Below are 57,671 nucleotides of genomic sequence, written 5' to 3'. Positions count from 1 at the left end.
AGAATAAGACTAAGGACTATCCCTCCACATTTATTAAATGCTTCGTCGGTACTATGTCCCCACCTTCACAAGAATGAAGCAATTTTGGTTCATTAGAACCTTATATGCATCTGTCCGCTAGTAGGCGTTGGTGACAGTTTCTTGCTTACCACGTTCCGATTGACTTAGCTATACATATATCCTTAGGCGCTTGCTTTAAGCCTGTTATCTTTACACCCTCATCGTTGGATGTTCCGAATTTCATACTATTTACTCTTACTTTTCGGTAGATAACGTCGTCGTTGACGACATACACATTTCTGATGTATTAAACGTTTAGACCCGTACATTCACAAGTTCGCCAGTCCTTTGTCGGACATTCTCACCATAGATATTTTGTAGCATCCCGACTTATCCATCACCATATGATTTCTCACTTAGGTTTTGTTCAGCCGACTTCACCTAGCTTCATACAATTTGTGACTACTATCATGCCTTGCATGTAGGAGTATCAGATAAGTAGTTTCAGCTCAACCTGACGGCTTTCATTCCTACTTTCAGTCAATCAGTTGTTGTTATCGAATTGATAACCCTCCTATTTCGTGTTTGCACACTTATAAGGAAACGTGTCGCGCAAATAGCTTTTTTGTTTAAAATAATAGCTCTAAAATAATTGGATACATTTGCCAGTTTATTCACCGCAACATTCATGTTAAAATCCCATGTGAGTACGACATAACTCAACCCTATGAAGCTCTGCAATATTTGCGGGGCTTCTTTTTTCAACAAACCTTTAGTTAATTGTGATGACTACCTTGGTGTACAAAATAAGGATTTTATTTAAATTTCATAAAACCTATCTTTGCCTAAATAGGTTCAAAATTATCTATTTAGCATATATAATACTTTTAAGCAATTTAAATTCTATACATAAGTAATGGAGGCATTAAAATGGGGAGTGTCCCAAATTTACCACCACAACAATCAATCTCCAAAAAACAAATTAATCCTAACAAGAACCTACAAACGAATAAAAAGCTAAGACGTCGTCTTTTATTAGCGCTTGCTTTTATGCTACCTATGGTTATTTCTATTCAAATTTCCATTTATAAGCAAGAACAAATGATTCAAGAAAAACAAATTACACTTAATAAAGAAAAGAAAAGATTATCTGAATTAGAAATTACAGGACGTTATTTTGAAAACGATATTAAAACTTTAACAGAGAGTGAAGAAGGTATTTTAAAGTTCGCAAGGAAATTGTATGGATTCTCCAGACCTGATGAAACTATATTTCAAATAACTGAATAGCTTTTCAATACATAAGCGATTATCATTAATCATGGAACGATTTAATGATAATCGCTTTTTAACAAAATTCTATTAAATAACGCTTTTGTTCTATTTCATGCCTTTCCCAAAGCATTTTGCACAAGTCAACTTAACTCCATCTTCATATAATCCTCAGCCATATTTACCAACATCTTTTATTTTTGTTACTATGCTGAGTGTAAAACCCTTTCCATTACACGTTTTACATTTTCTCTTTTTCATATTCGCCCCTCACTTTTCTACAAAATTCAAAATTGGTCTTACTTTACTCCTGTCGATCCAAACCCGTTATTGCCTCTTTCACTATCCGATAACCACGCGTAACTTTGTATCACACGTCATAGCACTATGCCTCCTAATCCAAATGCATTATCTCTTCTAAGGTTCTATCCGAAATATAAGTGGTAATAATTTGTATCTTTCCGTATTTCTTTTTAGCCATTTCTATAGCTTCGCTCTCGGACTTCGCCTCAAACCAACGAAGCTTCCACTTTTCGTCTTTATCGTAAAACTCTACTGAGTACGTCATAACGCTATTACGCTTCAAGAACTTTTCCGCTGTACTTGTTGCGGTATAATCAAAACTTCCTACTACATCCTCAAGTGTTAGTTGTTTCATGCCCCTAACCCCATCGGACGAGATTTTATCTTGCTCTTATCCGCCTGGTCCATTATTAAAGCTGCAATTTCTAACTGATGTCTTCCCAACTCTACTGCAATTTCAATGAAGCTTTTATCTTCTTCCCACATTTCTTGGAATTGAATCACTTCACTCTCATCGAATAACAAGTCCAAATCTTCTAAAGCCACATACATGTTACGACGCGATTTCTTCATGTACTTCCTTTGCTGTGCTGCGATTGTGTAATCTTTGTGTAGAATCATAGGAAAGGATGGCGTTTCTTTCACTTTATAGATAGTACAAAAACTTAGATTGATATGGATACCAACTATCCCAATTGCCACTGTGATAGTTGGATTTGAAACACCTTTCAACGACTTTCCCAACTGTCAATATGTTAACAAGTAAAATAATTGAAATTATGGTAAATGATAACCTTTCTTTTTTATCAGATGTAATTTGGTATAATTATAATTAAAGAAATTATTGATGTTAGATAAAGGAAGGAATATAGAGAGTGAAAAAATTATTTCAGGCCAAAAAATTCTTAATATTAATTCTAACATTAGCTATAGTAGTCAGTATTTATTTTGTTCTTCAATCCACTACATCACTTGCAAGAGGTGTAACAAACCAAGACAATCCAATTCAACTTATAAGTGAACAACCCAAAGTGGAGTTAAGTAAACCAGTTCCTAATCAATTTAATGGCCAAGTAAGAAAAGTGGCATATCTTACATTTGATGATGGACCAGGAAAGTATACAGCTGAGCTTTTAGACATATTAAAACAACATAATGTTAAAGCAACGTTTTTCTTAACTGGTAAGTCTGTAAAAGCATATCCTGATTTAGTAAAACGAGAAAAAATTGAAGGGCATTATGTTGGTATGCACAGCATGACACATGATTTCAAAAAATTATATGCAAATGGTGACTATGTAAATGAAATGAAAGCAAACCAAAGTTTAATAGCAGACCTTATTGGTGAGAAACCTCAATTAACAAGACCTCCATATGGTTCCATGCCTGGATTAAACGAAGCACTTCGTAATAAAGTCGTAGAAAATGGCTTTAAAGTATGGGATTGGACAATTGACTCTTTAGATTGGAAATATAATAACTTGCCAGTAGAGGTAGCTTCCCTGAACATTACTCAAAATGTACTTACTGGTGCGACTCGATCTAAAGAAGTCATATTAATGCATGATATTCATCCTCAAACTGTTACAACCCTACCAACCATTATAAAAGGATTAAAGGAAAAAGGGTATGAATTTGAAGTTTACCAAGAAAATGATCACTTCTCTTTAAATTTCTGGCAGGATCCACGTATTTAACTTTTAAAGAAAATTATGTTGTATTTAAAAATGGAAGACAGTGATTTCATGGACGGAATTATAGAAGAAGTAAATGAGAAGTAACGATGCTAGTACCAGAGGAAGTGTAAGAGCAGGGCGCAGCACTCCCACAGAAACGGCAATACGTTTTTGTGGGAGGGGATGGTTTTCGTCCGAGATATCGTCGTTATAGATGACGACGTTTCCCACTCCGAACTTTTCTAAGATTATTTTTATTTCCTTATTAACTATCCTTACTATTATCTTTAACCCGCCCTAACAGGCAGTAGACCCTCACCTAAATGTTCAGAGGAATCAAAGAAGATAGGTGGGGGCATCACTGCTCCTATTTGTGCTGAACGCCCACAGGGCGAATCCCCACTATTGGAAGTTTCACTTTATTTTCGAGACATCTACTTTTTTACTGGTAAAGAAAAAGTTTCTTCCCTATTCATCTCGGTATGGATAAAAATAAACTGTTTAATCATTTCATTTAACCTCTTCGATGCTTTTGTAGGAATTTGATGCTTTACGTTATCAATGAATTTTAATTCATTATATGGCAATTCCCCATGCAGTAGTTTCGCGTGATCATAAAATGATTTATCTTTCTTACCATAAACCAACAAAACCGGAAGCTCAATGTTTCTAAGCTGCTTGGTACAATTATACTGCAAACTATAACAATAATACTGCTCGATATTTTTGGCATTTCCTTTTCTAGCTTCTTTAAACATCTTTCTGAACAATTTATGTGTATTTGAATTGCCCCATGAAATAGACAATGCTAAAAATGAAACTGCCCCTGTTTTCGCAAGTTTCACGCCTAGTGAAATCTTATTCTTTAGATATCCATCCCTCACTTCTGACATTCCCCCCATTAGAATACCCCCTAAGGCTCTTTCGGAAAAAGTCAACAAAAATTCTAATGCAACAGAGCTTCCGGTCGAATATCCGCATATGAATGCTTTTTTGACTTCCAAATGATCCAATAAACGTCTAGTATCTTCAACAATCAGTGGATAGGTTATCGGTTGTCTTGAATCCTGACTCCTTCCGTGTCCCCTAATATCAAAAGCAATCACTTTAAATTCTTTGGATAATTCCTCTATTTGGTACTCAAAATTTACACAAGTGAGTACAGGCGGATGAATAAAAACAATAGGAATTCCTTTTCCCTTAACGGTATAATACAGACTACTACCGTCCACATTCAACATTGGCATGTATTTAATCACCTCAATACTATGACATCATTCCTAACTCTTCTCTAAAGAAAAAAAGCAACTTTCAAAAATGATGTGTAATAAAAAATTGAATTATTATTAGATAATAAATATATTGGTATAAATGCTAAACATTTCAACCATTTGTAAAAAGATTAGAAATAGAAACAAATTCAAAATGGATTTAAATTTGTTTTCATTTTTCCTTTTGAATTTCTGTTACTATTATTTTGCATATTTTCAATGAAAAATACTTAGGAAATCTTAGGCTTTTTAGGAAAGAAAAATGAAGAGGTATTAGCATAAGTTGGCATCATAAATTTCTATAAAACAATGCAATATAAAGCATGTGAAATTGAACTTAGTACTTCTTTTTCCTAACTTTTTTACAGGGGGCAAAAAATGAACACTCTTAACTTCTTTATGTCATTATTCAATTCTGGAAGAAGAATTCAAAAAATGTTTAAATTGTTTAGAAATAGACGGAATAATAATAGAGGGTGGATTTGGGTTTCTTTACTAGGATTAGGAACGGTTGTTAGTGTAGTAGCAACGCGTAATTCAAATATGATGCGACCTATCCAACGTTTGTTCCAAGGTGTTCAAAATACAACAAGAACATTTATTCCATCCAAAGTAAACCTGACAAACATGGAATTTTCCAGAGAAATAGTTCCTATTAATCAAAAGAAACAAAGTAATCAAAACCAATAATTGTCACCTATAATAAAAAAGTTCGTCTCCTAGTGACGAACTTTTTTATTATCCTTGTTACTCTATAGTCGTAGCAAATCATTTTGTTCTTTCATTTATTATACTTATAAACCGATATCTTATTGTCCACAACCAAATAACATAGCTTGTTTTGTGCAACTAACGATTATAGTAACCACAGCTACTGAATCACTAACCATACCCTACTATAAACAAATTAGTAAATGATACACTTTCAATATTAACATTTAAATATTTTGATAAACAGAAAAAGTATTTTTATGATCATTTTATACAAATTATTCAAAACCTCTACAATTGGACTGTATACTTTGATACAAAGATAGATATCCTAAATTTTGAAGTTATATTTTCAAGGAGGAACCAATTTATGACAGTAATCACTAAACTCAAACAAACTATTTCTGGTTTGAAAAGTGCGCAAGCAAGTTTAGAAGGATTTGTTCTTGATACTGACAATCAGCAAGCAAAACAACTGTATCAAAATGCAGCCCAGCAAACACAGACAATTATTGATTCTTTAGACCCACGCATTCAGGAGGTTCAGCAAGAAGAACCCCAGTATAATCAATAAAATGCGGTGATTACTAGACTTTTGGCATAAGCAGCATCATGGTTGGATTTATATATCTAGAAAGTATTTATACTTTTTAGGTTAACTGAAAAGAGATGATACAATGTCATCCTTTTTCTTCAGGTAATAAATCAAGAAATAACAAATTTTTCGTATTTTATATAACAGTAAGCGAACTCCAATTTCTTTTTGTTAGCTATTATTAACATTAAAAAAACAACTTTTTTCACATTTAGAGGTAGTACCAGCGTTCCTACAACTGGGGGCAAAGTAGCATTTCCAATAGGCAAGATGCTACTTTGCTTCTTCATATTCCTTCATTATTTTATAAAACGTGTTTTTCTTTAGCTCTAACATTTTCATAAACATAACAGCTGTTATTTCGCCACTCTTCCATTTGGGATGAGTTTCTTCTATTCACTTAGATGGTTGGAATGGAAAAGCAAATAAGATACAAATGAATGAGGAAGTAAATCCAATTCTTATTAAAGGTAATAAAAAAGAATCATTTACAGTAATGTACATAGCTTTCACTGATAACGAACCTAAACCTTCTTCTGAGTCAAAAGGTCTCTTATTAGTATCACCAAAAGATGTTGAGTTGATTTGTAGTAGACAAATAACGTTAAATGAATTTATAAAACAAAATGGATTAGCTAAAATCAAAGAGAATTTTAATAAAGATTTGGTTTTAGAGCCATTCCCACAACTATTATTTTTATCATGGTTATTAAAACAAGAACTGGACAACATGAAGAATTTTATTAAATGCTTAAAATAAAGATAATACTCCATTAAGAGCGCGTTTATTTAGGAAACACGTCTTTTTTTGTATTGGCATTTTAAATGAGGTCAACGTCAAGAAGCATTAGAAAAAGCAGGACAATAATTTAAATTGGCTGCCATTCGCAGGAATTTAAGCCTTGCACTTATGACTATTTGGTTGAGCGATCGATATGTTGTGCTGAAACGTCAATATATCTTAAAAAGGAGCTCTCTTTATCAAGAGAGCTCCTTTTCTTATTTCTTCTTCTTTTCTGTCGGTTGGCTTTGTTTAGCGAAATTAGATGAATCATCGAAATTCGGTTGCTTTTTACCAGCATTATTACTTCTACCTTTTCCCATATGTAATGCACCTCCCCTCACCCTTACTATTCCCAATAAAAAAATCCTCTTGCATCCAAGAGAAGTTTTTATTTGGCTCTTATTAATAATGCCCAACTGTTCTCGTAGTACTTCCAACACTTCCATACCATATTGGATGCTTTTGACCATGGTGTTGATGGTGGCCATCATGCTGCGCTTGATAAAGAACAGCTTGCGGATGAATTTGATGTTTGCCATGAATTAGTCATGTATTATCCCTTATTTTTTATGACTTTTTACGATTTAGGTCTTGATAATTTATAAATGGTACATCTTTTTTATGAACGGTACGACTTTATTTCAAATCAACAAAATCAATCATTATATTTTCGACAAACCAAAAAGCACCTAAAATAAATTAGATGCAAAATGTATCAAGGATATTATCTTTTTCTTCCTTATTAATCCCGATGTATCTTAATGTGATTTGTGGCGTACTATGATTCAGTATTTCTTGTAACATAGCAATATCTTTTGTTTGCTTGTAAAACCAATATCCAAATGTTTTACGCATAGTATGAGTACCTAATGATTCTACTCCGGCAAAATCTCCGGCTTTTTGTAACTGTCGATAGGCTTGAACTTTACTAATGGGTTTATCACCTTTTCGAGAAGGAAATAACCAGGTACTTTTTAGATTTTCAGCGTATGGAAATACTTCCTCAAAAATAGAGGTAATATTTATGATACGTTCCTTTTTTGTTTTTCCTTCTTTAACTTTAAATTCTTTCCGCTTTTTTCTCTTTATTTTTAAAATCTCATGCGTTTCCATTTTAAGTAAGTCACTTACACGTAATCCAGTATTAATCCCAAGTAGGAATAAAATATAATCACGATCTGAACAATGACGTTTAAGAGACCATTTCATATCTTCGAGCTGTTCTTTGCTCCGAATTGGTTGTACATCAATTAAATGTTTCTTTTTCTCCACTCGTTTTTCAATCCTTTTGTTTTCAACGTTTTGAATGTAAACTTTTTTATCTTTTTTTATAATATCAATAAAAACAGATAAAAGTCAATGGTTAACGGGGGATGAAAGTAAACTTTCAGCTAAAAGTTTACTTTCATTTTTAAAAACATTTTTTGATGTACTGATAATATAGTTGCTTAATTTTATCGTCTGAAAAGCAATATCCTAAGCAGCCACTCATCTAATATGGGTATTTTTCACATAAAAAAAGACACCCTAAGGTGCCTCTCTCCGACTTAAACCACTCTAATTTTTATAATATACATTTGGACTTCCATCCAAATACCATTTTACCATATTTAGTGATTGAGTATGCACCTTCAATTTTTTGTTTATCTTTTTTATGAATATTCTTTTGTACATATGCGTTTTATATAGTGATTTCTAATAATAAGGAAGTAAATAATTTGCATACAAATAAAGCTTACTAATACAACAATTGAGCTTTGAATAACGGACATTTCCCTACTTGCTGTTTGTCCTAATTGATGCAGAGTAAGAAATGCAAAACTGCTGTGAACCATAGCCACTACAATCGGTAAGAAAAATAGGATCATCATTTGTCTTGTCACAATTTGCTTTAACTCTATTTGGCTTAAGCCTAATTTTGAAATCATCTGATATTGCTCTTGATCACGTTCTAAATCAGTAAATAGACGGAAATATAAAAAGCTTAGCGTAAATACGAAAAATAAAATTCCCACCAATACACTTGTAATAGAAAGTAATCCGTTTTGTTGTTTCAGTTCAAGCCATCTTAAATTCAAAGATGAAAAGATATAATAATCATCTTGACTCGTACCAATGAACTTCATAAGTTTTGTAGAAACTGCAGTTGTTTCAGGCCAATTTTTTATGATAAAACCGTATATGGTGTAATCTCGGAGTACGCTTTCTTGTTGAACATTTAGCACCTTACTGTAAACAGCATCAGAGACAATAACAGGTGTTTCAATTGCGGCGAATTCTGGGATATAAATTGTTTTTTGAACAGAAAGTGGTACTTCTAGTTCACCATGCATTAATTCAAATGTTTTTCGATCCTCTGCACTATTGCCGTTCTTCTTTAGTCGTATAGCGATACTTTCATTTTCATTTGTTAATTTCTCTATTTCATACCCTAATTTTTTAGCATATTCATTATACGTAGAAAGATTAATTAACACCAATCCGTTTTGTGCCATTTTAAATTTTGTTGCTACAAGTTTATAAGAAAATCCAGATTCTTTTAATTGTTTTTTTATCTCTTCAATATGGGATTTTTCTTGTGTATTCCCCTTATCCGATCGATAGGTAAATGCATATGGGGTCTCATGTTTTGCCAATTCAGGATTTGCAATAGCCGTACAAACTCCAATTGCTGTAAAAGATACAGCTGATATAATTGTAACTAAAAAGAACGTTCTCGCATTATCTTTCATTCGATACATTAAATCTGAGATAACAAGAAGATTGGTTCTTTTAAAGAATGTAGTTTCTTTATTTTTTAAAGTGTATATCACATATACACACAATTGAGTGAAGAAAAAATAGGTTCCAAATACGATAAATATGACACCTACTCCTACGAGTAGTAATAATTGATTCAAACTCATGTAATACATCGCGACGATACTGTGGTGGACGGAGGAGTAACCTGCTCCAATTAAAATAATTGCCAACAAGGATATCCAAACGGACGCTTTCGGCTCAGGTTTTGGTTTTTCCTCTGATTTTATGAGTTCTACAAGCTCATTCATTTTCACCATTTTTGATGTAAACAATGAAATGAGTAGAAATAAAACAAAAAAGGAAATAGCTGTTACTCCCATAGACTTTAATGGAAAGTAAAATGCTAACGTATGCTCTATTGCCAATAAAGACCCACTAATTAGTAAAACTAATTTAGAAAAAATCATCCCAATCCCAATGCCTGCTAGTATAGAAGGGATTCCAATCAACATGTTTTCGAGAAAAATTAATCGATGAAGCTGTTGATTAGACATTCCATGTAACATTAATAATCCAAACTCTTTTTTTCTATTTTTTAAAAATGCACTAACAGAATAGAAAATCAGAAAGAAAGAGAAAAAAAAGATTAAGTAATACGATAGTAGAAATCCTATTTTCCCAAATGTACTCATTATGGTGCTTGCGTTAGTCAGTTCGCCTTGTAGGTTCGGATGAAAGACAAGTAGCCCATAAGTAAAAAAAATCATTACCGCAAATGTGCTACTAAAAAAATGGCCGAGATATATTCGTTTATTCCGTATAACATTATTAAATGCGAGCTGCCGAAAAATCATTTTTGTTCCCTCCTAACAGAGAAAGACTGTCCATAATATTTTGATAAAATAACGAACGATTGTCATTGTAGAAAATTTCATTATATAACTGTCCATCTTTAATAAAAATAACGCGGTCACAGTAACTTGCAGCAATTGGATCGTGCGTTACTAACATCATTGTTGCCTTTTCCTCTTTATTTAATTGTGTTAATATCTCCATTACATCTTGGGAAGCTTTAGAATCTAAGTTTCCTGTTGGCTCATCGGCAAGAACCAATTTAGGATAATGAATGAGTGCACGGGCAATCGCTGTTCGCTGTGCTTGTCCTCCTGATATTTCATATGTTCGTTTATTTAAAATTTCACTGATTCCTAATTTTTTTGAAATAGATTCTACACGTTTATTTATTCTTTTCACATTCATGCCATCTAATACGAGCGGAAGAACCATATTCTCTTTTACTGTTAACGTATGCAACAGGTTAAAGGATTGAAAGACGAATCCTAATTCCTGTCTGCGAAATACGGCCAAATCATTGGTTGATAGTTGATAAGGATTTTTACTATTAATGAATACACTGCCTGATGTTGGCGAGTCAATAGTAGAAATCATATTCAATAACGTTGTTTTCCCACTACCAGATGGACCCATAATCCCAACAAATTCTCCTTCTGTAATTGTTAAATTAATATTTGAAAGTGCTGTATGTGAAACCTTTCCTGTGTATTCTTTACTAAGATCTTTTACTTTTACTATTTTCATATGAGAAATTCCCTCCAAATTTACACACTAAGAATGAGCGTTGATAGATGAAGCCTGCCAATATTTTTACTTTTTTAAAAATACGAGTAATTTACCATTAATTGGTGGTCTAGTTTCGTATTTCCTTATTTAAACTGTAATACTTGGTCGAATGTTTTAAGCACTAAAATAACTTGATATCGCATCACAGGTATTTCATGAATGTTTCTGTTATTCATTGTAGTAGTAAGATTGTTTTTCTCATATTGAATTGCCTTACATTTTACTTACATGCTTGTCATGTTTCTGAAAATACAGTTTATAAGGTCCGCAGCAATGATTCTTTTTTTGGGAGATAGCAAAGAGGGCTTTTTTATATGCACTTTACTATACTGAACTAGATTTCGGTATAGTTTTTTTTGCAATTCATTGTGTCTTCTTCACCAAACACGCATAAAAATCAATATTATGAAAGTAAACTACTGGGTAAAAGTTTACTTTCGATAAAATAGTGTATAGCTGGGCTGAATCTGAAAAGGATATAAATTAAGAAATTCATTTAATTTTAATAATATTTGCAATCAAAAAGCATCCGTATAATAAACGGTTGCTTTTTGTGTATCAATATTGACAATGATTATATGTTCAACATGAATAAATCCATCTACCACTTTATTACTTTCAAATGGTTAAACTACATGTAAATAAAAACAAGTAATGTGAATGAATAATAAAATTGTTTAATTTTGTTCTAAAAAATAAGAGCATTACTACATTTTATTGTAGTAATGCTCTTTAAAGTTGTTTAATTTTTATCCATTTAAATATGTTTGCACTCAAAATTTAATAATAAAATTGTTTAATTCTTGTTAAACTAACTGCAAAGTTGTTTTTTTAGCTCATTTATTTATTGAATTCATTAACTGGAAGAAGTATTCAGGTTTGTAAGTCTTATTTAGGTTATACCACGAATGTAATGTATCTGGTAAAAATACATCTATTTTTTTCAATACTTCCATCGCAAATTCTAGAGGAGCTACTCCTGATGCAGTAACCAAATTCTCACTAGCTACCACAGGTCCCATCTCATAAAATTTTTCTCCTTTATAATTAGGACAGACCATTTTAATATACTCTAAGTTATTGCTTGTATGCTTTCTAGAATCTAAGTATCCATTATTCGCTAGCCCCACAGTTGCACCACAAATTGCAGCAACTATAGTACCAAGATTTAAAGCTTCATCAATTTTTTTAAAGATAGGTTGATGAATATCTTCTCCCCAAGTATTCCCTCCAGGTAACACTACAAGATCTTTACTCTCAAAGGTACATTCATCAAGAGAAATATCTGGTTTTATACTCAGTCCACCCATCGTAGTAATAATTTCTTTATTCGCTCCTACTGTAATCACTTTTAAAGGTGCTAAATCCTTTTTGAAATATCTTCCTGAGTTTAGTTCTGCAATTAAATATCCATATTCCCAGTCTGACATTGTATTAAATACATAAAGATAAACTCTTTTTATTTTCATCCACTAACACTCCAATCACAATTTTCATAGTTTATTCTTTTTCGTATCAAAAGCTACCACATTAAAATAAAGAACATACGTTCCTTTAAATAAAATTATATACCACAATTAACCAATAGTCTATTTCTTATTGAGCTATCTGGGGTAGCACCACATCGCTATCAACCTAATAAAACAAAATCCCCCCTAAAATGAAAAAATACGTTATTCTTTCTGTAGAATCATAGGAAAGGATGGCGTTTTTGTATGTCTATTTCTGTATCTGACGAACTACAACTATTCGCATAGGAGATTCAGAGTCTTTTATCCCCAAATACCTTACAGAATCTAGCTAGAGATGTTGGGTTTGTACAGCGAGCAAGTAAGTATCGAGCACAAGATTTAATAGCTTTATGTGTATGGATAAGCCAAAGTGAAGCAAAAACGTCCTTAACCCAATTATGTAGTTGTTTAGAAGCATCAACAGAAGTGCTCATCAGTCCCGAAGGACTAAATCAACGATTTAACGCTGCAGCCGTGCAGTTTCTACAACAAGTATTAGCCAAACTTCTCAACCAAAAGTTATCTTCAGCTAAGCTGCTCTCTTCTCCGTACACTTCTATTTTCAAGCGTATTCGTATTTTAGATTCAACTGCATTTCAACTTCCAGATCCCTTTTCATTCGTTTATCCAGGTGCAGGAGGATGCAGCCATACAGCGGGAGTAAAGATTCAGCTTGAGTATGATTTATTAAGTGGACAGTTCCTTCATATTCATACAGGTCCAGGTAAACAACATGATCGAACCTACGGTTCCCTGTGTGCCCCAACCGTAACAGAGAATGATTTATGTATCCGAGATTTAGGTTATTTTCATTTGAAAGATCTTCAACATATACAAGATAAAAAGGCTTATTATATCTCACGTATCAAATCGAATACACGTATTTATCAAAAAAATCCTAACCCTGATTATTTTCAAGATGGCAGAATCAAGAAAGGTACAGAGTATATCCAGATAGATATGGAGGTTTTAATGAACTCTCTTCAACCAGGACAAACAGGTGAAATATCCAACGCTTATGTAGGAATGACTAATAAAGTCCCAACTCGTGTGAGTGTTCATCGACTATCAAAAGAACAGCAACAAAAACGATTACAAAATCAAACTGTAAGAGAAAAAAAGAAAGGAATGAAGTATTCTGCTCGTAGTAAACGACTTAGCGGTATCAATGTATATATGACAAATACTCCTACAGATATTGTCCCGATGGGACAAGTACATGATTGGTATTCTTTACGTTGGCAAATCGAGATTTTATTTAAAACGTGGAAATCATTCTTTCATATTCATCATTGTAAAAAGATAAAAAGAGAACGATTGGAATGCCATTTGTATGGGCAACTGATTGCCATTCTACTCTGTTCTTCTACCATGTTTCAAATGCGGCAATTACTTCTTATGAAAAAGAAACGAGAACTGAGTGAATATAAGGCCATATAAATGATAAAAGATTACTTTCTTCTTCTTTTCCAAGCTATACAGAAAGACACCCAGGAATTATCAAAGATTCTAATTCGCCTGTTCAACCTCTTACAACAAAACGGGCGAAAATCTCATAGGTATGAGAAGAAAACAGTCTTTGATATATTAGGTGTCGTTTACAATTGTACCATGTCTGAAAATCAAGCAGCTTAAATCAAAAAAATGAAACTTGTTAGGGTTGATTTCGTATGCAAATCTTTAAACTCCCTACATGTAGCCTTTAGAAAAAAGAAATAATCTCGCCTAGAATTGACTTTGCATAAGCTTAGCTTGATAGTGATGTGGTGCTACCCCATGCCCATCAAGCTAAGGTCTTGAAGTATCCCCTAAACGAAATATTTACTTTTCTACAATAAACTAACAAACCAAAGTTTATATACGTAAAAAGAATCGCTGTTGTTAAATAAGCGACCTGATTAATTATCATAATCATTCTTATGAGAAGTACAAAAAAGTTAATATTTTACTAGTTTTTTTGTGTATACATTGTTCGTGAATAATAAAGTTGTTCAAAAATATTGATTATGTAATGGAATTTCATTCCACATCTTTTGTATTATTGTTATTCGATTAGATATACTTATAAATTTTGATAATTAATAACTAATTTATTTATAGCAAAAAGAAGTCTATGCTTTATTTATAAATTCGTTTGAATGGAGTGAACCTATGAAAGTATTTGACACACATTTACATATTATCGATCCAGAATTTCCATTGTACGAAAATCAAGGGTATATGCCAGAGCCATTTACGTCTGAAGATTATTTACGCACTGTCAGCAATTTAAATGTAATTGGTGGTGCAATTGTCTCTGGTTCCTTTCAAAAGTTTGATCAAACTTACTTAGTAAATGCATTACAAACATTAGGGAAGAACTTTGTTGGTGTCACGCAGTTACCCTATGATACATCAGATGATGAAATTATTAAATTGAATGCGAAAGGTATTAAGGCACTTCGTTTTAACGTAAATCGAGGTGGTTCAGAGGATATATCACGTTTAGACAATTTTGCTAGAAGAGTATATGAATTAGTAAATTGGCATACGGAGCTTTATATTAATTCAAATGCCTTACCAGAGATAACTAATATATTAGAAAAACTGCCAAAAGTATCAATTGATCATTTAGGTTTATCAAAAGAAGGTCTCCCTAATTTATTAGCTTTAGTCGAAAAAGGAGTTCGAATAAAAGCTACTGGATTTGGAAGAATTGACTTTGATGCTGCTGAAGCAATGAAAGCAATTTATTCGATTAACCCTGATGCGTTAATGTTTGGAACTGATCTGCCTTCAACAAGGGCAAAGATACCATTCCGATATTCAGATATAGAGTTAATTAAAAACGAATTTGAAGAAGAAGCCATAAAAAAATTCTTTATAAAAACGCCTTTGACTGGTATTTAAAATAAGGGTTCGACCGCATCGTCATTGAGCTAACAAAACAAAATATCCCCTAAAATGAAAAAATACGCTATTCTTTCTGTAGAATCATAGGAAAGGATGGTGTTTTTTATGTCTGTTTCTGTGTCTGACGAATTACAACTATTTGCTCAAGAGATTCAAAGTTTTTTATCTCCAAATACCTTACGGGATCTTGCTAGAGATGTTGGCTTTGTACAACGAACCAGTAAGTACCAAGCAAAAGATTTAGTAGCTCTATGTGTATGGGTGAGCCAAAATGTAGCTACGACTTCTTTAACTCAGTTATCTAGCTGTTTAGAAGCATCAACAGAAGTACTCATCAGTCCTGAGGGACTGAATCAGCGGTTTAATAAGGCGGCCGTCCAACTTTTACAACACCTACTAGCCGAACTACTAAGCAAAAAATTGGCCGCATCTATGCCGATTTCTTCTCCATACACTTCTGTTTTCAAGCGTATTCGTATTTTAGATTCAACTGCATTTCAACTCCCGGATGTATTTTCATCGGTTTATCCAGGTGCAGGAGGATGCAGCCATACGGCTGGGATAAAAATTCAACTTGAGTATGATTTGTTAAGTGGACAGTTCCTACATATTCATACAGGTCCAGGTAAACAACATGATCGCACTTACGGCTCTCTGTGTGCCCCAACTGTGACAGCGAATGATTTATGTATCCGAGATTTAGGTTATTTTCATTTAAAAGACCTTCAATATATACAAGATAAAGAGGCCTACTATATCTCTCGTATCAAGTCGAACACACGTATGTATCAAAAAAATCCTAACCCTGATTATTTTCAAGATGGAAGAATTAAGAAAGGCACAGAGTATATACAGATAGATATGGAGACGTTAATGAACTCCCTTCAACCAGGACAAACATGTGAAATAGCTGATGCTTATGTAGGAATGAATGATAAAGTGCCAGCTCGTGTAATTGTTCATCGATTAACAAAACAACAGCAACAAAAACGATTACAAGATCAAGCTGTAAGAGAAAAAAAGAAAGGAATGAAGTATTCTCCTCGTAGTAAACGACTCAGTGGTATCAATGTATATATGACAAACACCCCTACAGATATTGTCCCGATGGGACAGGTACATGACTGGTATTCTTTGCGTTGGCAAATCGAAATTTTATTTAAAACGTGGAAGTCATTCTTTCAAATCCATCATTGTAAAAAGATAAAACCAGAACGATTGGAGTGCCATTTATATGGTCAATTGATTGCCATTCTACTCTGTTCTTCTATCATGTTTCAAATGCGCCAATTGCTCCTCATGAAGAAAAAACGAGAGCTTAGTGAGTATAAAGCCATATATATGATTAAAGACTATTTTCTTCTTCTATTCCAAACTATTCAAAAAAACACCCAAGAGCTATCAAAGGTGTTACTTCGCCTGTTCAATCTCCTACAGCAAAACGGGCGAAAATCCCATAGGTATGAGAAGAAAACAGTCTTTGATATCTTAGGTGTCGTTTATAATTGTACCATGTCTGATAACCAAGCAGCTTAATTCAAAAAAGGAAACCCGTTAGGGTTTATTTCGTATGCAAATCTTTAAAGCATCTACGTATAGACTTTCGAAAAAAAGAAACAATCTTGCTTATCATTGACGTTACACGGGCTTAGCTTGATAGCGATGTGGTGCTACCCCTAAAGGGAAAAATTAATACCTTTTTACAAATAACAGGAAATGATATTACACCTTGTTGGAGTAAATCCCCCTTCACTTCCTCTATTTAATTCTTTGGTAAGGATATATTTTCCTGATGATAATCATAACCTATATCAGAATTTCATTTATTATAGGAAAATTCCAAAAGGGGTGAATGTGATGGGTTTCCCGCCTCAACAACAAAGTAAACCTGGCATTGAATCATTAATGATACCTAGACCTATATTTGATAACCCCAATTACAAACCAGCCGGTAAACTTATAAATAAGGTAGCGCTTATAACTGGTGGGGATAGTGGAATTGGGAGGGCTGTCGCTGTAGCCTTCGCGAAAGAGGGTGCAGACATAGCAATCTCATACCTAAATGAGCATAGTGATGCAAAAGAAACGGAGTTCTATGTTAAAAAGTATGGCCGTAGTTGCATTACCATTCCAGGTGATATTGGGTATGAGCAGCATTGCCAACAAGCAGTAATGCAGACAATTCACCAATTTGGTCGTATTGACATTTTGGTGAATAATGCCGGTGTACTATACATAAGGAACAGTCTACTTGATGTAGATTCTAACCAACGAACAAGTACCTTTCACACAAATGTTTTTTCTCAGTTTATTTTGACGAAAGCTGCTTTGCCATATATGAATTCAGGGAGCTCCATAATAAATACAACATCCCTTAGTGCCTATCATGGAGATCAAGATGCAATTGACTACGCGGCATCTAAAGGAGCCATTGTTTCCTTTACACGTTCGCTGTCATCGTCACTGGCACCGCAAGGAATCCGAGTTAATGGTGTGGCCCCAGGACCAATTTGGACTCCATTAATTCCATCTTCCTTGCCTCCAGAATGGCTTTCCACATTTGGAGACCATGTTCCTATGAAGCGAGCCGGTCAACCGTTTGAAGTGGCACCTGCTTATGTATTCTTGGCATCCGAAGATGCATCTTACATATCAGGACAAATTCTGCACGTGAATGGTGGGGAAATTATAAACGGTTAACTATTTAACAAAAAATTACTTATAAATGAATTTGTATTATATTGGCTTAAGTATTATGGAATTAAAATTACAAAAAAACAAAACACCGTTTAACCACCCTGTAACCACCCATATAATATTTAATTCGCATCGATACCTATGTCATTGATGCGAATTTTCAAAGTGCTTACAAAGAAATCTAAGAGGTCATTTTTTTAGATTCACAATCATTATTTTGAAGTTTATGTAAAGAAAAGAAAAAGAATCCATTTTTAAAAAATGGATTCTTTAACTTAGTGTAATCTATATTCTCCTGTTAATTGTTCCTTGGCCATTCGAACTAAGCGTTTTGTAATTTCTCCACCGACAGAACCATTTGCACGCGATGATGTATCAGGTCCAAGTGTGACTCCTAATTCGCGAGCAATTTCATACTTCATTTGCTCAATAGCACTTGCAGCAACTGAAATATGAACTTCATTTGCATTATTTTCGTGTCTTTGAATATTCATCGTTGCACCTCCATTATATTTGTATATAACATGTGCTTAATTATGATATTTATACATGAGTTAACTATTTTCTTCTATTTTATCATTTTAGCCAAGAAGACTCCTTCCTCAAGGAACGCGAAGTGAGTAGGTGGGAGATGAATTGGCTTCGGACAAGGGATGGCAGGAAGCCATCTTAATTGTTCGACATACATAAACTGTTACTTCACTACCTATCGAATGTACGTTTGTTGTATAATAGAAACATACCGAAATAGAGGTGAAATGAATGATGATTAATAAAGCATATAAATTTCGTATCTATCCAAATAAAGCACAAGCAACCCTAATCAATAAAACGATTGGCTGTTCTCGTTTTGTATTCAATCATTTCCTATCTCTATGGGATAATGCATACAAAGAAACAGGGAAAGGTTTGACATATGGTACATGCTCTGCCAAACTCCCTGCCATGAAGAAAGAGTTTGTTTGGCTAAAAGAAGTGGATAGTATCGCGATTCAGTCGTCTGTTCGCAACCTTGCGGATGCTTATACACGCCTTTTCAAAAAACAAAACAATGCCCCGCGTTTCAAATCTAAGAAGAACAACGTACAATCTTATACCACAAAACAAACAAATGAAAACATTGCCGTTGTAGGAAACAAAATAAAATTGCCAAAACTAGGTCTTGTTCGATTTGCCAAAAGTCGTGAAGTAAGAGGACGTATTTTAAATGTTACAGTTAGACGGAACCCTTCTGGCAGATACTTTGTGTCATTGTTAGTTGAAACAGAAGTGCAAGAACTTCCGAAAACAAACTCTTACATTGGAATGGATGTGGGACTAAAAGATTTCGCCATTTTGTCAGATGGAACAACCTATAAAAATCCGAAGTTTTTTCGATCATTAGAAGAGAAGTTGGCAAAAGCACAACGTGTTCTTTCTAGAAGAATGAAAGGATCTTCTCGCTGGAATAAACAACGAGTAAAAGTAGCTAGAATTCATGAATACATGACGAATGCTAGAAAAGATTACTTGGACAAAATCTCGACTGAAATCATCAAAAACCACGATGTTATCGGTATAGAGGATTTGCAAGTATCAAATATGTTAAAGAATCATAAGTTAGCAAAAGCAATTAGTGAGGTATCATGGTCTCAGTTTCGAACTATGTTGGAATACAAAGCAAAATGGTACGGCAAACAAGTCATTGTTGTATCGAAAACATTTGCTTCAAGCCAATTATGTTCTTGTTGTGGATATCAAAACAAAGACGTTAAAAATCTAAACCTACGTAAATGGGACTGCCCTTCTTGCCTTACACACCATGATAGGGATATTAACGCAAGTATCAATCTAAAGAATGAAGCGATAAGGCTTCTAACCGCAAGGACTGTGGAGATAGCCTAATAAATTAGAGTTCGATAGAACTCTTTACTTAGGAATCCCCCTCTTCTAAACGAAGTGAAAGTGGGGGTAGTTCAATCATTGCAACATATCCGCAAAGGAAGTACCCACATTATTCTTCCGTTTCATATGCTTCTCTAAATAGATTTTTGTTGTTTGGATATTTTCATGCCCCAGCGTTTGCATTAAATGATATAGATCCGCATTTCCTTGTTCAACGGCCATGATTGCAAAAGCATGACGGAATGTATGCGCCGTTACTGGATTCTCACGATACTGTAGAAACTCTAAATTTGTCTTTTTTATCATATCTGTTACCTGACTCGATAACGTTTTTGAATTATAAAAGTTCCCCCTTTGATTTACAAATAAAGGACTTTCATCTCCTTGATCCAATACAGTTTGGAACCCTCTTCTTCGTCTCATTTCACAAATGCACTGATACAAATGTTCCGAAATGAAAAGTTCACGTACTTTATCCCCTTTGCCCGTTACTTTTAACCAGTGCTTTCCGTCATAGTGTAAATCTTTGACTCTTGTTGTACACAATTCTTGAATTCTTGCACCGGTACTTGCCAGGGCTAATAAAATTGTATAGTTTACTAAATGCCCTCTTTCTTTATAAAACCCTAAGATTTTCATAACTTCATCATACGATAGGTCCCGATTTGGTCGATCCTGTTCATTTACATTTGCACGCTGCAGTTCTTCATGAAGAGGTTTTTCAATATAAGCAAATACATGAAGGTGTTTTAAAAAAGAACGAATAAGTACTGTTTTCTTTGCAAGTGTTGCGACTGCATACGTGTCACTATTCCTACCGTTCTCTACTTGCTTCAACCAAGAATTATATTTACGAATATGCCATGGTTGTAATGTTTTCAGTAAAGAGGCATTTTGCTGTACCTCTTCCCCATTTAATTCGAACTCTTCTGCATGCTGCACCATGCACTGACAAAATGATAAGATTTCAGATACATAACTCTTTTTCGTATCCTCTTTTCTATTCTTCTTCTCATCCATATTTTTTTGTAAATGTACGAAATGATAAATGACTTCCAGATCACTTAAATACGTATATTTACTCTTTCCCTCTTTTTCTGCAACCTCCATCTTCTCTTCTACCTTATCTACATAATTATTGTTATGCAGGAAAGGAACGATATCACTTATATTCTCTAAATATGTATCTATATATTCACTTTGATTATTTATAATAGGTAAGTTTTCACTTCCACTTTTATTATCCATATTTCAAATTCACCTCTCCTATTGAAGATTATGAATACAATTCTCTTTATTAACTATACTTATCATTTTATTTCACTTCTATCAATTATACAAATGATAACTCATATTCTTTCTAGAAGAATGCTACATTCTTCTCTATTTACCTATACCTATATTTTTTTATAATTTATTAGTAAATAGATATTATTTAATAGCAAATGAAATAACTTTTATATCGCATATATAATAAAGTTCGCGATAATGATTGATTAAAATATAAAATAATTTATAAATATTCATAAAATATAAAAATACATATGATGTTTAATAAAATCTATTTCTTATTTTAAATATAAATCAGATTCTGATATGATATATACATATCTAAAATATTAGCAAACAATAATTAAGGAGGTATCCTTTCATGACACAAGATTTATTGTTTATTACGAAACCTACTGTAACGACAAAAGAGGCAGCCGACTTATTGGGAGTAACCGTACAGACAATATTAAAGAAAGAAAAAGATGGATTAATAGAATGTGTATATAAAAATAATTGGAAACAATTCGGTAGTAAAATTTTCTATTTGGAGGATATTGAACGCTTAAAAAATAATGAAGAGGTTAAAGGCCTTAGTACAAAAGAAGCAGCTGAAATTCTCAATGTAGCACCATCTACTATTTTTACATATATCAAATCTGGAAAATTACCTGCTTCAAGGATAGAAAAACGAGGAAAACAAGTATATGTCATTAGTAAAGAAGACCTAGATACTTTCCAGCTTGATTATGAAAAAACTACAACAAAAGAACGAAAAACATTTATTACTAAGATTCAAGATGAAGATATATATTTATATCAATTATTAACACATCAACATACCGGAAAAACAGCTAGGGTAATAGAGATCAATGGAGCAGATGGAAAGATTCTTACAGAGGATGAAGAAATTTTCCCAATATCCACTTATAAGGAGCATGATTATTCCTTTGAACCTTTCCAAAAACAAGCTGTAATTACAAAACGAGGGTATTTATCATTTTCATTTAAAAAACCTCAACTATTTAATTCCATCACTTACAATCTAATAAACTTATTTTATAAAGAGCTCGGTGTCACAAATATGCGATTGACTATTACACCAGATACTATCAATTTAGAAATTAAACCTTTCGTTTTACAAGTAGATCCATTGCAATTTCAAGAGGAGATTAAATATTTACATTCTCATATGAAATCCGGTTCAATACTTCCACATCTAGAAGGAATTTATTTTAAAAGTAATGTAGAGCCATTAACTTTTCACGCAGATCATGAATTTAAACAAAAAGTAATTCAAATGGCCGCGGATGCTGGTATGAGACAGGAAGAATTCTTATTGCAAGCTGTAAAATCTTATATAACAAATTTAGAACAGCAATAAATTTGTTATTAAATTTAATATACGGTGACTATAAATTATTTACTTCTGGACGTATTGACAAAATCATAAGACATGAAATAAAAAACGTCCTTCACGATGTGACACATAGAGTACTAGGATATGAAGTTCCTATATTTGACTATATAATTGCAGAAGAAGTTTTATCATTCCATATTCCATAAATGATCCTGAAGTGATGGGTATGATTGAAGAAAGTAAAACGATGCTAAGAGAAAATGGTTTCTTCACTACGTTGAAGGAGCCTTTTATTTTTCTGAATATTAATATTGTTTAGAATCTAAATATGTATTATTATAAATAATGGTAGATTAGTAAATTTTTGATACCGTTTCTTTTCAATTTGTAAAATATGATGCTTGGAGGCGTAGTAATGCGTAAAAAATGGAAAATCGGGCTAATGAGTACTCTTCTTGCCTGTACAACCTTTACATCTGTTGCATTTGCAGCAGAAAAACCAGTCGATCAACCCAAATGGGAGGAATGGCTAAACGGACATGCAAAAAAATTAAATGAACCAACTTCCCAAACAACAGAAGATTTATCATTTCTAAAAGAGGCCGTACAGGACAAGCGTATTGTTGTACTTGGCGAAAGTACGCATGGTGCGAAGGAAATGAATCAATCCAAAATACGTATGATTAAGTACTTACATGAGGAAATGGGATATGATGTGATTGCATTTGAATCAGGGCTTGCGGAAGCAGCAGCTGTTCAGCAAAATTTTGATTACTTAACCGCTACGGAAGCCATGGACCAATCTTTAGAGGGTGTATGGCAAACAGAGGAAGTTGAACAATTGTTTATCTATATGAAAGAACAAAAAGCAAAAGGAAAGCCACTCACATTAGCTGGTTTTGATATGAATTTGTTTTATAGATCTTCATTCCACTCGTATGCGAAAGACTGGTTGCAAAAATTAAGTCCTGAAGTGGCAACTGAACTAGATGAAGCAGTAACAGAGTTGATTAGACTGGATAAGTATTATTATAAACTTGTTGGTGGATATCCCTATGATCAATATAAAATAGATATACAGCCCGTAATCAACAAGTTAGAAAACGTAAGAACTTTTATACAGAATCATAAAACTGAATTGACTCAAGTTACACCACGTCCTACGTATGACGTGAATTTTCTTGAGAAATCAATCAATATACGTATCGATGCGATAAAAACACACCTAGATAGTTTTATGAAATTAAAAGGTGGCATCATCCCTTCTACCATTGCTGAATTCCCTGATTATATCCGAGATCAGAAAATGGCTCAAAACTTAGCATGGCTCACTGAGATGCAATATAAAAACAAAAAAATCATTGTATGGGGACATAATTATCATATACGGAAACAAAATTCGAAAATGATATTAGACTATACAGGGTATCAAAAATACAATTTTGTATGCCCCAATATGATGGATTATCTTCCGCAGCGCATTAAAAACCAAATGTACACGATTGGCGTATTTGCGTTTGGTGGAAGCAGTTGGAACAATCAACATGACAAAATTGTTCCTGTACATACAGAACATGAAGAACAAAGTGTAGAAAAAATAATAAGCACCGTTGGAAGTCCAAATGTCTTTGTAAACTTAAAGGGAGAAAGTAACCGACCAGAAACGTCATGGATGTTTACCCCAACTGCAGCAAGTTATTGGGGGGACAAAGAGAGAGAAGAAATCATGATTCCTAACGAACAATATGATGGAATTTTATGGTTAGAAAAGACTTCGCCATCCGTTCTTAAGTAAAAGAAAGAGCGTCCTTATATATTAAGGATGCTCTTTTTACGTCATGGTTGCACAAAAATCAAAATTGGCTCAATTCCTATAGAATTATAAAATGTCCCCTAGTAACTCGTCTTAGATACGCCCAGCCATTTAGAAGTTTCCATGGGCAAGTATAGGTATTCCTATTATTTGATTTAACTGGAATAAAGAGAACAATAGGTACGGTCAAATCGTCCAGCAACCAAATCGTCCTTACGAATAAAGAAGTGCAGTACCCCTGCGTCCCACCAGCAGAAGCCAACGTCATCATCAGTTTCCAACTCCAACAACATCTGCATATCCGCGACTTCCTGCTTCGCCTTCTCCTCATCACCACCGAAATGTGCCGCGAGCTTCTCCAATGTTTTATCCGCATTATACTCGTATTCTTCACGAGTCAGCAACATCAATGCTGCTTCGTATTCCGAGTCATCATGCTGTCCTATCGGATAACCAAACAGTTGAATAATATCGTCATCTTCTTCGTCTCGAATTTCATAAAGCAAATCATCATAATCATCTAAGCTAACTTTATCACTCTCTATCTGCTCATTATCAATGTAGGCGTAACCTGGCGGCTCCAGTGATAGACGCGCTTTCAATTCATAGCCAACATAAGTAGTTTCCAACTTAGTCTCACTTGGCGGTTCACGACGGACAACAGATAGTACCTCTGTTTCATCAAACCATATAACTCGATGTTCAATATTGTAAGCTGGCTCATCGATTCCGAGAAAAAAAGACAACATCCCTGTCTTTGGCAATAATGCGTTAGCATCGTTCTTCGCCACATCACACATATTTAATTGAACTAAGAAGGTCATTGGTGTCCCATCTGTTGTAAGCGGCCATGCAAATTGTGGAGGCAAATCTGGATAGCCACCAACACGCGAACGCTCCATCTTTGTGTAATCTGTCTCGCCCGCTTTTGCACAACGCACCCCTTGCCGCGATGTCTCCATCAAATAGTTTATTGCATGTTCAAAACCATTATCCTTCAATTGCTGCTTCAGCTTAATTCAATTCTGCTCCCGTAATTGCACGCTAATTCTCTCCCTATTCTCTCATCTAAATAAGTGCATCTACAACATATTCTACCATATCATACGACACTATAAACCATCAGATACGTGATAAAATTTACTCCAATAAGGGATAGCGTCACATCGCTATCAAGCTAAGATTTTAAAGTACCTCCTAAATGGGAATTTTGTGTTTTTTAGCATCGAAGTTCATTTTTATCGCTTTGGAGGCGTTTATTTTTCTTAAGTTGATGGATTTGTGGTACTACTCCTAAATTCAACATAATTTTGATTTTATTTTATTAATTGATGAAGCCCATGGAGTTTTTCCATGGGCCTTTTCACTATCAAGAGGATAAATAAAAATTTAGAATATAAGTAGTTTACATATTTTCAATGTTTGCCACTAACGTGTAGTACCCACCTTTTACTCCTTCAATTAAGTGTTTAATCTTGTTTAGGTGTTCAGAGAAGTCATTTTTTCCTAACCAATTTTTATGATATTCAATACTCTCAAAAGTAGTCATCATAATTGCCTTTTTATTATCAATAGAACGATGTCAACGACTGCTAATCCAACCAGGAATACCTTTTCTCTTAAAGTTAAGTAGTTCTTCAGCTTGGATAGCAACTAGTTCATCTAATTTACCTGGTTTGGCAGTGAATACATTAATCCACACTATGGCTTTACTAGATTCCATCTAAATAATCTCCTTAAAATAAAAATCGCCTTTCCAACATGGAATAACATAGATATCCGGAAAGTTGATACTGAAATCTAGGGTGTTCATAAATACTTCGTCTGTACTTCTAGATTCGTGTTACTTTCATTTTAATGGTGTTTCAAGCCCTTGACTTGATAGTGATGCGTATTCCTATGAAAGCTAATATACAAATAACATCAATAAACTTGTAACAATCCCGACCCAAATGCAGAGAATGAAACAATAACCCATGATATCTTTAATTTTCAATCCCAGCACTCCTAAAAGAGGTAGTGCCCAGAACGGCTGAATCAAATTTGTCCATGCGTCCCCCCAGCCTACCGCCATAGCGATAGTAGCCGGATCTACACCTAACTTCAACCCTGCCGGAACCTGTAGTGGCCCTTGCAAAGCCCATTGCCCCCCGCCAGATGGCGCCAATAAGTTCACCAATCCCGCTGACCAATATGTAAATATATCAAATGTATCCTTTGACGCAATGGATGCCATCCATTCAATGATTGTGCTTCCCAATCCTGAACTACCTAAAACAGCGATAATCCCCGCATAAAACGGAAACTGTAGGATAATTGGAGAGATGGATTGCGCAGATTCTTTGAATCCTTGTGCAAAGTTGCCAAGAGAACCATGCAGGAGCAAACCAAGTGATAAGAAAAACAAATTAATAATATTTAAATCTAAACTATGACCGTTCATGAATTCATAAACACAATACAACGTGCCGATTGCACCTAATACTATTCCTAGAACCGGTGTCCATTCCAGCTTTTCCGCAGTAGTTAAATTCTTTTGAGGAGGTTTTACAAAAGAATGTGTATCTGTTTCGAGTGCTTTATACCTGATAATCCCGCTTTTTGGAGCCATAAGTACAATAATAATTGGCATCGTGATGAATAGAGTGAAAAAAATAATTAGAGTAGAGTAACTAAAGATTGTTTGTGAGGTAGGAATAATTCCAATCATATCTACAAGAAAATGATCCTTTGTGGCAATTGTCAAGCCAATAGAACTAGAGAGACCTGCGCTATATAAGGCTGTCGGAGCATAAGCAGCTGCTACAAGTAATGGAAAATGTGCATTCGGATTCTTTTTCGCTACTTCCTTCGCAATGATCGCTCCCACAACTACCGCTAATCCCCAATTGATATAGTATGCAATCGCACTGATTAAAAATGTCATCGTATAAGCCTTTTGAGGTGTATCGGCTAACTTTGCAACTGACTGCAAGCCTCTATTAACAAACGGGACAGAAGCTAACGTCATCCCTGTAACCATTAGCAATACCATTTGCATTGTAAACGTTAAATAAGTCCAAAACCCATCCCCCCAGGATTTTACGATTTTGTACGGATTTGAGGGATTCATCAACAAAGCTATAATGAAAGTAAATAAAGTGAGCAGCACAGCAATAACAAAGGCATCCGGGACATATTTCTGAGACCATCTCGAAAATACATTTGCACACCGTGTAAGCAATGATTCTTTCTTTCCTGGATCTGTATTTGTCTCCAATAAGGAATGTTTCATAAATATTCTCCTTTCCAAATTTCCATAAAGTAAATATGAATAACATTCCACAAAAGAAAATAAAATCCTTTTGCACTTGCAAATCCTCCCCCAACTAGACTTAAGGAAACTTTTTATCTTTAGCTACTATTTACACCTCATAATTTACTTCTATATTTATACTAGAATAATTTAATTTATATACATTTTTTATACATTCCTTATGTATTCCTGTCCTATAATCTTAAATATTCTTTATGTTTAAATGTAAGTGAAATTATATTTTCACCCCTTCATCATGACCATAATTATCCAAACTTAATGTTTACCTTATAATTCTTCAACTTTTCCCCTAGTTAACTATTAATTTTCACACTAGTAATATCGATATACAAGGAGGATCGCTGGTTCTGGTGTACACAACGACAGTATTTTTTTGCACCAGAAGCTCCTTTTCCATACCGATCACACACTTTTTTTAGAATAATACTATCAGTATGTCCAAGTTTAAGAGATTACTTGCAATTATCTTGAAGTTTTTGCACCAGAACCTTGAACAGTCTATGTAGGTTTCTATGTCTCTATCAAATGATTTTTGCACCAGAACCCCCCTGAGCTTCTTATTAAATCTGAGTCTTGTGAACTCACAATAAAGAAAGCACCAATGGATTGGACAAAATTTTATTATCAAGGTAAAGAAATAGTAAGGTGGAGAATGAAGACATCAGAATGGTTTAAAACATACTTAGAGATAGAAGAGGATTCTCCTATACAAGAACCAGAATTTTTTACGAGTATTGCACAAAGTCTGTTTTATGTCGGTGAATAACTAACTTCCTACAACGATAATTATGTAAATGAGCTGTCCATATCGATGGCTTATTTTATTTTTTGCCTAACGTGGGTTTTTCCGAAATGCTGGCGGTACCCCATCGCTATCAAGCTAAGAAAATACAACTCTCCCAGAACGAGATTTTGTCCTAATTTGTAATAAAAAAGCTCATTTTTTCGTTTTGGGGTGGATTTGTTTTCTTAAGTTTATGGGCATGCGTCGTACCCCATAAAGGGAAAAAGAATTAATTTTCGAATATTTAACTATAATATACTAAATTTAGGAGGAGCTTATGAAAAGGATTTTATTGAAAAAAGCATTTTCCGCGTTATTATTGACCACAGTTTTAACATTCTCATTTTCTACTGCTGCATTTGGAGAATCCGGAACTACCCAATCACTTAAAATGAACAATGTTCTTGAAAGGGTTGTGACGGTTGAAACAAAGGGTGAATTTGATCATGAAGAGACCCAAAATATGGTTGGTCGTCTCTGGAGCATCCCAACTAATATATTGATCACCATGCATAAACAGGGAGTTCAGGTTAAACTGATTAATTTCCCTCTTACTGATTTGCCGGAGTATGAATATTTAAGGGGAACCGTCCCAAGGGGATGGGAACATACTCCATATACGTGGGATGATGTGCCAGGTGCAGGTGGGCAAACAGTTGTTGCTCGAATCGGTTACAGCTATAAAAAGATGCATAATTCTGTAAGCCTTGAGCTGCATGAAACAGCCCATTCCATTGATCGTTATGTATTTGACAATATTAGTTATTCGGATAAGTTTACTAAAATTCACGCTTTGGAGCATGATGATTTTAATGACAATCCATATTTCGATTACAAGGAAGAATATTTCGCCGAAGCCTTTGCCTATTTTTATGCTGGTCCAGACACGAAGGCTGAGTTAGAAGAAAAAGCTCCATTAACTTATAAATTTATTAATGAGTTGCAGCGGAATATCCCATCGAAAAAGCATTCAAATAAGTAGAATTATAGAATTTTTCCATAATCATGGGATTCCTAAGTTATAGAAACGGAATTCAAAAAGGAGTACGGCAAGAATTCCTTCTTTTTTGAGCCACTTAAAGAAAAGTCTTTTTATCCATTTAACGCTTGCTAGGTGTCAATATTTGTACGAAAAAAGCTGTGATCAGTGATTTTTACTTGATAAAATAATTTATTTATGCTATAATTATTTTTTATAATTTCAAGGTATATAATAGGATTTTCCTGGCCAGGGGAATCCTATTTTTTTGTTCTAAAAGGGGGCACGCTCCATCGCTATCAAGCTAAGAGATTCAAATACCCCCAAGAATTGACATCTTCATGTGAAAATGTACATTTTTTTGTTTTGGGGTGTTATAAAATTCTTAAGTTGATAGCGATGGGGTAGTACCACATCACCAACATTTTTGAAAAAAAACACGCTAGTCAAAAGTAAAATAATATCAAAAAAAGAGGACAAATCTCATAATAACAGGGTTTGTCCTCTTATTCTCCACCCTTTTCCTCTTTCTGATTTTAGAAGGGTTTTATGTTCTCTAAGTGTGCGTAACCATAGGGCTCTTTTTCCTATTTGATAGGAAAAATTAGTTCATTATTTCCATAAACTCCAACAAATCGTCTAAAACCTCTTGTTGGTTCTGCCATAGTTCAGGCAAGTTATCTAAGGGGAAAAATTTTAGCTGTAAGCTTTCTTCGTTATTAGTATGTAATGTTCCATGAAAATCTCTACAAATATAAGTCAATTTCACTAAGGCAACTTGATCACCGTTAGATAGTGCTCGTTCGTATTTTTTTCCAGAATACACATTAAAGAATTCAAGTTTCCCTAATTTCAAACCAGTTTCTTCAAACACTTCTCTCCTTGCTGTATCTTCAACTGTCTCACCAAATTCCATAAATCCGCCAGGGTGTCCCCACTTTCCATTATCAGATCGTAATTGCAGAAGCACTTCATTCTTTTCATTCAATACAAAACAACCTGCGACCACCATAATTACTTTTTCATGTCCAACCATATTTCTTAAATAACTAATATAATCCATGTATTTCAGCTCCAATATGAATTTACATTCATTATAAATAATTTCATAGAAATTTTTTTTGTCTCATTGCAGTACCGATTATAAGAAACCGCATTTCATAAAATATAATATATTCCATCTTATCCCTCCATTACCCTAATTGTACCATCAGCATAAGTAGTCAATAATGAATAGAAATCTCATTATGGGGGATTTTGATTCTTTAAGTTGATGGCGATGTGGTACTACCCCTAATATAAATAAGTGGAACTTTTTTATTTCTCTAATTTGGCGTTTCTAATCATTTACTCCAGTGTTACTTTATTCAATCACAATAATATATTAAAAATTTGTGATACCTTACATTGTTAACATAATATTTTTATCGTCCCTTTATGTTGATACCTACGCCTTAAGGAATACGGACACGATTCTGGGTATGAAGGGGCACTCTAGGCAAATGTTCAAAGTAATTCTATAAAATTCATTAATGATTTTGATACGTTTCCTTCAAAAAACTTACAGATTGTTTGATTAGCGCTTTTAGAACATTACTATCAATGTCTGCCATTTTATTAATATAAATACACGATTTTCCAGAGCTGTATTTTCCAAAGCTTTTTAATAGTTCCTCTCTCTTAGGATCACCAGCTGCAAAATATAAACTAATTTTAGCCTTTCTTGGGGAAAAGCCTACTAATGGAGCATTTCCCTCATGACCAGATGCATACTTATAATGGTATGTTCCAAAGCCGATAATGCTTGGTCCCCACATTTTTGCTGTATAGCCTGTTGTTTCAGTAAATATATCTAATAATTGATATGCGTTTTCTCGTTTTTTAAGATTTTCAACACTTTCAATAAATTCAATTACACTATTGTTAGTTTCTTTTGTTTTAAGTTTGTACATTTTAAAATCACTCCTTTTTAGATATTGTTTTCATAACATATATAATTATAATATAGGGCTCATCATACAAGTCTCTCAACTTTAAAATGCTAACTGCTGCCTTTTTTACCTTTCTGTCCATTATGGGGAATAAAGATAATTGAATCACTTAGAATCCCCGTATTACTGAATTTTTCTTATTAATATAAAATACGGTACGTGAAATTTATTTAGAATAGGAAATTATGATTTCAAAGTTCGTATAAAAACTGAAAGTAAACTTTTAAATATTGACTGCATCCAAATTCCCCTGATATTCTCAAAATCAACAATAAAAGTATAGATTCAAAACCCTAGAAATAAAGAGATGTAGAAACTCATGAACAAAAAAAAGGTTCATGATAGGCTATTTATATAGCTGGAATTATCGAAAGTTACTTTACTAAAACACCCGTTAGCCAATCATGAAGCCATTCCTCTCCACAGAAAATGAAAGAAAATATCGTTCTTACATGGTAGTAAAAATGAGTACCAACATTCTCCTTTAACTTAACCTAAATAAAAAAGAGAAGAAAACAACGTTCCCTCTCCATAGCTTTCTTTATTAGTGTCAGTAATATATTCTAATAAAATGCAGTTTACTACTCCTTAAAATAAAAATCCTTTGTTTTTACAAATAATACTCAAACATTTTTGCAACCTTTTCTTTCATTTTTTCTTTTATAGATAATTGATTGACGTCAGAGGATGTTACTCGTTTTGAATTTTGTAAGTCTGCATTAATCACTGGTTTTATTTTCGAAATATAGGCAGGATCGTGAATATAACAGTTCATTTCTTCATTTAAATGAAACGAGCGCGAATCAAAATTCACCGTCCCAACCATCAATACTTTTTCATCAATCAAAAATACTTTACCGTGTAACACCCCCTTTTTATAACCATATACTTCCATCCCCTGTTTTAATGCTTTTCGGATATATGGATACGCTGCTTCTTTAACTAACAGTGCATCCGAATGAGGGGAGAACAGAATTTTGACATGGACTCCCCTCTTTCTTGCATCCACTAATGAGTTCCAAATAGTTCTATCTTTGGGTATAAAATAAGGTGTTAATATAATGATGGATTCTTTTGCTTGTTGAAACAGCATAGCATAATCTTGCCCAAGTTCTTCTCCACTATAATATGCAGTAAATCGATGCGAGGTTGCTCCCTTTTCCTTTATCGCACTGTGTATCGGAATCGGTTCCTCTGAGTTTTTCTTCCAGTCTAACACAAATTGGTGTTCTAGATCTTGAACACCTTCTCCTCGTATTTGAAGGTGATAATCTCTCCAGTAACCAAGTTTTTCTTTTTCTCCTAAATACTTTTTGCCAATGTTAAATCCACCAATGTACCCAATTTTTCCATCAATAACTGAAATACGGCGATGATTCCGATGATCCAAAGTAGAAGCAAGATATGGGAAATCAGGCTTATTATAATACGTAAAATGCACTCCTCTTTTAACTAATAGTTCTCTTTCCCTCTTCTTTAGTAAAACTCCACCTAGCCTGTCCACTGCATAGTATACTTCTACACCTTCCTGACTTTTTTGCCTCAATAACTCTAGAAACTGATGACTTACTTTATCATCAGCAATAGAGAAAAAATTAATATGTACGTAATGTTTTGCTTTCTTTATATCTGAGAATAATTGATTGTTTAACTGTTTCCCATCTGTATACATAGTAATATCACTTTGACGAATAGGGTATTGGCTAGGCTGCTGGTCAAATCTCCCACTTTTTTCAGCTATTGTTCTGTCGATTTCACCCCAAACAAGCAAAACAAAACATCCGCCAATAAATACAAAGAGGAGTGATCGGAAAATTTTCCCTATCTTTTTCAGCATATTTAATCTCCTTTATATATTATCGTTCTTTTTCTGTTAGTTTTTGTTATCGGGACAAAACTATTCTATATCCATCCATGAAGCTAATCTTTACCATAGAATATGTAGGTCAATTACTTTCTTACATGGTAGATTTTTCTTGTAAATATTCTATTCAAGTTAACATAAAACCACTTAACGGTATTCCATGTATCTATTGACTAAAAAACTCCTCCTACAAATAATTAACTGTAAAATTTCTTATTCACATAACTCTAATTTAGGGTTATTATTTCCGATAACCCTAAAATTGGAAATCGTACTATGATAACAAAATAGGCATTCTATATTTTGAAATACATTTACAAGGAGGAAATATTACATGACAGTAAGCACTAAACTTAAACAAACTATCGCTGGATTAAAGGGTGCTCAAGCATGCCTAGAAGGATTTGTTCTTGATACTGATAACCAGCAAGCAAAACAATTATATAAAGGTGCAGCACAACAAACTCAAGAAATTATTGAATCTTTAAATCCTCGTCTTCAGCTAATTGAACAAGAAGAGCCTCAGTACAAGTAATAACATATTACCTTTCATATAGAATATCGGCACATGGAAGAGTGCTCAGCTTAGATAACGGTTATCAAAATGATGATTACAATTAAATGGGCTCACCACATCACTATCAAGATAAGAAACACAAGTATCCCAAAACGAAGAAAATGAGTTAAATTCTCATAAATAACTGCAAAATAATAAAATTTTCGTTTTGGGGACACTTAAAAATATTAGCTTGATGGACATGTGGAGGTATCCCGATTAAGAGAATATATCATTCCTGGATTAGTAAATTATGAAATGGTGATACTAATAAATATTGAACGTAGATGACAAAGGAATGAGAATATGATTTTTATTTACACTGATTATGGCGGAACACATACAACCTCACTAGCTGCAGCATATCATTTAAACAAACTACCAACTGATCGGAAATTAACGAGAGAAGAAATTTTAAATGTGGACTATTTCAATAAACTTAAAACTTCTGATATGGGGAAAATTATTTTTCATGGCCGAGATGAGGGAGGTAATCCTGTTTATACTGTAGGGTGCGGGGCATCAAAAGTTGTGGTACCATCTATGAAAAATCTAGGCGAAATTCTTCAACATCAATATCAAAACAACGAAAAAATCATTTTTTCAAATACGTCACCAACTGTTCCACTTCCCATGACGTTTGGTGGTTTATTCTCTAGAAGATTACATATTGATTTTATCGGTGTTCCATTACTTGTATGGGGTGCAAAGATTTGTTGTGACAATATACAAAGACTGGTGGATTATACAAAAGAAGGTGGTAGACTAACAAACGATTATGTTGTTATATTAGATAATAAGACTTTCAAATGAAAAAGCAGGATACATTGCTTTTATTAAAAGTCAAGATTATGATGAAATGATTTGATAGTAAAGAAGTAATAAATAATGTCGCACATTATATAATGGTAAAATAAAAGGATAGATCAAAGCAGAACTTTATCAGCTTTATCTATCCTTTTTGTAATATACATGTTTTCATTTGCTACAACAACTTAAAATTTACTACGATAAAATAAGAATTCGTTATTCATCAAAAGCGCCCGATTGTTGAATATTAAAGAATTCCAAAATAGTTACTCTATTAGTTGCTAAAGTCCCCGTTAGTACAAATAAAAAGGTTCACTTGTAACCAAATGTTACTATTATGACCCAAAATTACTAGAACTCATAAATAATAACCTAAAGAATTAATTAAAGTATAATACATTTATTAAGCAAAAAAATCACATCTTTTTATCATTATTTTATTATCAATTACTTTTTCAAAATAACCAAACTTGATTCGTACGATCCTTACGTTATTGAATCATGATTCCTCTTTTAGTAATAACATAATTCTCTGGTAAGCAATTTATGCCTGGATGATTTTCGCAACGTGAAAAAAGCTCTTTTAAATCTCGTTGAAAATCACTACGTGGACGCTTTGGTTCTGCAATTCCCCATTTATCCATGCACTCTAGAATCAAAGATTGAGCCTCCGGGTATATCCTTGCAGTTTCAAGAAGACAGCCGACCGCCACTGAGCGGGTAGGTTCCTCATATCTTTTCTTCAGTTTACCAACACAGCTTGTAGTCATATGCCAAAGCCATACGTGGTAAGTTAGATTACTATCAGGGATAGGTGTATCAAAGAATCCCCTGCGAATGCATGCCCATAAAGCTAGTATACTATTATTAGTGAGAGTAGAAGATCCTTGGTTATTAACATTGGTGACAAGTGAACTTATATGATTGGATATATTAATGCCTCTTTCAGCCAATCTCCGCCATATACTGCAAATGAACTCTTTTGTCGGTATATCATTTCTATAATAATCCGATAACACTAGCTCTACTACTTCCGGTGGCAACGAAACGTTTAAGGAAATTAATTCATCCAACATTACAGCTGCCCGGTACTGAACATATCGTTCAGAATCTAATTTATCTCGTTCCTCTTTGTCAATATACAATAATCGTGCGATTTGCGTAACGTATGGCTGCAGATCAGCGTCCCTACTCAGACTTTCATAAGCCACTTCTAATAAATCAGCAATTAATTCAGGGTTGTTCATTTGAGTGTAAACACCCTTATCATGCTTGTCATGACATAAGCTCTCGATATAGTTAACTATCCAATTTGCAGCTTTCGACGTTTCACCAGATGACAATATAAAATCAGCAAGGCTAGTCTTCATACTTTGGCGTTGAATAGATTCCCCAGAAACAAATTGCTGCAGCTTATCCAAAATAATATCATCTTTTAACATATCGAATACAGATCCCCCTTCACTGACCAGTAAAATTAGTTTTTTCAGATACTAAACTTATCGCTAGTCTCTCCATCCCTACACATTTTACCTTATTTTAGTAATTATTGATAGAACAACTAAATAGTAACACATATTGGAACAGTCCTGCCAAACAACCCCATGAGGGATAGCACATCACCCAATGTTTAATTAAGACACTCCCTTGCTAAAACGTCAGTTCTTTTTCGCCAACAATCTGAAAAGATACCATTTTTCTTTCAAACTTTGGTTGATGAGGTTTTTGATGTTTTTTCACATTAAATGTATGTAGATTTAGCCGAAGACTAGTTTGACAAACAGAGACAGCAATCAATTATTCGACATTCATTCCGAAGATTACAAAGTCTTGGATACACAGTTACGTCGCAAGAACCTGAAGCTTCTTAATCTAGTCAACTATAATAATTGATCAATGAATTAGACGCTTTCTTTTTAAAAAAATTGACTGAGCTTCGTCTATTTTAGTTTTGCCTTTTTCCTTTAATTACAGAAGTTTATTTTCATGTTAGTTTAGATACATTACTTCACAAACCTAATTGGATTTCAGCATGAATATCCAATTATTTCTTATTGAGTGCTATTCCATAAAATGGCCCAATTGTTGAATAAACCTTAGATTTTTAAACAACTTTATTATGTTTTAAACGACTTTATTGTAAATTAAATGTAGTGTAGTGCTTTGGAAATAAACTATAATCACCAAACATAGACAAAATCCCTGATTTCGATCAAAAACAGGGATTTTGGGCATTTTAATGGACTTAGGGGAAATGAATAAACTAATGTTGCTTATTCGAGAAAAGCACCCATTACTTAAAGAAGAAGATCATGTTGATATTTCTATCTAATACTTTACTAAGATTTTTAATGGGTTAATTTTCCTTTTGCTTAAATCTTCAAAGCATTGAATCAGTTCTTGTTTCGATATTTTCAACTCAAATATTTTATGTAATTGGGAACCTTTCCGTTTTATGTTCTCAAAATACCATTCCGAGTGTTTTTTGTAATCCCAACCGTCACTTGAACCTACGATTTTTAATTCTTTCTCATAAAACTCTGATTGTAATTCAAACTGTTCTTTATTTCCGTCCGATAGTATACAAATTTCACCGTTTACCAACAGTGATTTCTGAAGTAATTTAAAAGCATCATTGCGTGCTGAACACTCTAAACCATATTTATAGAAATTTCTTGGACATTCAGACTCATCATTAAAAACATTGTTTGCTCCTAAAAGTTTAGCTAATTCACCCCTTGATGCATTTGGTTCTAATACATCAATATGATGAACTTTCATATATTCCTTTAAAAAATAAAAAGTTAAAAGTCCCATAGTTCCCATACCTGTAACCAATACTTTATCAGTTTCTTTTGGACTGAGTTTTAGAACACCTTTTGCTGAGTCGCAGGACAGAATGGTTAGTAAGGCATCAGAATGGTTTATACCTTTTGGAACAGGTATAGCTTTATGCGCTTTAATTACTCCATAATCCTTATGCCCATAAAATGCTACTACTCTGTCCCCATTTTTAAAAGACTTCACTTCATTTCCTATCCCTATGATTTCACCGTAGCTTTCGTATCCCGTTTCTTTAGGGTAATTTGGTGATTTTTCAGTAAAATCACTTTCCATATACTGTGGCAATTCTGCTCCAATACTAATCGCTCCTGCAATAGTTTTTATTAAGACTTCATCTTTTTTTAGAGGAGGTAGAATATGTCGTGTCCATTTAAGTTCTTCTTTTCCATACAAAACGAGAGAATATTGTTCCATAACATTAACCACCCTTAAAACTAATTTAAGTCTTCTTAAATTAATCTGCTGCATTAATTCAATAATACAGGACCTTGCTTTTCTTCTAATTCATATACTTCATCCCAATCAATCCCACAAGCCGCCGCATGTATTTTAGGATCATATTTCTGGCTACTTTTTAATACCGTATAGATTAAATTTGCAATTTTACCACAAAGGTGACCGATTGCCTTTTTCTTTATCATTCCTTCTTCCACTTTACGATCATAATATGCTTTAAAAACCGTAGGCTTTCGTTTTCCATTTGCTAACATCATCATAGACATCTGATAAAGTACCCGACGTGCATCTCGAACACCACTATATGTTTGTTTAGTCGAGCGTACAGAAGTTCCAGATTGCGAATTTTCGGCTGATACACCAAGGTATTTCTTAAATTCTTTGTATGTATTAAATCGGTCTATATCACCTATAACACCGATTAGAGTACAAGCAATATTTTCACTTACAAACGGAAAAGAAAGAAGTAACTCCGTATATGGATGTGGTTCAATTTCTTTTTCAGGGTCTCCTCTAAGAAGAGAATGGATTTCTACATCGATAAGCTGAATGCTTTCTTCAAGCCGCAAGGCTTCTTCAATTACCCATTTCTGCCTTCCTACTAGATGTTCTACGGGTACAGCCACTGTATGGGGCATAATTTCAGATAGTGTTTTAGCAGCCTTTTTCGCTACATTCTTAGCTCCTGCCTTAGAAATTGCCTTATACAGTTCATCTTCAGATGAATTCTTCATGTGAAGACCCGTAGGATATTCTAATACTAATTTCATTACCGAAGAAGTACCCAATTTTTTAAATGCTTTATTTAAGTCTGGATGTGTTACTTTTAATAATTGTTGAACTTGATTTTTTCTTCGAGTTAACTGAACGTTTAAATACCATCGATCTCGCATGACCGTTCGAAATAGGGATTGTAAGACAGTTTGAGGTTTTATTAAAGTAACTCCCTGCATATGGGGATGGAGCTGTTTATGCCATCCCATATAGGACATTACTTTGGCATCCATTGAATCGGATTTCTCTGAGATACCTAAATTATTCTTACGAAATTCACCAACTGCTTTATTCTCTACTTGAAAGAGTTGATATTCTTCATTCAATAACACTTGCTGAACTAAATAGGAATAATGTCCACCAGTAGGTTCTAGAAGGATTAGGAAATCATCCCTGGTGATATTAAATTGTTCTTCTATTTGTTTTAAAGCCTTTAAAAATTCTGCGATTCCTGCGCTATCAGAATTAAATTTCATCGTTTTTGTTCGTTTCCAGGCAATTCCTTTAGGGTCTAAAAAAGCATCAAATTTAATACACGAAGCTACATGAAAGCTAGCTCCAATATCTATACCAACATAAAACTGATAAAACTTACGAATATCTTGACCTTTATCATCCGAATGATTCCCATAACTAAAAGGAGTAATCGTATTTTCCATGATTTCCTCTCCGAACAGTAAGCAGTATGACTATATCTGACCATCCAAGTTTCTGTTAGAGCTTAGGCCCAATGTAGCATGTTAGGATTATATCGCCAGATATTTAATCTCAGATTTAACAAAAGAGTCTAGACTCACTAGCTCCATACACTTTTAGAGTTTCAACTGCACACTATTCACTATATTTATTTTAAACTCTCTCTATATAGTCTATTAAACAGGAGTATTCGACGTTATCCATAATATTCCTTTTGAAATAATAAAAAAACCTGTCGAAATTGACAGGTAATCCGTTGTTTTATATTTAATTTAATGTGCAGTGCCATCTTTCTAATTGAATGGAGTGCCTCACATCAATATTAGAGGTCTATGAACAATAGCCCCAGTCCAGTCAATGGTCGGAATCACCTAAAGGTCACTGCACAATTTTATAATATCGCATCTAGTAAAATTAATAAACCAATGTCCCCAAACAACTTTCAAAGTTTCTATAAGAGAACTCACGTTTAATTCAAAGGTACATTGGTTCTTCTTAAATTATATATTAATTATTCTCCTTATTCATTATTATTCATCTTATAACTATAAATTATATGTAGACTTGAAATAAAGTTGTACTGTTTATAAAAAAGTCGTACCGTTTTGAAAAAAGTTTAACCGTTTATAAAAAAGATGAACCGAAATATCTTATTAAAGATGAGATTTCGATTTTTCTTATTGCACTAATGGGGTTTGATATTGATTTTGAAAAAAGTTTGATTATTTATAATGGGAGTTTAAAGATTGTTGTTTTATAACTAAAACACCATCAGGAACATACGTTTGTTAATTTGGGATTTTCTGTTATAATTATATTGATTAGGCTTAGAAAAGAGGGAGAAAATTGAGTGAGGTAAAAAACATAATTAGTAATTTTAGTCATTATTCATCTTGGTTAAGCACTTTAGAAGAAATCAATGAAACATTATGGTCTAAACCGATAGCCGAGGGTAAATGGTCTGTAAGTGAGATAATAGCCCATATTATAAATTGGGATAATTATCTATTAACAGAAATCTTCCCATCTGTTCAAAATGAACAGGGAATGGAGTTTCCAGATTTTGATACATATAATAAAAAAGCATCAAACTACGCAAAATCAGGCGTATCACAATCAAAACTTCTTGAAGAAGCAAAAGATACAAGGGGATTACTTGTAAAAGAACTTAATGAATTACCAACCGAAAAGTTAAAAAATCCATTAACTGCAAACGGTGTAACTCATTGTCCGAATACTGGAACATCTTATTCATTTATATATATTATTAAGGAATTTACAGATCACGATAACCACCACAAAAGACAAATTATACAATTCCTAGGGGAAAACAACTTGGGCTAATTGAATCATGGGTTGTGATTATGAATGATTCTCAAACATTGAAGAGTGCTTAAGTGACATATGAATCATTGAAATAATCAAACCTTTTTATAAAATTTTGTAGTATAGAATAACTAATCCCAATTATTTTGATTAATCTTTCTTCAAAATAATTGGGATTCTTTTATGATGAAATCAAATTTTTTAACTAGGTTTTAATTAAACTTTTTTCAAATCTACAGAACCAACAACGCAGATTAGTTACACATCAATAATTAAAATATCGGAACTTTAGGAAGAAGGGGGGATTATGATGAATAAAGAAATTCAAGAATTGTTTGATGATCTCAATTTATTTGCCAGACAAATTGCAAATGTACGATTGTCAAAATTATCATTTGATGTATATGAATTTAGAGATGAATATGCAATGCAAGTAGACTTAACATTCGCCAGAAAAGGTCAATTTGATAATATTCAAGAGGCATTTTCTGCACTATTTAAAAAGGAATTGTTCGATGGAGAAGAATGGGATATTAGTGATGAGCCAGACCCTTCAGACGAACAATGGCTAACGGCACTAAAAGATGGTTGGATTAATACATACTATTCAAGAGTATGTATTAGCATAGAGTCAGTAAACAAAGATGACTTTATAAGTAGATTTAAAAGGGATTTAGCTGATGTGAATGCACCAGAACAAGTTATTAAAGAACTCTTAATTAGATTAAGTCATATTGAAACAATACAAGTACAAAAGGGGTATGTTTATGATTGTATATTCGGACAATCTGATAGCTATTATTTTTTGTATGAATGGGGAATATATGATTAAAATCATTATAACGACTAAGATTGTGACGAAACGTACTTAAAGTAACGGGGGCGTTGGTGAAATAACGGATAACAAAACAATTAAACTTTTTTATAAAATTTTTATACTAATTAGCAAAAAAGGACTCCATTTTAACCAATCTTTTTTCAAAATGGAGTCTTTGGGTTTCGCGTAAAATCAAGGTGCATACAATATTTCTAATCAAACGTTAATTCAAACTTACATCTGTAAAAATCATTTTACAGAGTTTTTTGCTAATTATTTATTGTTTTACATAACAAATTGTTACTTGTTCGTCTATGTGGAATAGTTGTAATGTTTTGCCATCGTAGTTTTCAATTTTATAAGATGTATAAACAGGATTCGGTATCTTCGTCTCTTGACCGTCTTTCTTTACTTTATCCATTACTAGTGTTAACTGCTTTGAAGCAAGGTCTACAGTATATGTTCCTGTTAAAATGTTATCTTCACTTGGATAAGAACCATTTACATATGTAACAAATGTCTTATCTCCTTTTAGTACTAAAGTAGTTTTTACCCCTTGTCCTAAATCAATAGCCCAGTTACCGATAACCTCAGTACCGTCTTTGAGGTTATTTTGTACATTCTTATATTTACTTGAACTTGAGTCTGGTGTGTCAATTTGTCCTTTGAATATTCCAGTTGTAGCTTGGTTATCATATGTCTTAGCTTGATTATTACTAGCTAGTTTTGGTTTATCAGTACTACTTGAAGAATTGCTTGTTGAAGAAGTATCTGTACCACCTTTTGCTTCTCCTTTTAACTTATTGAAGATAGGAGTCCAAATACGTTTTGCTTCATCTAATTTGTTGCTTGCTTTATCTACGATTACATCATCAGTATCTTTAGGCGTTTTTGAGTAGTCAAATAACTGTTCTATTTCCTTGAAAGTCTCTCTTAACTTTTGAACAGCTTTTACTATTTCTTTGTGGTCTGCCTTATATTTACCAGGTGCATCTATACGTTCTAGTTTATCAAATACTTTATCTAAGTCTTTAATACTATCTCTTACCTCAGCATTTGATTTACTACCTTTTCTCCAATCTCTTACAGAAGCATCATAATAATCTAATCGTCTTAATAAATCTTGTTCAATGTCTACCATAAGTTGTGGATAATCCTCAGGTAAAACCATAATCATCTTAACATCTTTACTTTCTTCTTTCGAGTTAGTTGATTTTTCCTTTGTTTCAGATGATTTACTTTCTGACTTAGCTGAACTTGTTCCTTCTGTCTTAGTTTCCTTACTTTCTTGTTTACCAGATTCAGCATTTGTTTTTTCTTTGTCTCCAAATAAACTAGTTACACTACAAGCTGACATAGAAACTACTAATCCAGATGCTAGTAAAATTTTACCTGTACTTTTTTTAAAATTCTTCATATGATTTTCCAATTCTCCCTCTCAAAACATAAAATAGATGCGCTTTAGCCCCTTTAAAACTAAAAAACATAACACTTCTATATTTATCCTAAAATACCTTTCTATGTATAACATTTTACAAGTAATTACAGATGTGGTCAAAATTTATTCTAAATTAACGATGTTCATAAAAAAGATGCGATGCCTTATTCCTTCAAGTAAAAGATTCTAAGTGAGTTTTGATTAAACTTTTTTATAAAAATCTCATACTTAGTTAAAAAGAGTAACTCCATTTTGATCAATCTTTTTTTCAAAATGGAGTTTTTGTTATTGCTGTTAAATAAAGGTTTGTAACTTCATTTTTATCAAACTTTATGCCAAAGCAACATTATAGACTTAATTCAGTAGCATGTAATCCATTAAAATGGTGCAGTCATTTCCTTAAGCACTACAGAAACAACTTTATTATCTCTGTACATGTACAAGAGAAAATGGGGAAATACAGATTAGACTTTGCTATATACGGGACAAACGGGAAGAAACTGTGTATAGAAGTTGATGGTTACACATTTCATAACACCCCTGAAGCTAAAAGGAAAGATGTTATTAGGGATGCCTATTTGAATAAATTAGGATGGGAAGTTTTACGAATTAGTGATCGTCAACTGAAGAAAAATTTAAATATGTGTATGCGGAAAATCGAAGCAAAACTTTATGACATGGACCTACTTCCTGAAGGACACCCGAGCATGCAACTAAAGTTGCAAACTAAAAATGAGTAGAGCCTCTTATCAAGACTTAAATCGTAAAAAAACATAAAAGAAAAAGGGAAGATTCTCATTTTTATAAAAAGAACAAACAAAGAATATGTGGTACTCTATAGTTAGTAAATATTTAACAGCGAGTGAGTTGATATAATAATGTTACGGGATATGGAAGTAATTGTAACGGGAATTAAAAAGTATCATATTAAAAAATATATGCAAGAAGCGTTGAATTGCTATAATGCAAAATCCTATAGGGGATGTGTAATTATGTCCACTATCGCAGCAATGCATGATTTATATGAAAAGATAGATGGGCTAGCTAGTTCTATTCCAGAAGCAAGAACATTAATTAACGACATCGGTCAAAGGAAAGCTAACGGAGATAACTATGAAAGGTTCTGCTGCAAAGTTTGAAAAAGCATAAACAGGTTGGTAAATGAGGAACAATGTTTAGGAAGTAGCTAGTAATTGTTGAAGTTCATTGTACGTTGAAAAGGCGGAGTCTCTTTGAAGACTTCGCCTTTGTTTATATAGGGCATGAATGGTTTCGATTCCTTTGATTGTACATGAAGCATGACGAAGATTTTGAAATCCTGCGGATTTGACAAAACGTCGCTTGATATGTCTATGGTCCTGTTCGATAAGATTATTGAAATGCTTAACGGTGCAATGTTTCGTATGCACATAAAAACCGTTATTTTTCAGTTTTTTGAGCGCACAAAGTAGGGCTGGAGCCTTGTCTGTTGTGAGAACCGTTGGTTCTCCAAAAGTTTTCACTAACCTTTTCATAAACATATAGGCGGCTTGATGATCCCTTGTTTTACGAAGTTGGATATCCAAGGTGTACCCTTCTCGATCAATCGCACGATAAAGATAACACCACTCTCCTTTGACTTTGATGTAGGTCTCATCTAAATGCCATACGAAATGTGCTGATTTATTTTTCTTCTTCCAAATTTGATAAATTAAATCTCCATATTCATGAACCCAACGCATGATGGTTGTAGGATGAACCGATATTCCACGTTCTCTCAAAAGTTCAGATACATCGCGATAACTTAAAGAAAAACGACAATAGTAGCCTACGGCTACCAAAATAATACCTTTTTTAAATTGTTTTCCTTTAAAGTATCCCATGTATCATTCGCCTCATCTCAATTTCCCTACAGTTTAGTTTAGCTCAGCTCAAAAAACTTTGCAACAGAACCAAGTTATCTTAGGTTAATAGTAATGTGACGCTACCCCTCTATAAACAAAGACGAAGTCTTTAAGCAGACTCCGTCGTTTCGGCGTACAATGAATTAAATTTGTTATTAGCAACTGATTAAAATTTAACTTTAATTTATAAACCTACGTATGCTTTTTTTAACTTTGCAACAGAACCTTCCATTTTCTATAAAAATATATTAATTGAAAGAGCAATATAACAACAGAAACAAAAGTAATAAGCAAAAAAGTAGTTAATTCTAGTTGTACAGAAGATAATATAAATAAAGCTAAAGCAACTAAAGGGATTGAAAAAACGGAATTATAAAAACGTTTTTTATATATTGAATTATACTTTCTAGTTTCACACGTATTATTAACCACTAATGAATCACCTCAATATTTTTTATTATGTGTAAGTTTATTGTAAATATGGGAAAGTAATGTACATAAATATATTATCATATAATCCCCTTATTAATCTAAAACTTCCGACTATTTCAACGTTGCAAAGATTCTCAAACGTCGTTAAACTTTAGAAAAAAAGTCATGAGGAGAATACTACGTAGGATATTTTAAAGGAAAATAATTCAAATAGGATATTATTTTGGTTATTATTGGTTTGATAACCAATAATTAAAAATCTACAAACAAGAAAGGTTGGCAATTTGCCAACCTTTCTTGTTTACTATCAATCAATTTAAAATGCTCGTATTGCTGAATTTTTGATATTAATATAAAATACGGTGCGTGAAATTTTTCAACTCTAATATCACTGGAACACCCCCTATCTCATCCATGTATGTATTTACTCAACTGATGCTAAACGGTTCTGGTGCAAAAATAAAATAAAAGAGAATAAAGTACATATATCCCTAACAGAACCATGAATCCTTATGTATATGTGAAGTGAAAAGCAGAACCTGTATGAGCAAAGGTTCTGCTTTTATTTGTTGTAATTAATTCTCTTTATCTAGTGTAAATCCCCATATAGGTTTTACTTTTTCGATTAACTTAACATCAACTAGGTTTACAGTTTTTGAAAATTCACCACGACCAGCTGTAGACATTCCTAGCTCACGAGCTACTTTCTGGTCAATGCCATATATATCTACAGTCCCTTTTTCTTCATTCAATCCTATTACTAAAAATTCAATTCCTTTATATACAGCAAAAGGAGTAACGTCATAGGCTGTTTCTAAATCGGATTTTTCAACTACCTTAATAAAAAGATTGGGGTCTCGGTCATATGGTACAAAGCCGTTTTTTAAATCTTGTTCATCTCTAGAAATTAACTCTAGGTGGTTATCTATTTGTACTATTTTATATTCTTTTTCGTTATAAATTGCGTACTTATTACGTCTCATCTTTTGGGTTTCATCTCTTTAATTTTTAGCAGTAGCTGCAACGAATTTTTCATTACGTCCATCATATATCCCCACTAATCGTTCTTCACCATGTACTATTTCATATATTTCATCTCCGTCATTTGGTTGCAAGCCTTGTCCATACGGTGACTCATATTCATAGAAGAAACGTATCCTAAGTGGAAAAATAAAGAAATAACTGGGGTTCAATTTATGGAACTGTTAGAACTGAAGAAAAATACTTTTTACAAAATAATCAAGGAATATGAAAGTACACTGAATCAAAACCAGCTATGAGCTGGTTTTTTTTATTCCAATAGATAGTTAAGTCCACATAACCCTTTCAATATAAAAACGAATACAAAGTACAGGGAATCGGTTGAAATAAGTCTAAATTGTGTTTAAACTTACAATTTTCTTTTTTTGATATGGTGAATCCTTTTAACAAAAAGAGAGCAGATTATCTGCTCTCTTATGATGCCTCATTATGTTCAGAGGAGTGCTTAACACTCCCCATTCTCTTTAGTTTATTCCATCCTACCGCTACCCCTCGAATAGATGAAAATACAGATTTAATTACAACATAAGTCATAAATTGACGATAAATAAAGCGTTGTAAAATTAACCATGCTAATGGTTTAGGATTCTCTTTCTCTAATTTAAATGCAAAAAGAGAAGCGAAAAGATCCATTGCAAAGAACACAAGATAAAATCCTAAAACTTTTAGAGGATTACTACCAAACATCCCCATAATCATTAATATATCTGCTAAAGGAGCAATGAATTGCAGCACATATTGGAACAACCACATATTAGGTAATGCAACAAACCCTAATGTTTTATGCTTTGCATTAAACAATGCCTTTCGATGCTTCCAAAGACATTGGAGTGTACCATACGACCAACGATATCGCTGTTTAATGAGACTTTTCACATCTTCAGGCGACTCCGTATAAGCATATGCTTTTTCTTCATATACAATTCTATGCCCTTGACGTAAAAATGTTATAGTAAGATCCGTATCTTCTGCAAGTGTATCTTCACTTAAATATCCAGATTCAACTACATTCTTTTTACGCCATGCTCCAATAGCTCCAGGAACTACCGTGATACAATTCAACTCATCAAAAGCTCTGCGTTCTAAATTAAATCCTGTAATGTATTCAACATGTTGCCAAGTAGTTAACAAATTTCGTCTATTTCCCACTTTGACATTGCCTGAAACTGCTGCTACATTATGATCTTCAAAGTGTCTAATCATTAGAGAAATAGCATCTTGCGCAATAATAGTATCCGCATCTAAAGTGACAATGATTTCTCCTCGTGATTTTTGAAATCCTAAATTCATTGCGGATGATTTCCCACCATTTTCTTTCTGAATTAAACAAACTTTAGGATGTTTATGAAATGCTTCTTGAATTACTTTTGATGTACCATCTTTCGATCCGTCATCAACAACAATAACTTCAAACTCTCTATAATCACTATCCAAAATTGAGCGAATCGTCTTGGTTATAACCTTCTCTTCATTATATGCTGCTATTACAACACTAACAAAAGGCTGATAAGACGAATTAGTAAATAAACGGGATCTTGTTTTCCTTTTTTGCTTGAATGCAAAATAAATTAAAAATAAGAATCGGAAAATACCTAATCCAATAGCAATATAAAAAATAGTTGTTAATATATGCTTAGAATATCCCGCTCCTGAAAAAACAGCTTTATTGTAAAGTAAATATTGCTTATCCTCAGAAGAAACGAGAGGCATAACTTCATCTCGTTCTTTACCCATTAAATCTGAAATTGTTACAAAACTATATCCATGCTTTTTAAGGTCTTTAATAATAATTGGCAGCGCCTCTACCGTATGGGTACGATTCCCTCCTGCATCATGGAGAAGAATAACATTTCCCTCCCCCTTATAAATGGGGTTAACAGCACGCTTTACTAATTCATTTGTTGATGGCGTCGCCCAGTCCTCAGGATCAACTTTTTCTGCCACCATTGTATAGTTCATATTTTGTGCACGCAAAATAGGCAATATTTCATTTGATGAATCCGGGTCGGCATCTGCTTCATATGGTGGCCTAAATAAAACCGTAGAATGTCCAGTTATTTCCTGAATCAGGCGCTGAGTTGTATTCAGCTCTACTTTTGTTCGTAGTAAAGACGTATCAGCTACGTTAGGATGCTTGAAGGTATGATTGCCAATTTCATGCCCTTCATCGTACATTCTTTTAACAAGACTAGGATTTAGTTGGGCGTTTTCACCAAGTATAAAAAAGGCTGCTTTTATTTTATGCTCTTTTAATATATCTAGAATTTCCGGGGTGTATTTAGGATCTGGTCCATCATCAAATGTTAGTACTACTTGTTTTCCTTTTGGTTTTCCATAGCGCTGCACTTGATATGCAGATGGTAGTGATTGATACACTTCATCTGAAAGATAACCTTCTTTTCCTACTTTAAAATCTCTCAATCCATTTTGTCTTTCATTTTCAATCTGTAAAATTTCGCCTTGTCCAGAATAATTTACTTCATCTAAACTAGCGATTTTATGTAATGCATCAGGATTTTTTTGTACTTCAATAGGATCTTTTAAAGCTTTCCATACAGTAGGATCTTCTGCTCCTAGTCTCCATAATGCAAACCCCTTTGCATTATGGTTCATTGCGATTTTGACTTGATTATAAAGAGTAACACCATCTAAGAACCAAGCAGTATGTTCTTTCGCTCCTTTTTTATATCGAAAATAAGGGTTTCCACTGATCTTATCCCATTGAATTTTTATATTTGAATCATGAGCCATTTTCATAACTTCTGAGAAAGTTAAAGGCTCCGCAGATTTTTCACTCTTCACTTCCCAATCATATCCATAATTACCAAAAGCAACTATAAGTTTCTCGGAGGGAATGTTTAGATCATTGAGCGTATGTTCAAACCATTTATTTGAAGCAATTGGTCCTGATGTCCCTGCTCCATAGTGCTCATCATACATCATTACAATCATACGATCTATTACTTTGGCTAATGCACCATAATCAAAGGCTTTATCATTAGCAGGGACATCTTGCGTTACGAGCAAATGATGTTTATGAAAGACCGTAGTAAGTTCTTTCATGAAATTTGTTAATTTATCTCTATCGCCTTCAGGTATTGACTCAAAGTCAATATTAATACCTGCAAATTGATTCTCTTCAATTCGCTTTACTAAATCATTAATAAACTTTGTCTGTACATTACCTGGAGCATTCAGTAACTTATGAATAAGTTTACTATCAGGACCAGAAGCTTCTTGAGTATAGTTAGTAAGCAAAGGCATAATTTTTACATGATTTTTTTTTGCTAACTTTACAATCTCAGGTTTAATCTCACTACTAATTGTTAAGTTTTCTTTTAAGTGATACCATTCTGGAACTAACATTGTTAATGAATCAATATTTTCTTTTAAAGAAGCAGTACTATTTTCATCCCAGTTTACATAAAAACCATAAACTTCTTTAGGTTGTTCGCCATTGCCTGTTGGATTATCGGAATTTTCTTTATTGTTTATTTCGGTATTAGGAGATTTGAATTCTTCCTTCTTTAACTGCTGGTCGCTGAGTTTTTGATTAATAGGTACAAGTTTAGTATCTTGCTTTACAGAAGGATTCATATTTGGAATTTCTGGTGTTGAAAAAATACTTCGAAAGAAAAAATAAAATACAATACTTATGCTAACTATTGAGATACATAGAAACCAACTGAAAGCTATTTTTCTTCTTCCTTTAGGATCATAAAAAACGGGTTTTGAGTTATCTTTCTCTTGTTGAATTTTTTTCTCCATTATTTTTTTTACATACTCCTTTTCTTTTTATTCTATGTACAAACGCAAGCTATTTTAATAGATAGACCTTCTAGGGTTTTGGTGCGAAAATAGCTTAATAAGAATATAGAACAGTAATTTCCTGTTAACTTTGAGATCAAACGACTAATCCAAATATCTTATGAATGACTTCAACCTCATTTTGGGCAGATTTCACCCTTTGGTGAAGTTGCCCTTTTTTCATCATATGCATGGCTTCGATACCTCTCAAAATCAAGGTTTCTGTACGAAATGATTTCAATTCTAATTGCTTTCTTCACTATACATATTCGGAGGAAATAAAAATTTTATGGGGGTCAAAAAAATATTTTTTTATAAAAATAGATAAACAATTTTTTTCGAAAATAAACAGCTGACAATTTCATCATTTTTTTCATATATTCATATGTTAAAATACTTGAATTCATTTTATCTCGCTATTCGCGGGCAGTAAAACCCTCACATATCAATATTCTTTATACGGTTCTGTTGCAAAGTTACCCAAAACATAGAGAATCTAGAGTTGCATCGTTAAATGGTTATGCAACCATTAATAATTCCTGTAATTCGTTATACACCGAAAAAGCGGAGCCTATTTGAAGACTTCGCCTTTATTTGGGTTCTGGTGCAAAAACTTAAGGACAATTGCAATGAATCTATAAATCTTGGACATACTGTTACTATTACTTTAGAAAGGGTGCGTGATTGGTATGGAAAAGGAAAATGTATTCAAATGGAAGCATTATCAGCCTGATATTATTTTGTTAACGGTAAGATGGTACCTACGGTACAACCTTAGTTTTCGTGATTTGGTGGAAATGCTAGAAGAACGGGGTTTATCCATTTCTCATACAACGATTATGCGTTGGGTTCATCAGTATGGTCCTGAATTGGACAAACGAATCCGTCGTCACCTCAAACAAACAAATGACTCTTGGAGAGTCGATGAAACATATATCAAAGTAAAAGGTCAATGGATGTATTTGTATCGTGCTGTTGATTCGAAAGGAAACACAATTGATTTTTTCCTAAACAAAACAAGAGACCAGAAGGCTGCAAAGCGCTTTTTCAAGAAAGCTTTGCGGTCTTTTCATGTTTCAAAGCCACGTGTTATAACAGTCGATAAGAACCCGGCTTATCCTATAGCAATTGAACAGTTGAAAAAAGAAAAAAGCATACCTGATGGTATGCAACTTAGACAACAAAAGTACTTGAATAACATAGTAGAACAAGATCATCGCTTTATAAAGAAGCGAATCCGTTCTATGCTAGGGTTCAAATGTTTTGACACAGCTACATCCATTCTTTCTGGAGTAGAAGCCATGCATATGATTAAAAAAGAACAGCTTGATTTACGGGACCAGTCTGTCCAAAATCAGAAAGAATTCATCCATCAATTGTTTGGACTTGCAGCATAAGATACGATTCCGTTAGGAATATATGCGCTTTATTCTCTTTTATTTTTGCACCAGAACCGCTTTACAAATCCACCGACTTGTCCAAGTGAAGCTGAACCTCCAATATGCAAATCATGATCTGGAAATGGAAACAGCAAGCGGGTACACTCCACTTGCCGTTTTTTATAGCTTCGTATGTATTTGAATTTCTTTGGCTTTCTCTTCTTCACCCTTCACACGTACAATTAAATCATATGATCCGGATTTTGGGGCTTCAAAAGAAAGCAAACCTTCTTTTTGAGAAGTAACTTCTTCTTCATAAATGACCTTATCATCTTTTGTTACTTGCAATAAAATCGTACCTTCTTCAACAGCTGCTTCATAAGGAATTTCCACAATTCCTTTTTCAGCTTTAAGCGTTTGCACATCGTAATACCCTTGCAGGGAGCCAATTTTCAAAGTCGTTTCGCCATTTTTTTGAACCTTTGTGACTTTTGTTGCTGTATTGCATGCGCTTAACAATAAAACAAAAGTGAGAATGAGAACTGAACGTAATAATTTCATAGTGATTCCTCTTTCTTTTTTATCATTATAAAATTTTACCATTGCGGTAACTATTTTATTATTTTTTAATAAGCCTACATACTCATCAAAATTAAAAATTGTTATTTACCAATAACCTGTATGACACCCGCATCTCCACTGACGAATACTTTCCAATCAGTAATAAGTACAGAAACCTAACGGTTTCTAATTCAGTAGGCTATCCACTTTGTTCCTACGGTTAAAAGACGAATTGCTTTGTTTCTAAGATTGAGCGTTACATTTCGATCTCTATCGTGATGTGTGCCACAAGAAGGACAATCCCACTCACGAACGGTTAGATTTTTAACATCTTTGTTTTTGTATTCACAATTGGAACATATTTGTGTGATAAGAAAGTTTTTTGTTATATTCATTAGTCAGTTATTATTTTAATTAGATTCCTGTTTTAAAGGTCTAAATGCAAATGCACCTGAAATGATTTGTAAAACCACTGGAAGGAATAAAATAAATAAACCTAAAAACAATGAAATTATACTTAATACAATCATGCAAATACCATAAGTTTTATTATTTATTTTATTAACACAACAAGCTAATACTAATAGGCCTATTTGAATAATTAAGGCGATGCTAGAAGTAATGATAATATATTCTTCAATACCTCCAGAACTAGTATTAGAACTTGTGTAGGAAATACAACCAATTACAATAAATAAAGAAAGTAAGAGTCCTAAGATTCCTCCGATTAAGCCGATTACAAATTCTACAGTGCGTTTCAAATTACAATACCACCCTTCAAAAATATTATTTAAATTTCCCCTTATATATTTACTATGATTTTGGAATAGCTAAATATTTTAATTAGATTCTTGTTTTAAAGATCGAAACGCAAATCCACCAGAAATAATTTGAAGAATTACTGGAATAAATAAAAGGAATAATGACATAACCAATGTTACTAATGGAAGCAATATCATACAAAGTCCGTAAGCTATATTGTTAACCTTATTTACTGAACATGCCAAAACTAACAGCCCTATTTGAATAATTAATAAAATAGAGTAATAAGTCAAAACTTTATAATCAATATAACCATCCATAGTGGTAATAGCTATCATCAATATAATAAGAGAAGCTATTACTCCCAAAATACCACCAATTAAACCCAGTATAAATTCAGGTGTTCTTTTCATTTCTAATATCTCCCTAACTATTAATATATTATATATTTAATGTCCATTTATCTATATTACCAAATGTAATTTAGGAAAACTATACACAAATGTATTGGATTTAATATTATATGTAGTTTTGTTCCACAATAAAAGCAACAACCACGCTTCAGTTTCATTCGTAAAGTATCAGGAGTAATCCCCCATCGATCACTCACTTCTCTCGGTGTCATAATCTCATATAACATAAATAGCAATTAAAACCGCTTTATTAAATCGTTGATGTCTCTAAACAGCTTGATAACCGAATTAAAGAAGTCGTAGCGACATTTTGACTCATCCTTACAAATAAAAAAAACGCCATCTTATCTCAATGGCGCACTTATTTATACAAATCATTTAGAAGAATATATTTATTCCATGCCGTGTATGTAGAAACCCTAAGTGAATCAGGGTAAGGGTGGTGTTTCATTAAAAAAATTTTTTAGGCTATAGAAAAAAGGGTTCTGGTGCAAAAACTTCAAAATAATTTACAAGTGTTTGTGCACCAGAACCCTTTTACTCATGAATAGAATACAAATTTTTATTCTATTCATGAGTTCTGTATGTTCATATATATTTACTTTAATTTCAAGATACGTTCTATTTCCTCCACACTTAACTTACTTGCTTTTGCAATAGTTTCAAGCGGTACACCAATTTCATGCATCCCTCGAATCATTTGCATCTTACCTTGCTCAATACCTTTTTCCATACCCTCTTGTTCTGCATGCGCTAGCTTAGCTTGTTCATCTAGAAGTAACTTCTCTCGAGCTTCATATGCTATTCGGAAAGAAGAATCATGGCTCATATTTTCCCATTTATTTATTGCCTTTTGTAAAATTGGATCTTGATTCATTGCAATCTCCTCCAATGTTTGAGTTAAATGTTCATCTTCATGTGCTGGTAATAATAACATCCAACGAACAAATGTATTTTCCCACGGGTTTACTTTTTCTTCACGCCATTGTTTTACCAATTTCGGTATCTCTACAAAATGGATTTCAATGTCGTCACTTAATAGTTGCTGCATTTTTGTATTCCATAATTGTCCGATGGTATGAAATGCATCATCCTGAGAAAACAAAATAAAGTCTAATAAGTTAATGGTAATTGTTTTCCGAAGTGAACGATATGGCATCCCTTCTTGCATTTGAGATGTATAAAGTTTACTCCAATAATATAAAGATCGCTTCACCATATCATGTGTATTTCGAAGCTGAATTTCGATATTTACTTGCGTCCCATTATCTAACGTTGCTAATAGATCTAAAATCGATAACTTATCATCTTCATAAGATTTATGGAGATGTGGATCATCTAGTTGTAGTGATGTAATAGGTGCATCTAAAGATTCCTCTAGAATTGCATTTAAGAAACCCGTTAAAATTTCCTCATTCCCTTTCGTCCCAAATAACTGTTTAAAAGCAAAATCAATGCGTAAATTTACTAATTTAGTGGACATGGATTTCCTCTCCCTGTCTATATCATCTCTTATCCTTATTGTACATAAAAAAAGGTAGAACATGCAAACAGGCCCTTATGCTATCTCACATAAGAATCTGTCTAAATTCATAAAAACCAATACATCTAAAACGAGAGTGGGGGGTCTTTTCTACCAACCGGAGGAAAATGCTCGACTACCCGAAACTGCAACTATTAGGTGCTAATGTTCAACAACGTATACCGAAAATAATCAAACATTTTTATAAACCAACATAACGGACAGGAAATCGGCCTTTCTCTTGTCTAAATTTACTTAGTATACAGTGGTCATATATTTTTAAGAATAACGGAAGAATATATAGAAAATGCTACATAAATGTGAAGTTTTATCAACTTAAGGGGACAACCTTGTTCAATCAGATGGTAAAAGCTGTACCGAATTTATTTACGATCGGAAATTTATTGTGCGGTGTTTTTTCAATTACCATGAATATGAGTGACTATTTGGGAGTAACCTCCATTTTTATTTTCTTTTCAGCTGTTTTTGATCTTCTTGATGGAAGGATTGCGAGAAAATTAAAAGTGAACAGTGAGTTTGGTGTAGAATTGGATTCCTTAGCTGATATTGTTAGTTTCGGAGTTGCTCCTGCACTTTTATTTCATTCGATAGCAACACCATCTGTTTTAACTTCTTTGGCATTTATCCTTTTCCCAACGATGGGTGCTTTAAGATTAGCTAAATTTAGTATAAAATCAACCATTGGATATTTTAAGGGATTACCTATTCCAGCTGCTGGATTACCATTGGCTGGTATGGGATTGTTTTCATATAGCAATGCATGGATTATATTAATCCTGGCTCTCTTAATGGTAAGTCCAATTAGGTTTAAAAAACTTTAATTGGGGTCCCGCCCATCGCCATCAAGACTTTATGGAATATCGTTTATTTGAGTACGACTATAGAAATATTAAAGGGTAGGTTCTGTTGCAAAGTTTGAAAAAAGCATAAACTGGTTGGTAAATAAGGATCAAGGTTTAAGAATTAGCTAGTAATTATTGAAATTCATTGTACGTTGAAAAGGCGGAGTCTCTTTGAAGACTTCGCCTTTGTTTATATAGGGCATGAATGGTCTCGATACCTTTTATCGTACGTGAAGCATGACGAAGATTTTGAAATCCTGCGGATTTGGCAAAACGTCTCTTTACATGCCTATGATCCTGTACAATAAGATTGTTTAAATGTTTGATTGTACAATGGGTTGTAATTTGATAAACCGAGAGACCCTTTAGAATAGAAATCACTTTTGACACAAAATAATGATTTTATATGGTGTAGTTTGAGCTGGTATACTCATTGTTGTAAGACCATAAATAGCTATTAAATTTCGATTTACAAGATTACCTGTAAAGAATTGACCATTTATTAATAAAATTTGAGTAGAAGGAGAAATATTTAATTTTAATTTTCCATCACTACTCTCCAACTGTTCATTAAAATAGTCTACTTTTACATTTTGATGCGGTGTATATTTTGCCATAACAATTGCTTGAAATTGGGGTGGGAAAATGAGAGGAGCAGGAGCGTTAGCATCGTAAAACCCAGTTACTTTATCTCCTACTACTACCGTTGCATAGTCGATAAAATACGTATTTGGTTTCACTACAAAATTTATTAGATTCCCATAACCATTATCTACGGACATTAATTTATTACATCCTATTTCTTCGTTTGATCCTGTTACAAAATCGTTAATCATAGTTATTGTACCATCAAATGATTGAAATTTTTTCATTCAAATACCTCTTTTGTTTATATAATTAAACCTCTATCGTTCCTCTATAATTTTTAAAAGCATGTAAATGAAATAATCCTTCTCGTATCAATTCTAAAAATAACCCAAAACCTACCGTTCCATCTAAAACCAGCAACAGACCTTGGTCCTACAAAAATTGGGAAATGCCAAAACTGTTCACCATTACTAAGCCATATATAAGTATTTCGAAATAAACATAATGAAATTGCTCCTGGATCAACAGCAAATGGTGAAGCAGTTGATTGTTGAGGAATAAATGATGGGGAAGGAGATGTTAGAGCTTGTGAACTTTGCTGTCCTGGAAAACTTGGTACACCCGGAAAACCTGGCATTCCAGGTATACCTGGAATCTGAGGACCAGGGAATTAACAATCGAAGCATTGATCATAATTTATATAAGGAAAGTATGTTGACTCAATATACATTTAAAAACCACCTCTTTATTTTTAAAACCCTCTAAATTATTAATATGTAATGTTGTTCGTATAGGAAGCTTATTCGCTTCCTATACGAACAACATTTTAAACAAAGCAAATATCAAACAGGAAAGTATACCTATCCCCTTTGCTTTTCGGTATGAGGTAAAGGCTGGGGTAAAGTGGAGCGAGGGGCTAGCCTCTCCTAATGTCATAAAAAAATAAAGAGTGAGAGGAATTCATCACACCTGAAAATTACCTAAAATTAAAAAAGAATTACCCTTGGCCAAAAACAGACTGTAGGGATTTTCGTCTTTTTGTATTAATTACCCACCCAGGTCTTCTCCCCTTTTTTTTAAGTGTAAATGCAATAGCTGGGGTGAAACCAGGGGATAACCTCTTCTATAATGAATGTAAACTTTCAAATCACCTTAAACATTGGCTTTACACCAAAACTTCGGTTCTGGTGCAACCTCGAATGCTGTCAAAATATACACAAAAATATGAGAGTAATTACGAACGCTCAATCTTTACAAAGTATAAAAATACGGATTTTTATATTGATTTCCGAACAACTCATTCTCATGAGAATATAACATTCATGTTGGATTATCTACGTAATCATTT

At 33.4% G+C, this 57,671-nt stretch carries 49 protein-coding genes and 10 pseudogenes; 24 read left to right on the top strand and 35 right to left on the bottom strand.

The annotated features are described in order from the left end of the window. The first annotated feature begins 930 nt into the window (after positions 1-930). Positions 931-1,290 carry an FtsB family cell division protein gene (locus tag MHI07_RS27125; RefSeq protein WP_113734722.1) on the top strand — a complete coding sequence of 120 codons (360 nt, stop codon included), beginning with the start codon at positions 931-933 and terminating at the stop codon, positions 1,288-1,290. 376 nt (positions 1,291-1,666) lie between these two features. On the opposite strand, the gene MHI07_RS27120 is transcribed toward MHI07_RS27125, so the two are convergent. Together MHI07_RS27120 and MHI07_RS27115 are read right to left on the bottom strand one after the other, a co-directional pair. Further along, on the bottom strand, positions 1,667-1,930 hold the full coding sequence (locus tag MHI07_RS27120; RefSeq protein WP_215582794.1) for a hypothetical protein: 264 nt from the start codon (positions 1,928-1,930) through the stop codon (positions 1,667-1,669). Next, positions 1,927-2,196: a helix-turn-helix domain-containing protein gene (locus MHI07_RS27115; protein ID WP_215582793.1), complete on the bottom strand. Its 270-nt coding sequence runs from the start codon at positions 2,194-2,196 to the stop codon at positions 1,927-1,929. The genes MHI07_RS27120 and MHI07_RS27115 overlap by 4 nt, the downstream gene beginning before the upstream one ends. Positions 2,197-2,450: 254 nt before the next feature. On the opposite strand from MHI07_RS27115, the gene MHI07_RS27110 reads away from it, so the two are divergent. Next, complete coding sequence (locus MHI07_RS27110; RefSeq protein WP_340827032.1) at positions 2,451-3,272, top strand: peptidoglycan-N-acetylglucosamine deacetylase; 822 nt, start codon at positions 2,451-2,453, stop codon at positions 3,270-3,272. Between the two features lie 413 nt (positions 3,273-3,685). Here MHI07_RS27110 and MHI07_RS27105 read toward each other — a convergent pair whose 3' ends face one another. After that, a complete protein-coding gene (locus tag MHI07_RS27105; RefSeq protein WP_340827031.1) occupies positions 3,686-4,498 on the bottom strand; it encodes an alpha/beta fold hydrolase in 813 nt (270 codons plus the stop codon). A 402-nt stretch (positions 4,499-4,900) separates the two neighbouring features. On the opposite strand from MHI07_RS27105, the gene MHI07_RS27100 reads away from it, so the two are divergent. Together MHI07_RS27100 and MHI07_RS27095 are read left to right on the top strand one after the other, a co-directional pair. Further along, positions 4,901-5,212 carry a hypothetical protein gene (locus MHI07_RS27100; RefSeq protein ID WP_215582790.1) on the top strand — a complete coding sequence of 104 codons (312 nt, stop codon included), beginning with the start codon at positions 4,901-4,903 and terminating at the stop codon, positions 5,210-5,212. A gap of 391 nt (positions 5,213-5,603) precedes the next feature. Next, on the top strand, positions 5,604-5,807 hold the full coding sequence (locus tag MHI07_RS27095) for a DUF1657 domain-containing protein (RefSeq protein ID WP_265959211.1): 204 nt from the start codon (positions 5,604-5,606) through the stop codon (positions 5,805-5,807). A gap of 294 nt (positions 5,808-6,101) precedes the next feature. On the opposite strand, the pseudogene MHI07_RS27090 reads toward MHI07_RS27095, so the two are convergent. Next, positions 6,102-6,224 (bottom strand): annotated as a pseudogene (locus MHI07_RS27090) (recombinase family protein); the annotation flags it as partial. A gap of 40 nt (positions 6,225-6,264) precedes the next feature. Between MHI07_RS27090 and MHI07_RS27085 the strand changes: the two are divergent. Beyond that, entirely contained in the window at positions 6,265-6,588 is a 324-nt protein-coding gene (locus MHI07_RS27085; RefSeq protein WP_340827027.1) for a hypothetical protein, read from the top strand. Between the two features lie 239 nt (positions 6,589-6,827). Here MHI07_RS27085 and MHI07_RS27080 read toward each other — a convergent pair whose 3' ends face one another. The 5 genes from MHI07_RS27080 to MHI07_RS27060 all read right to left on the bottom strand — a co-directional run bounded on the left by MHI07_RS27080 (position 6,828) and on the right by MHI07_RS27060 (position 12,464). Then, on the bottom strand, positions 6,828-7,151 hold the full coding sequence (locus tag MHI07_RS27080; RefSeq protein ID WP_340827149.1) for a hypothetical protein: 324 nt from the start codon (positions 7,149-7,151) through the stop codon (positions 6,828-6,830). 160 nt (positions 7,152-7,311) lie between these two features. Then, the gene (locus MHI07_RS27075) at positions 7,312-7,884 is read right to left on the bottom strand and encodes a tyrosine-type recombinase/integrase (protein ID WP_340827025.1); all 573 of its coding nucleotides are present in this window, start codon (positions 7,882-7,884) and stop codon (positions 7,312-7,314) included. A gap of 380 nt (positions 7,885-8,264) precedes the next feature. Beyond that, the gene (locus MHI07_RS27070) at positions 8,265-10,208 is read right to left on the bottom strand and encodes an ABC transporter permease (RefSeq protein ID WP_340827024.1); all 1,944 of its coding nucleotides are present in this window, start codon (positions 10,206-10,208) and stop codon (positions 8,265-8,267) included. Next, complete coding sequence (locus MHI07_RS27065; RefSeq protein WP_340827023.1) at positions 10,183-10,953, bottom strand: ABC transporter ATP-binding protein; 771 nt, start codon at positions 10,951-10,953, stop codon at positions 10,183-10,185. The genes MHI07_RS27070 and MHI07_RS27065 overlap by 26 nt, the downstream gene beginning before the upstream one ends. A gap of 878 nt (positions 10,954-11,831) precedes the next feature. Continuing rightward, complete coding sequence (locus MHI07_RS27060) at positions 11,832-12,464, bottom strand: type 1 glutamine amidotransferase family protein (RefSeq protein ID WP_340827022.1); 633 nt, start codon at positions 12,462-12,464, stop codon at positions 11,832-11,834. Positions 12,465-12,755: 291 nt separating this feature from the next. Between MHI07_RS27060 and MHI07_RS27055 the strand changes: the two are divergent. The 4 genes and pseudogenes from MHI07_RS27055 to MHI07_RS27040 all read left to right on the top strand — a co-directional run bounded on the left by MHI07_RS27055 (position 12,756) and on the right by MHI07_RS27040 (position 18,098). Beyond that, positions 12,756-14,141 (top strand): annotated as a pseudogene (locus tag MHI07_RS27055) (IS4 family transposase). Between the two features lie 516 nt (positions 14,142-14,657). After that, positions 14,658-15,400: pseudogene (locus MHI07_RS27050) on the top strand (amidohydrolase family protein). A 103-nt stretch (positions 15,401-15,503) separates the two neighbouring features. Next, positions 15,504-16,934 carry an IS4-like element ISBce7 family transposase gene (locus MHI07_RS27045; protein ID WP_340827021.1) on the top strand — a complete coding sequence of 477 codons (1,431 nt, stop codon included), beginning with the start codon at positions 15,504-15,506 and terminating at the stop codon, positions 16,932-16,934. Positions 16,935-17,255: 321 nt separating this feature from the next. Next, entirely contained in the window at positions 17,256-18,098 is an 843-nt protein-coding gene (locus tag MHI07_RS27040; protein WP_340827020.1) for an SDR family oxidoreductase, read from the top strand. 272 nt (positions 18,099-18,370) lie between these two features. Here MHI07_RS27040 and MHI07_RS27035 read toward each other — a convergent pair whose 3' ends face one another. Continuing rightward, positions 18,371-18,589, bottom strand: coding sequence for an alpha/beta-type small acid-soluble spore protein (locus MHI07_RS27035; RefSeq protein WP_289361086.1), 219 nt, complete (start codon positions 18,587-18,589; stop codon positions 18,371-18,373). Positions 18,590-18,857: 268 nt separating this feature from the next. Between MHI07_RS27035 and tnpB the strand changes: the two genes are divergently transcribed. Next, the gene (tnpB, locus tag MHI07_RS27030; RefSeq protein WP_340827018.1) at positions 18,858-19,979 is read left to right on the top strand and encodes an IS200/IS605 family element RNA-guided endonuclease TnpB; all 1,122 of its coding nucleotides are present in this window, start codon (positions 18,858-18,860) and stop codon (positions 19,977-19,979) included. Positions 19,980-20,054: 75 nt separating this feature from the next. Here tnpB and MHI07_RS27025 read toward each other — a convergent pair whose 3' ends face one another. Then, positions 20,055-21,227 carry a tyrosine-type recombinase/integrase gene (locus MHI07_RS27025; RefSeq protein ID WP_215582776.1) on the bottom strand — a complete coding sequence of 391 codons (1,173 nt, stop codon included), beginning with the start codon at positions 21,225-21,227 and terminating at the stop codon, positions 20,055-20,057. A 403-nt stretch (positions 21,228-21,630) separates the two neighbouring features. Here MHI07_RS27025 and MHI07_RS27020 point away from each other — a divergent pair, with 403 nt between their 5' ends. Then, positions 21,631-22,632 carry a helix-turn-helix domain-containing protein gene (locus MHI07_RS27020; protein WP_215582775.1) on the top strand — a complete coding sequence of 334 codons (1,002 nt, stop codon included), beginning with the start codon at positions 21,631-21,633 and terminating at the stop codon, positions 22,630-22,632. Positions 22,633-23,023: 391 nt separating this feature from the next. Then, a complete protein-coding gene (locus tag MHI07_RS27015) occupies positions 23,024-24,403 on the top strand; it encodes an erythromycin esterase family protein (RefSeq protein ID WP_215582774.1) in 1,380 nt (459 codons plus the stop codon). A 173-nt stretch (positions 24,404-24,576) separates the two neighbouring features. Here the strand turns inward: MHI07_RS27015 and MHI07_RS27010 are convergent, their stop codons facing one another. The 3 genes from MHI07_RS27010 to MHI07_RS27000 form a co-directional block, all read right to left on the bottom strand. Further along, positions 24,577-25,422 (bottom strand): YwqG family protein, encoded by an 846-nt coding sequence (locus tag MHI07_RS27010; protein WP_252198858.1) that lies wholly within the window; start codon positions 25,420-25,422, stop codon positions 24,577-24,579. 581 nt (positions 25,423-26,003) lie between these two features. Further along, positions 26,004-26,144 carry a hypothetical protein gene (locus tag MHI07_RS27005; protein ID WP_340827017.1) on the bottom strand — a complete coding sequence of 47 codons (141 nt, stop codon included), beginning with the start codon at positions 26,142-26,144 and terminating at the stop codon, positions 26,004-26,006. 183 nt (positions 26,145-26,327) lie between these two features. Beyond that, positions 26,328-27,695, bottom strand: coding sequence for a short-chain fatty acid transporter (locus MHI07_RS27000; RefSeq protein WP_215582772.1), 1,368 nt, complete (start codon positions 27,693-27,695; stop codon positions 26,328-26,330). Positions 27,696-28,284: 589 nt separating this feature from the next. On the opposite strand from MHI07_RS27000, the pseudogene MHI07_RS26995 reads away from it, so the two are divergent. Together MHI07_RS26995 and MHI07_RS26990 are read left to right on the top strand one after the other, a co-directional pair. Next, a pseudogene (locus MHI07_RS26995) lies at positions 28,285-28,503 on the top strand (tubby C-terminal domain-like protein); the annotation flags it as partial. A gap of 295 nt (positions 28,504-28,798) precedes the next feature. Next, positions 28,799-29,503: an anthrax toxin lethal factor-related metalloendopeptidase gene (locus tag MHI07_RS26990; RefSeq protein ID WP_215582771.1), complete on the top strand. Its 705-nt coding sequence runs from the start codon at positions 28,799-28,801 to the stop codon at positions 29,501-29,503. Positions 29,504-30,104: 601 nt separating this feature from the next. Here MHI07_RS26990 and MHI07_RS26985 read toward each other — a convergent pair. The 3 genes from MHI07_RS26985 to MHI07_RS26975 all read right to left on the bottom strand — a co-directional run bounded on the left by MHI07_RS26985 (position 30,105) and on the right by MHI07_RS26975 (position 33,328). Beyond that, positions 30,105-30,563 carry an NUDIX hydrolase gene (locus MHI07_RS26985; RefSeq protein WP_215582770.1) on the bottom strand — a complete coding sequence of 153 codons (459 nt, stop codon included), beginning with the start codon at positions 30,561-30,563 and terminating at the stop codon, positions 30,105-30,107. 466 nt (positions 30,564-31,029) lie between these two features. Next, the gene (locus MHI07_RS26980) at positions 31,030-31,452 is read right to left on the bottom strand and encodes a DUF1801 domain-containing protein (RefSeq protein WP_215582769.1); all 423 of its coding nucleotides are present in this window, start codon (positions 31,450-31,452) and stop codon (positions 31,030-31,032) included. Between the two features lie 649 nt (positions 31,453-32,101). Next, positions 32,102-33,328, bottom strand: a complete 1,227-nt coding sequence (locus MHI07_RS26975; protein ID WP_215582768.1) for a phospholipase D-like domain-containing protein — start codon at positions 33,326-33,328, stop codon at positions 32,102-32,104. A gap of 361 nt (positions 33,329-33,689) precedes the next feature. On the opposite strand from MHI07_RS26975, the gene MHI07_RS26970 reads away from it, so the two are divergent. Further along, positions 33,690-33,890 carry a DUF1657 domain-containing protein gene (locus tag MHI07_RS26970; protein ID WP_002162205.1) on the top strand — a complete coding sequence of 67 codons (201 nt, stop codon included), beginning with the start codon at positions 33,690-33,692 and terminating at the stop codon, positions 33,888-33,890. A 327-nt stretch (positions 33,891-34,217) separates the two neighbouring features. Then, on the top strand, positions 34,218-34,724 hold the full coding sequence (locus MHI07_RS26965) for a DUF3189 family protein (RefSeq protein ID WP_340827015.1): 507 nt from the start codon (positions 34,218-34,220) through the stop codon (positions 34,722-34,724). Between the two features lie 488 nt (positions 34,725-35,212). On the opposite strand, the gene MHI07_RS26960 is transcribed toward MHI07_RS26965, so the two are convergent. The 3 genes from MHI07_RS26960 to MHI07_RS26950 all read right to left on the bottom strand — a co-directional run bounded on the left by MHI07_RS26960 (position 35,213) and on the right by MHI07_RS26950 (position 39,454). Continuing rightward, positions 35,213-36,163, bottom strand: coding sequence for a hypothetical protein (locus MHI07_RS26960; protein ID WP_215582767.1), 951 nt, complete (start codon positions 36,161-36,163; stop codon positions 35,213-35,215). Positions 36,164-37,049: 886 nt separating this feature from the next. After that, on the bottom strand, positions 37,050-37,979 hold the full coding sequence (locus MHI07_RS26955; RefSeq protein ID WP_201038296.1) for an alcohol dehydrogenase catalytic domain-containing protein: 930 nt from the start codon (positions 37,977-37,979) through the stop codon (positions 37,050-37,052). A 53-nt stretch (positions 37,980-38,032) separates the two neighbouring features. Beyond that, entirely contained in the window at positions 38,033-39,454 is a 1,422-nt protein-coding gene (locus MHI07_RS26950; RefSeq protein WP_215582766.1) for an IS110 family transposase, read from the bottom strand. Between the two features lie 883 nt (positions 39,455-40,337). Between MHI07_RS26950 and MHI07_RS26945 the strand changes: the two genes are divergently transcribed. Both MHI07_RS26945 and MHI07_RS26940 read left to right on the top strand, forming a co-directional pair. Continuing rightward, positions 40,338-40,835: a DinB family protein gene (locus MHI07_RS26945; protein ID WP_215582762.1), complete on the top strand. Its 498-nt coding sequence runs from the start codon at positions 40,338-40,340 to the stop codon at positions 40,833-40,835. Positions 40,836-41,124: 289 nt separating this feature from the next. Beyond that, entirely contained in the window at positions 41,125-41,649 is a 525-nt protein-coding gene (locus tag MHI07_RS26940) for a hypothetical protein (RefSeq protein WP_002201533.1), read from the top strand. 262 nt (positions 41,650-41,911) lie between these two features. Here MHI07_RS26940 and MHI07_RS26935 read toward each other — a convergent pair whose 3' ends face one another. Continuing rightward, positions 41,912-43,063, bottom strand: a complete 1,152-nt coding sequence (locus MHI07_RS26935) for a DUF3994 domain-containing protein (RefSeq protein ID WP_445661763.1) — start codon at positions 43,061-43,063, stop codon at positions 41,912-41,914. 341 nt (positions 43,064-43,404) lie between these two features. Between MHI07_RS26935 and MHI07_RS26930 the strand changes: the two genes are divergently transcribed. Both MHI07_RS26930 and MHI07_RS26925 read left to right on the top strand, forming a co-directional pair. Beyond that, positions 43,405-43,812, top strand: a complete 408-nt coding sequence (locus MHI07_RS26930) for an endonuclease domain-containing protein (RefSeq protein ID WP_252198857.1) — start codon at positions 43,405-43,407, stop codon at positions 43,810-43,812. A gap of 252 nt (positions 43,813-44,064) precedes the next feature. Beyond that, entirely contained in the window at positions 44,065-44,211 is a 147-nt protein-coding gene (locus tag MHI07_RS26925; RefSeq protein WP_340827012.1) for a hypothetical protein, read from the top strand. 36 nt (positions 44,212-44,247) lie between these two features. Here the strand turns inward: MHI07_RS26925 and MHI07_RS26920 are convergent, their stop codons facing one another. From MHI07_RS26920 to MHI07_RS26910, 3 genes are all read right to left on the bottom strand, one after another. Continuing rightward, a complete protein-coding gene (locus MHI07_RS26920; RefSeq protein ID WP_090835562.1) occupies positions 44,248-44,934 on the bottom strand; it encodes an IS6 family transposase in 687 nt (228 codons plus the stop codon). A 1,028-nt stretch (positions 44,935-45,962) separates the two neighbouring features. Then, on the bottom strand, positions 45,963-46,370 hold the full coding sequence (locus MHI07_RS26915) for a hypothetical protein (protein ID WP_215582757.1): 408 nt from the start codon (positions 46,368-46,370) through the stop codon (positions 45,963-45,965). An 18-nt stretch (positions 46,371-46,388) separates the two neighbouring features. Next, a complete protein-coding gene (locus tag MHI07_RS26910) occupies positions 46,389-46,580 on the bottom strand; it encodes a hypothetical protein (protein WP_215582755.1) in 192 nt (63 codons plus the stop codon). Here MHI07_RS26910 and MHI07_RS26905 point away from each other — a divergent pair. Continuing rightward, positions 46,521-46,667: pseudogene (locus MHI07_RS26905) on the top strand (recombinase family protein); the annotation flags it as partial. The gene MHI07_RS26910 and the pseudogene MHI07_RS26905 sit on opposite strands and share 60 nt — an antisense overlap. A gap of 175 nt (positions 46,668-46,842) precedes the next feature. Here the strand turns inward: MHI07_RS26905 and MHI07_RS26900 are convergent. Next, positions 46,843-50,196 carry a glycosyltransferase gene (locus MHI07_RS26900; protein WP_215582752.1) on the bottom strand — a complete coding sequence of 1,118 codons (3,354 nt, stop codon included), beginning with the start codon at positions 50,194-50,196 and terminating at the stop codon, positions 46,843-46,845. Between the two features lie 136 nt (positions 50,197-50,332). Then, positions 50,333-50,491, bottom strand: a pseudogene (locus MHI07_RS26895) (IS6 family transposase); the annotation flags it as partial. Between the two features lie 264 nt (positions 50,492-50,755). Between MHI07_RS26895 and MHI07_RS26890 the strand changes: the two are divergent. Together MHI07_RS26890 and MHI07_RS26885 are read left to right on the top strand one after the other, a co-directional pair. After that, on the top strand, positions 50,756-50,968 hold the full coding sequence (locus MHI07_RS26890; protein WP_215583033.1) for a hypothetical protein: 213 nt from the start codon (positions 50,756-50,758) through the stop codon (positions 50,966-50,968). Continuing rightward, positions 50,925-51,632 carry an IS6 family transposase gene (locus MHI07_RS26885; protein WP_002187387.1) on the top strand — a complete coding sequence of 236 codons (708 nt, stop codon included), beginning with the start codon at positions 50,925-50,927 and terminating at the stop codon, positions 51,630-51,632. Before MHI07_RS26890 ends, MHI07_RS26885 begins: the two co-directional genes overlap by 44 nt. A 162-nt stretch (positions 51,633-51,794) precedes the next feature. Here MHI07_RS26885 and MHI07_RS26880 read toward each other — a convergent pair whose 3' ends face one another. The 6 genes and pseudogenes from MHI07_RS26880 to MHI07_RS26855 all read right to left on the bottom strand — a co-directional run bounded on the left by MHI07_RS26880 (position 51,795) and on the right by MHI07_RS26855 (position 54,833). Further along, positions 51,795-52,175: a BA_1872 family lipoprotein gene (locus MHI07_RS26880; protein ID WP_070144200.1), complete on the bottom strand. Its 381-nt coding sequence runs from the start codon at positions 52,173-52,175 to the stop codon at positions 51,795-51,797. Between the two features lie 191 nt (positions 52,176-52,366). Further along, positions 52,367-52,543, bottom strand: a pseudogene (locus MHI07_RS26875) (zinc ribbon domain-containing protein); the annotation flags it as partial. A gap of 42 nt (positions 52,544-52,585) precedes the next feature. Beyond that, complete coding sequence (locus MHI07_RS26870) at positions 52,586-52,936, bottom strand: DUF4064 domain-containing protein (RefSeq protein WP_070139500.1); 351 nt, start codon at positions 52,934-52,936, stop codon at positions 52,586-52,588. A gap of 78 nt (positions 52,937-53,014) precedes the next feature. Next, complete coding sequence (locus MHI07_RS26865; RefSeq protein ID WP_215582746.1) at positions 53,015-53,350, bottom strand: DUF4064 domain-containing protein; 336 nt, start codon at positions 53,348-53,350, stop codon at positions 53,015-53,017. Positions 53,351-53,490: 140 nt separating this feature from the next. Beyond that, positions 53,491-53,586 (bottom strand): annotated as a pseudogene (locus MHI07_RS26860) (MarR family transcriptional regulator); the annotation flags it as partial. A 362-nt stretch (positions 53,587-53,948) separates the two neighbouring features. After that, a complete protein-coding gene (locus MHI07_RS26855) occupies positions 53,949-54,833 on the bottom strand; it encodes an Rpn family recombination-promoting nuclease/putative transposase (protein WP_212091727.1) in 885 nt (294 codons plus the stop codon). Between the two features lie 389 nt (positions 54,834-55,222). Between MHI07_RS26855 and pssA the strand changes: the two genes are divergently transcribed. Beyond that, the gene (gene pssA, locus MHI07_RS26850; RefSeq protein WP_340827139.1) at positions 55,223-55,714 is read left to right on the top strand and encodes a CDP-diacylglycerol--serine O-phosphatidyltransferase; all 492 of its coding nucleotides are present in this window, start codon (positions 55,223-55,225) and stop codon (positions 55,712-55,714) included. Positions 55,715-55,867: 153 nt separating this feature from the next. Here pssA and MHI07_RS26845 read toward each other — a convergent pair. The 3 genes and pseudogenes from MHI07_RS26845 to MHI07_RS26835 form a co-directional block, all read right to left on the bottom strand. Next, positions 55,868-56,086: pseudogene (locus MHI07_RS26845) on the bottom strand (DDE-type integrase/transposase/recombinase); the annotation flags it as partial. A 26-nt stretch (positions 56,087-56,112) separates the two neighbouring features. Then, positions 56,113-56,607, bottom strand: coding sequence for a hypothetical protein (locus MHI07_RS26840; RefSeq protein WP_340827009.1), 495 nt, complete (start codon positions 56,605-56,607; stop codon positions 56,113-56,115). Between the two features lie 53 nt (positions 56,608-56,660). Beyond that, positions 56,661-57,053, bottom strand: a pseudogene (locus tag MHI07_RS26835) (collagen-like protein). Positions 57,054-57,671: the final 618 nt, after the last annotated feature.

Source organism: Bacillus sp. FSL H8-0545 (assembly GCF_038006105.1).
GTDB classification, from domain to species: Bacteria; Bacillota; Bacilli; order Bacillales; family Bacillaceae_G; genus Bacillus_A; species Bacillus_A cereus_U.
This window is presented reverse-complemented; position numbering and strand designations above follow the sequence as displayed.

Coding starts and splice junctions, on each gene's coding strand:
- MHI07_RS27125 (WP_113734722.1), top strand. CDS start 931: ATGGGGAGTGTCCCAAATTTACCACCACAACAATCAATCTCCAAAAAA.
- MHI07_RS27120 (WP_215582794.1), bottom strand. CDS start 1,930: ATGAAACAACTAACACTTGAGGATGTAGTAGGAAGTTTTGATTATACC.
- MHI07_RS27115 (WP_215582793.1), bottom strand. CDS start 2,196: ATGATTCTACACAAAGATTACACAATCGCAGCACAGCAAAGGAAGTAC.
- MHI07_RS27105 (WP_340827031.1), bottom strand. CDS start 4,498: ATGCCAATGTTGAATGTGGACGGTAGTAGTCTGTATTATACCGTTAAG.
- MHI07_RS27100 (WP_215582790.1), top strand. CDS start 4,901: ATGAACACTCTTAACTTCTTTATGTCATTATTCAATTCTGGAAGAAGA.
- MHI07_RS27095 (WP_265959211.1), top strand. CDS start 5,604: ATGACAGTAATCACTAAACTCAAACAAACTATTTCTGGTTTGAAAAGT.
- MHI07_RS27085 (WP_340827027.1), top strand. CDS start 6,265: ATGAATGAGGAAGTAAATCCAATTCTTATTAAAGGTAATAAAAAAGAA.
- MHI07_RS27080 (WP_340827149.1), bottom strand. CDS start 7,151: ATGGCAAACATCAAATTCATCCGCAAGCTGTTCTTTATCAAGCGCAGC.
- MHI07_RS27070 (WP_340827024.1), bottom strand. CDS start 10,208: ATGATTTTTCGGCAGCTCGCATTTAATAATGTTATACGGAATAAACGA.
- MHI07_RS27065 (WP_340827023.1), bottom strand. CDS start 10,953: ATGAAAATAGTAAAAGTAAAAGATCTTAGTAAAGAATACACAGGAAAG.
- MHI07_RS27060 (WP_340827022.1), bottom strand. CDS start 12,464: ATGAAAATAAAAAGAGTTTATCTTTATGTATTTAATACAATGTCAGAC.
- MHI07_RS27045 (WP_340827021.1), top strand. CDS start 15,504: ATGTCTGTTTCTGTGTCTGACGAATTACAACTATTTGCTCAAGAGATT.
- MHI07_RS27040 (WP_340827020.1), top strand. CDS start 17,256: ATGGGTTTCCCGCCTCAACAACAAAGTAAACCTGGCATTGAATCATTA.
- MHI07_RS27035 (WP_289361086.1), bottom strand. CDS start 18,589: ATGAATATTCAAAGACACGAAAATAATGCAAATGAAGTTCATATTTCA.
- tnpB (WP_340827018.1), top strand. CDS start 18,858: ATGATGATTAATAAAGCATATAAATTTCGTATCTATCCAAATAAAGCA.
- MHI07_RS27025 (WP_215582776.1), bottom strand. CDS start 21,227: ATGGATAATAAAAGTGGAAGTGAAAACTTACCTATTATAAATAATCAA.
- MHI07_RS27020 (WP_215582775.1), top strand. CDS start 21,631: ATGACACAAGATTTATTGTTTATTACGAAACCTACTGTAACGACAAAA.
- MHI07_RS27015 (WP_215582774.1), top strand. CDS start 23,024: ATGCGTAAAAAATGGAAAATCGGGCTAATGAGTACTCTTCTTGCCTGT.
- MHI07_RS27005 (WP_340827017.1), bottom strand. CDS start 26,144: ATGGAATCTAGTAAAGCCATAGTGTGGATTAATGTATTCACTGCCAAA.
- MHI07_RS27000 (WP_215582772.1), bottom strand. CDS start 27,695: ATGAAACATTCCTTATTGGAGACAAATACAGATCCAGGAAAGAAAGAA.
- MHI07_RS26990 (WP_215582771.1), top strand. CDS start 28,799: ATGAAAAGGATTTTATTGAAAAAAGCATTTTCCGCGTTATTATTGACC.
- MHI07_RS26985 (WP_215582770.1), bottom strand. CDS start 30,563: ATGGATTATATTAGTTATTTAAGAAATATGGTTGGACATGAAAAAGTA.
- MHI07_RS26980 (WP_215582769.1), bottom strand. CDS start 31,452: ATGTACAAACTTAAAACAAAAGAAACTAACAATAGTGTAATTGAATTT.
- MHI07_RS26975 (WP_215582768.1), bottom strand. CDS start 33,328: ATGCTGAAAAAGATAGGGAAAATTTTCCGATCACTCCTCTTTGTATTT.
- MHI07_RS26970 (WP_002162205.1), top strand. CDS start 33,690: ATGACAGTAAGCACTAAACTTAAACAAACTATCGCTGGATTAAAGGGT.
- MHI07_RS26965 (WP_340827015.1), top strand. CDS start 34,218: ATGATTTTTATTTACACTGATTATGGCGGAACACATACAACCTCACTA.
- MHI07_RS26960 (WP_215582767.1), bottom strand. CDS start 36,163: ATGTTAAAAGATGATATTATTTTGGATAAGCTGCAGCAATTTGTTTCT.
- MHI07_RS26955 (WP_201038296.1), bottom strand. CDS start 37,979: ATGGAACAATATTCTCTCGTTTTGTATGGAAAAGAAGAACTTAAATGG.
- MHI07_RS26950 (WP_215582766.1), bottom strand. CDS start 39,454: ATGGAAAATACGATTACTCCTTTTAGTTATGGGAATCATTCGGATGAT.
- MHI07_RS26940 (WP_002201533.1), top strand. CDS start 41,125: ATGATGAATAAAGAAATTCAAGAATTGTTTGATGATCTCAATTTATTT.
- MHI07_RS26930 (WP_252198857.1), top strand. CDS start 43,405: ATGCCAAAGCAACATTATAGACTTAATTCAGTAGCATGTAATCCATTA.
- MHI07_RS26925 (WP_340827012.1), top strand. CDS start 44,065: ATGTCCACTATCGCAGCAATGCATGATTTATATGAAAAGATAGATGGG.
- MHI07_RS26920 (WP_090835562.1), bottom strand. CDS start 44,934: ATGGGATACTTTAAAGGAAAACAATTTAAAAAAGGTATTATTTTGGTA.
- MHI07_RS26915 (WP_215582757.1), bottom strand. CDS start 46,370: ATGAGACGTAATAAGTACGCAATTTATAACGAAAAAGAATATAAAATA.
- MHI07_RS26900 (WP_215582752.1), bottom strand. CDS start 50,196: ATGGAGAAAAAAATTCAACAAGAGAAAGATAACTCAAAACCCGTTTTT.
- MHI07_RS26890 (WP_215583033.1), top strand. CDS start 50,756: ATGCAACCATTAATAATTCCTGTAATTCGTTATACACCGAAAAAGCGG.
- MHI07_RS26885 (WP_002187387.1), top strand. CDS start 50,925: ATGGAAAAGGAAAATGTATTCAAATGGAAGCATTATCAGCCTGATATT.
- MHI07_RS26880 (WP_070144200.1), bottom strand. CDS start 52,175: ATGAAATTATTACGTTCAGTTCTCATTCTCACTTTTGTTTTATTGTTA.
- MHI07_RS26865 (WP_215582746.1), bottom strand. CDS start 53,350: ATGAAAAGAACACCTGAATTTATACTGGGTTTAATTGGTGGTATTTTG.
- MHI07_RS26855 (WP_212091727.1), bottom strand. CDS start 54,833: ATGTCCACTAAATTAGTAAATTTACGCATTGATTTTGCTTTTAAACAG.
- MHI07_RS26840 (WP_340827009.1), bottom strand. CDS start 56,607: ATGAAAAAATTTCAATCATTTGATGGTACAATAACTATGATTAACGAT.